This is a genomic window from Spirillospora sp. NPDC000708 (genome assembly GCF_040299565.1).
Lineage (GTDB): Bacteria > Actinomycetota > Actinomycetes > Streptosporangiales > Streptosporangiaceae > Spirillospora.
The window spans coordinates 1-54,800 of record NZ_JBEPCJ010000025.1; the positions used below are offsets into that span (position 1 = coordinate 1).

At 74.8% G+C, this 54,800-nt stretch carries 54 protein-coding genes and 2 tRNA genes (1 of these 56 running past the window's edge); 32 read left to right on the plus strand and 24 right to left on the minus strand.

All coding sequences use genetic code 11. From position 1 onward, the window contains the following. Window positions 1-151 precede the first annotated feature (151 nt). The gene (locus ABT299_RS19460) at window positions 152-994 is read right to left on the minus strand and encodes an ABC transporter permease (protein ID WP_387018684.1); all 843 of its coding nucleotides are present in this window, start codon (window positions 992-994) and stop codon (window positions 152-154) included. Beyond that, the gene (locus ABT299_RS19465; protein WP_387018681.1) at window positions 991-2,010 is read right to left on the minus strand and encodes an ATP-binding cassette domain-containing protein; all 1,020 of its coding nucleotides are present in this window, start codon (window positions 2,008-2,010) and stop codon (window positions 991-993) included. Before ABT299_RS19465 ends, ABT299_RS19460 begins: the two co-directional genes overlap by 4 nt. A 125-nt stretch (window positions 2,011-2,135) precedes the next feature. Between ABT299_RS19465 and ABT299_RS19470 the strand changes: the two genes are divergently transcribed. After that, window positions 2,136-2,846, plus strand: a complete 711-nt coding sequence (locus tag ABT299_RS19470) for a TetR/AcrR family transcriptional regulator C-terminal domain-containing protein (RefSeq protein ID WP_190867650.1) — start codon at window positions 2,136-2,138, stop codon at window positions 2,844-2,846. A 40-nt stretch (window positions 2,847-2,886) separates the two neighbouring features. Here ABT299_RS19470 and ABT299_RS19475 read toward each other — a convergent pair whose 3' ends face one another. Next, window positions 2,887-3,435 (minus strand): AAA family ATPase, encoded by a 549-nt coding sequence (locus ABT299_RS19475; RefSeq protein ID WP_500251594.1) that lies wholly within the window; start codon window positions 3,433-3,435, stop codon window positions 2,887-2,889. A 178-nt stretch (window positions 3,436-3,613) separates the two neighbouring features. On the opposite strand from ABT299_RS19475, the gene ABT299_RS19480 reads away from it, so the two are divergent. The 3 genes from ABT299_RS19480 (at window position 3,614) to ABT299_RS19490 (ending at window position 5,656) form a co-directional block, all read left to right on the plus strand. Further along, on the plus strand, window positions 3,614-4,111 hold the full coding sequence (locus tag ABT299_RS19480) for a helix-turn-helix domain-containing protein (RefSeq protein WP_500251595.1): 498 nt from the start codon (window positions 3,614-3,616) through the stop codon (window positions 4,109-4,111). Continuing rightward, window positions 4,104-4,472, plus strand: a complete 369-nt coding sequence (locus ABT299_RS19485) for a DUF4180 domain-containing protein (protein ID WP_190867646.1) — start codon at window positions 4,104-4,106, stop codon at window positions 4,470-4,472. Before ABT299_RS19480 ends, ABT299_RS19485 begins: the two co-directional genes overlap by 8 nt. Window positions 4,473-4,951: 479 nt before the next feature. Then, entirely contained in the window at window positions 4,952-5,656 is a 705-nt protein-coding gene (locus ABT299_RS19490; protein ID WP_500251596.1) for an iron-containing redox enzyme family protein, read from the plus strand. A gap of 141 nt (window positions 5,657-5,797) precedes the next feature. Here the strand turns inward: ABT299_RS19490 and ABT299_RS19495 are convergent, their stop codons facing one another. After that, entirely contained in the window at window positions 5,798-6,796 is a 999-nt protein-coding gene (locus ABT299_RS19495; protein WP_500251597.1) for a zinc-dependent alcohol dehydrogenase family protein, read from the minus strand. Between the two features lie 142 nt (window positions 6,797-6,938). Between ABT299_RS19495 and ABT299_RS19500 the strand changes: the two genes are divergently transcribed. The 4 genes from ABT299_RS19500 to ABT299_RS19515 all read left to right on the plus strand — a co-directional run bounded on the left by ABT299_RS19500 (window position 6,939) and on the right by ABT299_RS19515 (window position 10,184). Then, window positions 6,939-7,307: an ArsR/SmtB family transcription factor gene (locus ABT299_RS19500; RefSeq protein WP_500251598.1), complete on the plus strand. Its 369-nt coding sequence runs from the start codon at window positions 6,939-6,941 to the stop codon at window positions 7,305-7,307. Between the two features lie 102 nt (window positions 7,308-7,409). Further along, window positions 7,410-8,186, plus strand: coding sequence for a class I SAM-dependent methyltransferase (locus ABT299_RS19505; RefSeq protein WP_500251599.1), 777 nt, complete (start codon window positions 7,410-7,412; stop codon window positions 8,184-8,186). 106 nt (window positions 8,187-8,292) lie between these two features. Then, entirely contained in the window at window positions 8,293-9,012 is a 720-nt protein-coding gene (locus ABT299_RS19510; RefSeq protein ID WP_500251600.1) for a TetR/AcrR family transcriptional regulator, read from the plus strand. Further along, window positions 9,009-10,184, plus strand: a complete 1,176-nt coding sequence (locus ABT299_RS19515; RefSeq protein ID WP_500251601.1) for an FAD-dependent oxidoreductase — start codon at window positions 9,009-9,011, stop codon at window positions 10,182-10,184. Before ABT299_RS19510 ends, ABT299_RS19515 begins: the two co-directional genes overlap by 4 nt. A gap of 123 nt (window positions 10,185-10,307) precedes the next feature. Here the strand turns inward: ABT299_RS19515 and ABT299_RS19520 are convergent, their stop codons facing one another. The 3 genes from ABT299_RS19520 to ABT299_RS19530 all read right to left on the minus strand — a co-directional run bounded on the left by ABT299_RS19520 (window position 10,308) and on the right by ABT299_RS19530 (window position 11,128). Further along, a complete protein-coding gene (locus ABT299_RS19520) occupies window positions 10,308-10,913 on the minus strand; it encodes a hypothetical protein (RefSeq protein ID WP_500251602.1) in 606 nt (201 codons plus the stop codon). Between the two features lie 32 nt (window positions 10,914-10,945). After that, window positions 10,946-11,018, minus strand: a tRNA-Arg gene (locus ABT299_RS19525). A gap of 37 nt (window positions 11,019-11,055) precedes the next feature. Beyond that, window positions 11,056-11,128, minus strand: a tRNA-Cys gene (locus ABT299_RS19530). A gap of 428 nt (window positions 11,129-11,556) precedes the next feature. Here ABT299_RS19530 and ABT299_RS19535 point away from each other — a divergent pair. After that, window positions 11,557-13,014 (plus strand): benzaldehyde dehydrogenase, encoded by a 1,458-nt coding sequence (locus tag ABT299_RS19535; RefSeq protein ID WP_500251603.1) that lies wholly within the window; start codon window positions 11,557-11,559, stop codon window positions 13,012-13,014. Here the strand turns inward: ABT299_RS19535 and ABT299_RS19540 are convergent. Beyond that, the gene (locus ABT299_RS19540; protein WP_500251604.1) at window positions 13,002-13,649 is read right to left on the minus strand and encodes a TetR/AcrR family transcriptional regulator; all 648 of its coding nucleotides are present in this window, start codon (window positions 13,647-13,649) and stop codon (window positions 13,002-13,004) included. The genes ABT299_RS19535 and ABT299_RS19540 overlap by 13 nt on opposite strands. Window positions 13,650-13,722: 73 nt before the next feature. Here ABT299_RS19540 and ABT299_RS19545 point away from each other — a divergent pair, with 73 nt between their 5' ends. Next, complete coding sequence (locus ABT299_RS19545) at window positions 13,723-14,997, plus strand: FAD-dependent monooxygenase (RefSeq protein ID WP_500251605.1); 1,275 nt, start codon at window positions 13,723-13,725, stop codon at window positions 14,995-14,997. Window positions 14,998-15,009: 12 nt separating this feature from the next. Here the strand turns inward: ABT299_RS19545 and erm are convergent, their stop codons facing one another. Then, window positions 15,010-15,894 carry an ErmE/ErmH/ErmO/ErmR family 23S rRNA (adenine(2058)-N(6))-methyltransferase gene (gene erm / locus ABT299_RS19550; protein ID WP_500251606.1) on the minus strand — a complete coding sequence of 295 codons (885 nt, stop codon included), beginning with the start codon at window positions 15,892-15,894 and terminating at the stop codon, window positions 15,010-15,012. A 438-nt stretch (window positions 15,895-16,332) separates the two neighbouring features. Between erm and ABT299_RS19555 the strand changes: the two genes are divergently transcribed. Next, entirely contained in the window at window positions 16,333-17,346 is a 1,014-nt protein-coding gene (locus tag ABT299_RS19555; RefSeq protein ID WP_500251607.1) for an alpha/beta hydrolase, read from the plus strand. Between the two features lie 142 nt (window positions 17,347-17,488). Continuing rightward, a complete protein-coding gene (locus ABT299_RS19560) occupies window positions 17,489-17,767 on the plus strand; it encodes a hypothetical protein (protein WP_190867619.1) in 279 nt (92 codons plus the stop codon). A 46-nt stretch (window positions 17,768-17,813) separates the two neighbouring features. Here ABT299_RS19560 and ABT299_RS19565 read toward each other — a convergent pair whose 3' ends face one another. Both ABT299_RS19565 and ABT299_RS19570 read right to left on the minus strand, forming a co-directional pair. After that, a complete protein-coding gene (locus ABT299_RS19565) occupies window positions 17,814-19,490 on the minus strand; it encodes a DUF885 domain-containing protein (protein ID WP_500251608.1) in 1,677 nt (558 codons plus the stop codon). An 89-nt stretch (window positions 19,491-19,579) separates the two neighbouring features. Then, window positions 19,580-20,332 (minus strand): hypothetical protein, encoded by a 753-nt coding sequence (locus ABT299_RS19570; protein WP_500251609.1) that lies wholly within the window; start codon window positions 20,330-20,332, stop codon window positions 19,580-19,582. 200 nt (window positions 20,333-20,532) lie between these two features. Here ABT299_RS19570 and ABT299_RS19575 point away from each other — a divergent pair, with 200 nt between their 5' ends. The 7 genes from ABT299_RS19575 (at window position 20,533) to ABT299_RS19605 (ending at window position 26,840) form a co-directional block, all read left to right on the plus strand. After that, window positions 20,533-21,549: an AAA family ATPase gene (locus ABT299_RS19575; protein WP_190867613.1), complete on the plus strand. Its 1,017-nt coding sequence runs from the start codon at window positions 20,533-20,535 to the stop codon at window positions 21,547-21,549. Next, window positions 21,546-22,586: a DUF58 domain-containing protein gene (locus tag ABT299_RS19580; protein WP_387018633.1), complete on the plus strand. Its 1,041-nt coding sequence runs from the start codon at window positions 21,546-21,548 to the stop codon at window positions 22,584-22,586. Before ABT299_RS19575 ends, ABT299_RS19580 begins: the two co-directional genes overlap by 4 nt. Next, the gene (locus ABT299_RS19585) at window positions 22,583-23,530 is read left to right on the plus strand and encodes a VWA domain-containing protein (protein WP_190867609.1); all 948 of its coding nucleotides are present in this window, start codon (window positions 22,583-22,585) and stop codon (window positions 23,528-23,530) included. Before ABT299_RS19580 ends, ABT299_RS19585 begins: the two co-directional genes overlap by 4 nt. A 94-nt stretch (window positions 23,531-23,624) precedes the next feature. Beyond that, a complete protein-coding gene (locus ABT299_RS19590; RefSeq protein ID WP_500251610.1) occupies window positions 23,625-24,239 on the plus strand; it encodes a class I SAM-dependent methyltransferase in 615 nt (204 codons plus the stop codon). After that, window positions 24,236-24,787, plus strand: a complete 552-nt coding sequence (locus ABT299_RS19595) for a TrmH family RNA methyltransferase (RefSeq protein WP_190867605.1) — start codon at window positions 24,236-24,238, stop codon at window positions 24,785-24,787. Before ABT299_RS19590 ends, ABT299_RS19595 begins: the two co-directional genes overlap by 4 nt. A gap of 149 nt (window positions 24,788-24,936) precedes the next feature. Continuing rightward, the gene (locus ABT299_RS19600; RefSeq protein WP_500251611.1) at window positions 24,937-26,181 is read left to right on the plus strand and encodes an MFS transporter; all 1,245 of its coding nucleotides are present in this window, start codon (window positions 24,937-24,939) and stop codon (window positions 26,179-26,181) included. After that, window positions 26,181-26,840: a class I SAM-dependent methyltransferase gene (locus ABT299_RS19605; protein WP_500251612.1), complete on the plus strand. Its 660-nt coding sequence runs from the start codon at window positions 26,181-26,183 to the stop codon at window positions 26,838-26,840. The genes ABT299_RS19600 and ABT299_RS19605 overlap by 1 nt, the downstream gene beginning before the upstream one ends. A gap of 68 nt (window positions 26,841-26,908) precedes the next feature. Here ABT299_RS19605 and ABT299_RS19610 read toward each other — a convergent pair whose 3' ends face one another. After that, window positions 26,909-28,474 (minus strand): MDR family MFS transporter, encoded by a 1,566-nt coding sequence (locus ABT299_RS19610; RefSeq protein ID WP_500251613.1) that lies wholly within the window; start codon window positions 28,472-28,474, stop codon window positions 26,909-26,911. Window positions 28,475-28,627: 153 nt separating this feature from the next. Between ABT299_RS19610 and ABT299_RS19615 the strand changes: the two genes are divergently transcribed. Next, window positions 28,628-29,221 carry a TetR/AcrR family transcriptional regulator gene (locus ABT299_RS19615; RefSeq protein WP_190867597.1) on the plus strand — a complete coding sequence of 198 codons (594 nt, stop codon included), beginning with the start codon at window positions 28,628-28,630 and terminating at the stop codon, window positions 29,219-29,221. 79 nt (window positions 29,222-29,300) lie between these two features. Here the strand turns inward: ABT299_RS19615 and ABT299_RS19620 are convergent, their stop codons facing one another. Continuing rightward, complete coding sequence (locus ABT299_RS19620) at window positions 29,301-29,516, minus strand: EF-hand domain-containing protein (protein ID WP_190867595.1); 216 nt, start codon at window positions 29,514-29,516, stop codon at window positions 29,301-29,303. A 116-nt stretch (window positions 29,517-29,632) separates the two neighbouring features. On the opposite strand from ABT299_RS19620, the gene ABT299_RS19625 reads away from it, so the two are divergent. Then, window positions 29,633-30,439, plus strand: coding sequence for a glycerophosphodiester phosphodiesterase family protein (locus ABT299_RS19625; protein ID WP_433252002.1), 807 nt, complete (start codon window positions 29,633-29,635; stop codon window positions 30,437-30,439). A gap of 43 nt (window positions 30,440-30,482) precedes the next feature. On the opposite strand, the gene ABT299_RS19630 is transcribed toward ABT299_RS19625, so the two are convergent. Continuing rightward, window positions 30,483-30,785: a type II toxin-antitoxin system Phd/YefM family antitoxin gene (locus tag ABT299_RS19630; RefSeq protein ID WP_433154846.1), complete on the minus strand. Its 303-nt coding sequence runs from the start codon at window positions 30,783-30,785 to the stop codon at window positions 30,483-30,485. Window positions 30,786-30,878: 93 nt separating this feature from the next. Here ABT299_RS19630 and ABT299_RS19635 point away from each other — a divergent pair, with 93 nt between their 5' ends. Continuing rightward, complete coding sequence (locus tag ABT299_RS19635; protein WP_387018611.1) at window positions 30,879-31,523, plus strand: ClpP family protease; 645 nt, start codon at window positions 30,879-30,881, stop codon at window positions 31,521-31,523. 156 nt (window positions 31,524-31,679) lie between these two features. Further along, complete coding sequence (locus ABT299_RS19640; protein WP_067472838.1) at window positions 31,680-32,024, plus strand: RNA polymerase-binding protein RbpA; 345 nt, start codon at window positions 31,680-31,682, stop codon at window positions 32,022-32,024. A gap of 131 nt (window positions 32,025-32,155) precedes the next feature. Here ABT299_RS19640 and ABT299_RS19645 read toward each other — a convergent pair whose 3' ends face one another. From ABT299_RS19645 to kamD, 6 genes are all read right to left on the minus strand, one after another. Next, window positions 32,156-32,710, minus strand: coding sequence for an FxsA family protein (locus ABT299_RS19645; RefSeq protein ID WP_500251614.1), 555 nt, complete (start codon window positions 32,708-32,710; stop codon window positions 32,156-32,158). A gap of 87 nt (window positions 32,711-32,797) precedes the next feature. Continuing rightward, entirely contained in the window at window positions 32,798-33,544 is a 747-nt protein-coding gene (locus ABT299_RS19650; protein ID WP_190867585.1) for a polyprenol monophosphomannose synthase, read from the minus strand. A 5-nt stretch (window positions 33,545-33,549) separates the two neighbouring features. Next, on the minus strand, window positions 33,550-35,280 hold the full coding sequence (gene lnt / locus ABT299_RS19655) for an apolipoprotein N-acyltransferase (protein WP_500251615.1): 1,731 nt from the start codon (window positions 35,278-35,280) through the stop codon (window positions 33,550-33,552). Between the two features lie 671 nt (window positions 35,281-35,951). Next, the gene (gene kal, locus ABT299_RS19660) at window positions 35,952-36,347 is read right to left on the minus strand and encodes a 3-aminobutyryl-CoA ammonia lyase (protein WP_387018603.1); all 396 of its coding nucleotides are present in this window, start codon (window positions 36,345-36,347) and stop codon (window positions 35,952-35,954) included. Then, window positions 36,344-37,195: a lysine 5,6-aminomutase subunit beta gene (kamE, locus tag ABT299_RS19665; RefSeq protein WP_387018600.1), complete on the minus strand. Its 852-nt coding sequence runs from the start codon at window positions 37,193-37,195 to the stop codon at window positions 36,344-36,346. The genes kal and kamE overlap by 4 nt, the downstream gene beginning before the upstream one ends. Further along, window positions 37,192-38,814: a lysine 5,6-aminomutase subunit alpha gene (kamD, locus tag ABT299_RS19670; RefSeq protein WP_500251616.1), complete on the minus strand. Its 1,623-nt coding sequence runs from the start codon at window positions 38,812-38,814 to the stop codon at window positions 37,192-37,194. The genes kamE and kamD overlap by 4 nt, the downstream gene beginning before the upstream one ends. 369 nt (window positions 38,815-39,183) lie before the next feature. Here kamD and ABT299_RS19675 point away from each other — a divergent pair, with 369 nt between their 5' ends. Both ABT299_RS19675 and ABT299_RS19680 read left to right on the plus strand, forming a co-directional pair. Further along, entirely contained in the window at window positions 39,184-39,954 is a 771-nt protein-coding gene (locus ABT299_RS19675; RefSeq protein ID WP_500251617.1) for a bestrophin-like domain, read from the plus strand. A 2-nt stretch (window positions 39,955-39,956) separates the two neighbouring features. Next, a complete protein-coding gene (locus tag ABT299_RS19680; protein WP_500251618.1) occupies window positions 39,957-40,643 on the plus strand; it encodes a hypothetical protein in 687 nt (228 codons plus the stop codon). 159 nt (window positions 40,644-40,802) lie between these two features. Here ABT299_RS19680 and ABT299_RS19685 read toward each other — a convergent pair whose 3' ends face one another. Further along, entirely contained in the window at window positions 40,803-43,151 is a 2,349-nt protein-coding gene (locus tag ABT299_RS19685) for an ATP-binding cassette domain-containing protein (protein WP_500251619.1), read from the minus strand. A gap of 72 nt (window positions 43,152-43,223) precedes the next feature. Further along, window positions 43,224-44,024: an SAM-dependent methyltransferase gene (locus tag ABT299_RS19690; RefSeq protein WP_190864396.1), complete on the minus strand. Its 801-nt coding sequence runs from the start codon at window positions 44,022-44,024 to the stop codon at window positions 43,224-43,226. Window positions 44,025-44,125: 101 nt separating this feature from the next. Between ABT299_RS19690 and ABT299_RS19695 the strand changes: the two genes are divergently transcribed. Next, window positions 44,126-45,751 carry a SpoIIE family protein phosphatase gene (locus ABT299_RS19695; RefSeq protein ID WP_500251620.1) on the plus strand — a complete coding sequence of 542 codons (1,626 nt, stop codon included), beginning with the start codon at window positions 44,126-44,128 and terminating at the stop codon, window positions 45,749-45,751. A 41-nt stretch (window positions 45,752-45,792) separates the two neighbouring features. Here ABT299_RS19695 and ABT299_RS19700 read toward each other — a convergent pair whose 3' ends face one another. Both ABT299_RS19700 and kdd read right to left on the minus strand, forming a co-directional pair. Further along, window positions 45,793-47,124, minus strand: a complete 1,332-nt coding sequence (locus ABT299_RS19700; RefSeq protein ID WP_190864400.1) for a DUF2252 domain-containing protein — start codon at window positions 47,122-47,124, stop codon at window positions 45,793-45,795. A 53-nt stretch (window positions 47,125-47,177) separates the two neighbouring features. Continuing rightward, on the minus strand, window positions 47,178-48,233 hold the full coding sequence (gene kdd / locus ABT299_RS19705) for an L-erythro-3,5-diaminohexanoate dehydrogenase (RefSeq protein ID WP_500251621.1): 1,056 nt from the start codon (window positions 48,231-48,233) through the stop codon (window positions 47,178-47,180). A 156-nt stretch (window positions 48,234-48,389) separates the two neighbouring features. Between kdd and ABT299_RS19710 the strand changes: the two genes are divergently transcribed. The 6 genes from ABT299_RS19710 to ABT299_RS19735 all read left to right on the plus strand — a co-directional run. After that, window positions 48,390-49,790 carry a KamA family radical SAM protein gene (locus tag ABT299_RS19710; RefSeq protein ID WP_500251622.1) on the plus strand — a complete coding sequence of 467 codons (1,401 nt, stop codon included), beginning with the start codon at window positions 48,390-48,392 and terminating at the stop codon, window positions 49,788-49,790. 64 nt (window positions 49,791-49,854) lie between these two features. Beyond that, window positions 49,855-51,051, plus strand: a complete 1,197-nt coding sequence (locus ABT299_RS19715; RefSeq protein ID WP_500251623.1) for a cytochrome P450 — start codon at window positions 49,855-49,857, stop codon at window positions 51,049-51,051. A gap of 63 nt (window positions 51,052-51,114) precedes the next feature. After that, window positions 51,115-52,194, plus strand: coding sequence for a DUF3616 domain-containing protein (locus tag ABT299_RS19720; RefSeq protein ID WP_500251624.1), 1,080 nt, complete (start codon window positions 51,115-51,117; stop codon window positions 52,192-52,194). Window positions 52,195-52,262: 68 nt separating this feature from the next. Next, window positions 52,263-53,483 carry an acyl-CoA dehydrogenase family protein gene (locus ABT299_RS19725; protein WP_190864411.1) on the plus strand — a complete coding sequence of 407 codons (1,221 nt, stop codon included), beginning with the start codon at window positions 52,263-52,265 and terminating at the stop codon, window positions 53,481-53,483. Window positions 53,484-53,659: 176 nt separating this feature from the next. Further along, entirely contained in the window at window positions 53,660-54,199 is a 540-nt protein-coding gene (locus ABT299_RS19730; protein WP_190864413.1) for an FHA domain-containing protein, read from the plus strand. Window positions 54,200-54,420: 221 nt separating this feature from the next. Further along, a protein-coding gene (locus tag ABT299_RS19735) for an ROK family transcriptional regulator (RefSeq protein WP_500251625.1) crosses the window boundary here: on the plus strand, window positions 54,421-54,800 show its beginning. Its footprint extends 859 nt past the window's final position; the window shows 380 of its 1,239 coding nt (coding positions 1-380); the start codon lies at window positions 54,421-54,423; its stop codon lies beyond the right edge, outside the window.

Sequence of the window (54,800 nt, forward strand, 5' to 3'; positions counted from 1 at the left end):
GGCGTGCCGGCCGGCGGCGACCTGCCGGCGGCGCGGGGCGGGGCGGGCGGGGGGCCCGGGGGCGGGGTCCGGGGGGGGTGGGCGCCCCCGCCCGCCGGCCCCGGGGGGGGGGTCTCCCGCGGGGGCGGCCGGGGGCGCGGCCCGCGGGCGGTCACCGTCCGCGCCGGTGGAAGGTGCGCACCGACAGCGGCGCGAACACCGCGATAAGCGCCACCGACCACAGCAGGGTCGCGGCGACGGGGTGCGCGAGGGGCCAGGCGAGGTCGCCGGCGTGGCCGGCGGGCGCGCCGGGGTTGCCGAACAGCTGCCGGCAGGCGGCGGTGGCGGCGCTGACGGGGTTCCAGTCGGCGACGGCCTGCAGCCAGCCGGGCATCCCGCCGGTCGGGACGAAGGAGTTCGACAGCATGGTGACCGGGAACACCAGCGGGACGAACTGGTCGGCGGTCTGCTCGTTGCGCACCACCAGGCCGAGGAAGCAGCCGGCCCAGCTGAGCGCGTGCCGCAGCAGCATCAGCAGCAGGAACGCCTCGGCGGTGGGCCACAGGCCGCGGTGCGCGCGCCATCCGACGACCAGGCCGGTGGCGGCCATGATGACCAGCGCGAGGACCCCGTTGATCGCGTCGGCGCCGGCCTGCCCGAACGGGACGGCCGAGCGCGCCATCGGCATGGCGCGGAACCGGTCCATGACGCCGCGGGAGGCGTCGGTGGCGACCCGCATGGTGACGGCCATGACGGAGGTGAAGGACACCATGACGAACAGGCCGGGCATCAGGTACTCGCGGTAGTTGCCGCCGCCGGGGACGGTGATGGCGCTGCCGAACACGTACCCGAACAGCACGACCATGACGGCGGGGAAGATCAGCGCGGCGATCAGCTCGCCGGGTTCCTGGCGCAGCCGGCTCAACTCGCGCCCGACGAGGGTGAGGCCGTCGGCGGCGGTCCAGCGCAGCCGCGCCGCCGGGGACGGTCGGGTGCCGAGGGCGGGGGCGGTCATCGGACGGTCTCCTTCTGGCGGCCGGCCGGGTCCCCGGCCTCCGGGTCGTGCGCCGTGGTGTCTTCGGCGGGTGCGGCGGGGTCGGTGTCGCGGCCGGTGAGGCGCAGGAACACCTCGTCGAGGGTGGGGCGGCGCAGCCCGACGTCCTCGGCGGTGACGCCGGCGCGGTCGAGTTCGCGGACGACGTCGGCGAGCCGGACGGCGCCGCGGGCGAGCGGGACGGTCAGCCGGGCGCCGTCCAGGTCGGGGTGGGCGCCGGCGAGGCCGGACAGGACGCGGGCGGCGGCGCCGGCGTCGGCGGGGTCGGCCAGCGCGACGTCGAGCCGGTCGCCGATGGAGGCCTTGAGCGCGTCGGGGGTGCCTTCGGCGATGACGCGGCCGTGGTCGATGACGACGACGTCGTCGGCGAGCCGGTCGGCCTCCTCCAGGTACTGGGTGGTGAGCAGGACGGTGGTGCCGTCGGCGACCAGGGCGCGGACGGCGTCCCAGATCTCGCCGCGGCTGCGCGGGTCCAGGCCGGTGGTGGGCTCGTCGAGGAACAGCACCCGGGGCCGCAGGATCAGGCTGGTGATCAGGTCGAGGCGGCGGCGCATGCCGCCGGAGTAGCCCTGGACCTGCCGGTCGGCGGCGTCCATCAGGCCGAAGCGCTCCAGCAGCTCGTCGGCGCGGCGGTGGGCCTCGCGGCGGGGCAGGTGGTAGAGGCGGCCGAACATGCGCAGGTTGCCGCGTCCGGTGAGCTTCTCGTCGACGGCGGCGTACTGGCCGGCGAGGCCGATGGCGGCGCGGACCCGGTCGGGTTCGGCGGCGACGTCGTGGCCGGCGACGCGGGCGCGGCCGGAGTCGGCGTCGGCGAGGGTGGCCAGGATCCGCACGGCGGTGGTCTTCCCGGCGCCGTTGGGGCCGAGCAGCCCGCAGACGGTGCCGGGGGCGACGGCCAGGTCGAGGCCGTCCAGGGCCTTGGTGTCGCCGTAGCGCTTGTGCAGCGCCTCGGCGGACACGATCGGTTCGTCCGGCATCATCGCCTCCATTGGGTACGCCGTACGCGGTGGACTGCCGCCAGGCTAGACAACCGAGTACGATGTACGCAACTAGAATCGCGGCAGGGGCCGGACGGGTTCCGGGACGCGGTGGAGGGAGCACGGTGGCGGACGTCGAGGCGGTCAGCATCTTCGCGGTCCCCGAACGGCAGGGCCGGGGCCCGAGACCCGCCTACAGCCGCGCGCAGATCACCGAGGCGGCGGTGCGGATCGCCGACGCCGACGGGCTGGAGGCGGCGTCGATGCGGCGGATCGCGGCCGAGCTCGGCACCGGCGCGATGTCGCTGTACCGCTACGTCCCCTCGCGCGACGACCTCATCGAGCTGATGTACGACCACGTCGTCGGCACCCTGGAGATCCCGGACCGGCCGACCGGCGACTGGCGCGCCGACCTGCGGCTGGTCGCGCGCAACACCCGGCAGATGTGGCTGGCGCACCCGTGGGTGGCCGACCTGCACCGCGCCCGCCCGACGTTCGGCCCGAACCAGCTGCGGATCACCGAGTTCGGCTTCGGCGCCCTGGACGTCGGCATCCCGGTCGACGACATCATCACGCTGATGAACATGCTGAACGGCTACGTCGTCATGACGGTCCGCGCGGAGATCGAGTGGGAGCGCGAGCGGCGCCGCAGCGGGATGACCATGCAGGACTGGATGCGCCAGAGCTCCCCTTACGTCCACCAACTGCTCGACCGGGGCGAGCACCCGATGTTCGAGCGCGTGGTGCGGGACGCCTCGCTGCCGCACATGGACCCCGAGGCGCAGTTCGCCTACGGCCTGGAGCGCGTCCTGGACTGCATCGCCTCCTGCCTGTGACGCGCGCCCGCGTGGCGCGCGGCGGGGGCCGCGGGCCGCGTCAGGGCAGGAGGTAGGCGCCGGACCGCAGCCCGTCGGCGACGGCCCGCGCGGTCTGCTCGGGGGTGAGGGCGGCGGAGTCCAGGACGCGGGTCTCGTGGTCGCCGAGGTCGGCGAACTCCTCGAACATCCGCAGGACCGGCCCGGGCTCGGTGAGCGCGCCGGGTCCGCGCGCGGTGGCGCGCGCGAGCACGGTGTCGCGGTCCGGGCGCAGCACCACGTAGTGCAGGGGGACGCCGGCGCCGGCGGCGGCGTCGCGGAAGGGGCGCAGGAACCACGGCCCGACGACCCCGTCGAACACCACGTGGTAGCCGCCGGCGGCGTATCCGGCGGCCGCCGCGGCCTGCACGGCGACGACGGTCTGGTTCTGCCGGTGCGCCTCGGGCAGGTGCGGCGGGATCGCGCCCTGGGCGATGAAGGCGAAGAAGTCGTCGCCGTGCAGCCGCACGCTCGGCGCGAGCCGCGCGGCCAGCAGACGCGCCACGGTGCTCTTGCCGGCGCCGCACGGCCCGGTCAGCACGGTGACGGTTCCGCGTTCCTCGCCGGTCATCGCTCCCCCATCGGCGGCTCGGGGACGCCGGCGCGGCGGGACGCGCGCGCGGGCGGGACGCGCGGGCCGCCGCCTCGCGTCCGCGCGCCACGCTATCGCCCGCCCCCACCTCCACCGCCACCCATTTAGGTACCGCAAACTTCCCTATCGTTCCCTCAATGGGGTAGTTTGCGGAGTGATGGAGGAGCGAATGTACTCGGTCGAGGAGGTCGCGGACCTTCTCGGGCTGCACGTGCGGACGGTGCGCGGCTACATCCGGGCCGGGCGGCTGGACGCGGTGCGGATCGGCAAGCAGTACCGGATCCCCGCGGCGGCGCTGGAGGCGCTGACCGGGCGTCCCCGCCCTGCGCAGGACGGGCCGGGCGAGGGCGCGGGGCGGGCGGAGGTGTCGAGCATCGTGCAGATCGACGGGGTCGGCCGCGCCGCCGCGGACCGGCTCGCCACGTTCGTGCTGGCCGGGGTGAACACCGGGCGGGGGGACGGGGGCGCGCTGCGCGTCCAGACCGTCCACGACGAGGAGCGGAGGCGCATGAAGATCGTGATCCTGGGCGGGGTGCCGGCCACCGCGGAGGTGCTGCGGCTGATCGAGGCCGTGCTGGACGGCGGCGTCCTGGACGACCGCGGCTCCGGCTCCGGTGGCGCGGCCGGGGCGGGGCGGGAGGCCGGCGGTGCCTGACGAGGTGCGGGAGCGGGCGGGCGTGCAGGTGCTGATGTGCGACCCGGACGGGCCGCCGGTGGCGACCGAGCAGGACGCGCTCGACCTGATCGGGGCGGTGTTCCTCGGCGCGCAGGTGGTGGCGGTGCCGGCGGCGCGGCTGGACGAGCGGTTCTTCTCGCTCGGCACCCGCTTCGCGGGCGAGGTCATGCAGAAGTTCGTGAACTACCGGCTGCGGCTGGCGGTCGTCGGGGACATCTCCCGGCACCTGGCGGCGAGCCCGGCGCTGCGCGCCCTGGTGCGCGAGTCGAACGCGGGCGACCACGTCTGGTTCGTCGCCGACCTGGACGAGCTGGACGACCGGCTCCGCGCGGTCGCCTGAGCGGCCGGCCGGGGGCGGGCGGCGGTTTGAGGGGCGGCCCGGGGGCGGTGGCCGGACGTGGTCCGTTTGCGACCGGAGACGCCGCGTATCGCGTGAGACGACGCGTTCTGTGAGATTCTCACGGCCGGATCCGGCCACCGGTCCGGGCGGTATCGGCCCGGGCGCCGGACGCCGGGGGCGGGGCGGAAACGCACGGGGCGCGGGATGGCCCGATAAAGGCGCAGCACATTCCGTTCGGAGCCGGAACTACCATACGGCGGCGCGGTCGTGCAAGGTGTCGCGGCGGCGACGGTAATGGACCGGTGAAGGCGATATTGGGCGCGCGCTGAACGTCGGTTAGGTTCTGCTGTTAGCGCGTCGCATCGCGCGTCCGCGGGGGGTGTCCCCGGCGGGCCCGCCGCCGGGCGGAAAACCGTCGAACCCCCGCCTCGACGTGCGGCGATGACGGGAACGAAATGGCCGCAGATCATTGGAGAATCATGACCTCGCTCGCTGGATCCGCCGTATCGGCCGACCTGCTCGCCCATGCCGTCGGAACGCTGGACGGCAGCGTGTTCTTTTCGGACCTGCGGACGGGAAAGGCACCGGCCGAGATGGTCCGCGACGTTTTCGGCCAGTACTACCTGTGGCGGAACCAATTTCATCGGTGGCTCGGCGTCTGCGTGGTGAAGAGCCCGGCGTTCGGCACCGAGTTCGACGCCTCCCGGGTGCTGACCGGGCTGACCGAGCACATCGCGGAGGAGGTCGGCGGCGACCATCACGGCCTGGCGGTGCGGATGCTGCGGGCGCTGGGCGTGGAGCGGCCGTCGTCGGTGGAGCCGCTGCCGGTGACCGCGGCCTACTGCGCGTCGTTCCCGGCGCGGTTCCTGGCCCCCGGGGCCGACGGCGCGGAGGCCGTCGCGGCGCTGGCGGGCCGGGAGATCGCCAGCCCCGTCCGCAACCGGGTCGTCCTCGACGCGCTGGCGGAGCACTACGGGGTGGTATCGGGGCTGGAGTTCCTCACCCTGCACGAGACCAAGGGGCCGGGGCAGTTCGCGGCGCTGTGGGACATCCTGGTCAATGGCTACTTCGCCGACGAGGCGCTGATGCTGGCGGCGGCGCGCCGGGAGATCGGCGAGCACGTGGCGTTCTGGGACGAGGTGTACGCGCACCTGTCGCGCAGCCTCGCCGGCGTCACCGCCTGACCGGCGAGCGCCTGACCGGCGAGCGCCTGACCGGCGAGCGCCTGACCGGTCAGAGCCCGGCCGGCGCCGCGTCCCGGCCGCCGGCCGGTCCCCCGGGCCCCTGGTCTACAGCGACGCGGGCCCCGGGGGGTGGGGCGGTCCTCAGTCGCCGGTGGTGACGACGATCTTGCCGACCTGCGCGCCCGCCTCCATGTACCGGTGCGCCTCGACGATCTCCCGCAGGCCGAACACGCGGTCGACGGCCGGGGCGAACGCGCCGCTGCGCAGGCCGGAGGCGACGAACGCCTCCGCGCGGCGCAGCCGCGCCGGGTCCCGGGTGGTCTCGTACAGGGTGTAGGTCCGCATGTTCAGCGCGGGCATGCCGAGCTCGAAGCCGGGATAGGGGGTCGTCCGGCCGCTGAGCGCCCCGTACTCGATGAGGGTGCCGCCGGGCGCGACGGCCCTGGCCAGGTCGATCACGCCGGGGCCGGCGACGGCGTCGAACACCAGCTCCGCGCCGCGTCCGCCGGTCAGGTCCAGGACGGGCGCGGCGACGTCGTCCCCGCGGCTGACGATCACCTCGGCGGCGCCGGCCTCGAGCAGCGCGTCCTTCTTGCCCGGGCTGCGGGTGACGGCGATCGGCCGCGCGCCGGCGCGGACGGCGACGCGGATCGCGGCCAGGCCCACGCTGCTGGAGGCGGCGGTCAGGACGACGGTGTCGCCGGCGCGCATCCCGGCGACCTCCACCAGCGCCCCGTAGGCGGTCAGGTACGGCATCCACACCGCGGCGCCGCCGACGGCGTCCAGCCCCTCGGGGCGCTTCAGCACGGCGGCCGCGGGGACGATCGCCTTCTCGGCGTAAACGCCGTAGTCGTTCATCGAGAACGCGGGGACGACGCTGACCGGCTCGCCCCGGCGGAAGGCGGTGACGCCGGGGCCGGCGGCCTCGACGGTCCCGGCGGCCTCGGCGCCGAGGCGGGCGGGGAACGCCGTGACCGGCTCGATGTAGTCGCCGGCGCGGAACAGCGCCTCGGCGCGGTTGAGGCCGATCGCCTCGACGCGGACCAGAAGCTCGCCGGGGCCGGGTTCGCCGGTCTCGACGTCCTCCAGCCGCAGCACCTGCGGGCCTCCGAGCTCGTGGAACCGCACCGTGGTGGTCATCGCGCATCGCCTCTTCCGCGTCGGCGGGCGGCGCCGCGCGCCGTCCCGGGGTGGTGATCACCCAACCCAAAAGTACGACCGCTGTCAAACTTTGATGGCTGTCGTACTTTGATGGTCGCCGTACTTCGACGTTCGTCGTACGATGGGCGCGCGGGAGGTGGACATGGCGGCGGTGCGCGACGGCGGGCGGGACCGGGTCCCGCCGCATCCCGACGTCCGGGACGTCGGCCTGCAGCGGGTGCTGGAGGCGCTGGTGGACCCGGTGCGGCGGCGGATCGTCGGCGAACTGGACGCGGCGGGCGCGGACCTGAGCTGCGGCGCGATCGACCTGCCGGTCAGCAAGTCGACCGCGACCCACCACTTCCACGTGCTGCGCGAGGCGGGCCTCATCCGGCAGTACTACGTCGGCACGTCCCGCATGAACGCGCTGCGCCGCGAGGAGTTCGACGCGGTGTTCCCGGGGCTGCTGGACGCGGTGACCGCCGAGCACGCCCGCCCAGCCGCCCCCTGACACCGGTTCCCTGACACCGGCTCTTGCCCGGTCCGGCGCCCGCCTGGCGTCCCCCGCTTAATGGCTTGCGGGCGCGGGGGCGCGGCGGGGAGCCTCGGCGGCATGGATCGCGATGTTCTGCGCTACTACGAGCGCGGCGGGGAGGACCGCCGGCTGCGCGAGGGCGGCGGGCGGCTGGAGTTGTGGCGGACCCAGGACGTCCTGCGCCGTTTGCTGCCGGCGCCGCCGGCGCGGGTGATCGACGTAGGCGGCGGTTCCGGGGTGCACGCCGAGTGGCTGGCCGCCGACGGGTACGCGGTGGAGCTGGTGGATCCGGTCCCGCTGCACGTGGAGCAGGCGTCGCGGATCCCCGGGGTGTCCGCGCGGCTCGGCGACGCCCGCGACCTGCCGGTGCCCGACGCGTCCGCCGACGCGGTGCTGCTGCTCGGCCCGCTGTACCACCTGGTGGAGCGCGCCGACCGGGTGCGGGCGCTGCGGGAGGCGGCGCGGGCCGTGCGGCCGGGCGGCGTGGTGGCGGCGGCGACGATCGGGCGGCACGCCGCGCTGCACGACATGCTCCGCAAGCGCCGCTACCGGGGCAAGCGCGCGATCGTGGACGCCTCGGTCGAGACCGGTGTGCTGCGCGCCACGCCCGACATGGGGTTCACCACCGCCTACCTGCACGAGGCGGACGAGCCGCCGCGCGAGTTCGCCGACGCCGGGCTGCCCGGCGCCCGCTCCTACGGGCTGGAGGGCGCGGTGTGGCTGTTCGGGGGCCTGGACGAGCTCCTGGAGGAGGACCGCGAGACGGTCCTTGAGGCGCTGCGGGCGGTGGAGTCGGTGCCGTCGCTGCTCGGGGTGAGCGGCCACGTCGTCACGGCGGCCGTCCGCCCGCGCTGACCGGGCCGCGAACCGCGCGGCGCGCACGGGGTCGCCGTGCGCCTCGTGACGAACATGTTCGTTACGAACTTGTTCGCAACGAACATGTTCGTGTACGGTGGTGGGCATGACAGTCGATCCACCTGCGGGCGGCGCGCCGCGCAGCCGCCGAGAGCGTCCCGCCAAACCCGCCCTGACCAGGGAGGGCATCGTCGCGTCGGCGGTGCGGCTGGTGCGCGCCGAGGGCCTGGCGAAGGTGACGATGCGGCGGCTGGCCGCCGAGCTGGACACCGGCCCGGCGTCGCTGTACGTGTACGTCCGCAACACCGCGGAGCTGCACGCGGCGGTGCTGGACGAGCTGCTGGGGACGGTCGCGCCGCCGCCGGCGTCCGGGACGTTCGCCGAGCGGCTGGAGGCGGTGCTGACCTCCTACACCGCGATGCTGATGGAGCATCCGGGGCTGGCGCGGTCGGCGCTGGCGGCGCGGCCCAGCGGGGAGAACTACCTGGACCTGGTGGAGCGGCTGCTGGGGCTGCTGATCGAGGGCGGCGCGTCGCCGGGGCAGGCGGCCTGGGGGGTGGACGTGCTGCTGCAGCACGCGACGGCCACCGCGGCCGAGCAGTCCGCCCGCGACGCCGACGCCGACGCCGCCGGGGACTGGGACGCGCTGGTGGCGGCGCTGCGCGGCGCGTCGCCCGGCAGGCGCCCGCACCTGGCGGCGCTGGCGGGGCCGCTGCTGTCGGGCGCGCCGCGGCAGCGGCTGTCGTGGGGGTTCCAGTCGCTGATCAACGGCATCCTGCGGACCCCCGCACCGGACGACCACGACGACATCGGGAGGACACCATGAACGGCATCAACGGGGAGAACGGCGGCGGGACGCAGCGGCGGGCGCACGAGCCGGTCACGATCGTCGGGGCGGGCCTGGGCGGCCTGACCCTGGCGCGGGTCCTGCACGTCCACGGGATCGAGGCGGCCGTGTTCGATCTGGACGCCTCGGCGGACGCCCGCGCGCAGGGCGGCTTGCTCGACATCCACGAGGAGTCGGGGCAGCGGGCGCTGCGCGCGGCGGGCCTGCACGAGCGGTTCCTGCCGCTGGTGCACGCGGGCGGGGAGGAGATGCGGATCCTCGACAGCGGCGGCCGCGTCCGGTTCGCCGAGGCCGACGACGGCGGGCGGGGCCGTCCGGAGGTGGACCGGGGCGCGCTGCGGGACCTGCTGCTGGCCTCGCTGCCGGAGGGGACCGTGCGGTGGGGCGCGAAGGTGGAGGGGGCGCGGCCGCTGGGCGGCGGCCGCCACGAGGTGCTCCTTTCCGGCGGGGCGGTGTTCACCACGGACCTCCTGGTGGGGGCGGACGGGGCGTGGTCGCGGATCCGGCCGCTGGTGTCGGACGCGGTCCCGGCCTACACGGGGGTGGTCATGGTGGAGTCGGACCTGCGCGACGTCGACGCCCGCCATCCGCGGGCCGCGCGGATCGCCGGCGGCGGGATGCTGTTCGCGCTCGGCGGCGGCCGGGGGTTCCTGGCGCACCGGGAGCCGGACGGCGGCGTCCACGTCTACACGGCGCTGCGGGTCGCGCCGCAGTGGGCGGCGGGCGTCGACTTCGGTGACGCGGCGGCGGCGAAGGCGGCGGTCCTGGAGCATTTCGGCGGCTGGGACGAGGGGCTGCGGGCGCTGGTCGCCGACGCCGACGGGCCGCTGGTGCCGCGGCCGATCCACGCGCTGCCGGTCGGGCACCGCTGGGACCGGGTGCCGGGCGTGACGCTGCTGGGGGACGCGGCGCATCTGATGTCGCCGTTCGCCGGCGAGGGCGCGAACCTGGCGATGCTGGACGGCGCGGAGCTGGGCGAGGCGATCGCCGCGCGTCCCGGTGACGTGGAGGCGGCGCTGGCCGCCTACGAGGCGGTGATGTTCGCGCGCGGGCGCGAGGCGGCGGCGGCGTCGGCGGAGAACCTGGAGCGGTGCCTCGCCGCGGACGCGCCCGACGGGCTGGTCGCGATGTTCGCCGAGCACGCCGCCTGACCGGACGCCGCCTGACCGGACGCCGCCTGGTCGCGCCGCCTGGTCGCGCCGCCCGGCCGTGTCGCCCGGCCGCGCCCCCTCCCCCGGCCTGAGGGAGGGGGCGGTGTGTCAGGGCGCGGTGTGTCAGGGGGCGGGGAAGTCGCGTCGCTTGATCTTGGCCTTGTCGCAGGCGGGGTCGGCGGGGTCGCGCCAGAACACGATGCCCTCGTAGGGGTGGGCGTGCAGCCAGGCGGCGAGGCCGTCGTGGTCGCGGGGGACGTCGCCGAGGTCGTCGGCGCCGTGCGGGACGAGGGTGTGCCGCTCGGCGCCCTCCGGGTTCCCGTTGATCTTGGGGCCGATCAGCTCGTAGGTGCCGGCGGCCAGAACGCCTCCGCCCTGTCCGCCCTGTCCGCTCTGTCCGCCCTGTCCGCCTTGTCCGTCGTGTTCGTCCAGGGCGGCGCGCAGGTGCTTCCAGAACGCGGACTGCTCGGCGGGCTCCCATCCGACGGTCTTGCCGGTGGCGGGGTCGGTGGCGAGGGGGGTGAATCCGGGCGGGGCGGGCCGGCCGGGCTTGACCTCGCGGCGGGCGTGCCAGCGGGCGCCGTCGAAGCGGACGCAGGTGCCGTCGTACTTGCGGGTGGCGCGGCCCTCACCGGCGAGCACCCAGGCGCAGGACGGGTCGGGCTCGGAGGTGACGTGGCGGGGGTCGCCGTCCCGGTCGCGGACGAACAGTGTCGGTATCTTGCGCATGCGGTCATTCCCTGCCGGTGGCGGGTGCGGGGTCTCCCCGGCAGGAATCGAACCTGCGGCGCCCGGCTTCGGAGTCCGGCGCTCTGTCCTCTGAGCTACGGGGAGCGGGCCCCGCCCCCGGGTGACGTGGGGGCGGGGCGGGAGACGCCGGTGGGATTCGAACCCACATGATCCGGACCTGCAATCCGGTGCCTGAGCCGTTCGGCCACGGCGTCGCGGCCCGCAGGGGCGCGGGCGCACGGGGTCTTTCACGGGTCGTCGAGAAGAAAGCAGCCGCCGTTCCGGTCGGTGGGAAGGGCGGCCGTGACGCGCTGGACGCGCGAAGGTCAGGTGGCCGCCCGCCGGGTGGACCGGGAGCAGGTGCGGGTGCGGTCGCCGCATCGCCGCGTCATGGTCTGCTCCCTTCCCCGTGGCCGGTAGATATGACGAGTATGCGCGGCGCCGCGCGGGCCCCGCAACGGGTTTTCCCGCCGGGGCGTGAGCGTGGTTTCGGCGGCGTCCGCCGCGGGACATTCCGTTCAGTGGAAACCCGTTGTTCCTCCGCCGGTCGGGTACGGCGAACCTGGGAGGACGGGCCGCGCCGCGCGGGCGGGGCCGCGTCGCGTCCGCGCCCGCGGGCGCGTGGTTCGAGGAGGAGCCGACGATGGCGTTGCTGGACCCCGGGACGTGGACGGACAAGATCTTCACCGGCGGGTGGGCCGCCGCGGACGGCGGCGTGCTGGAGGTCGTCGAGCCGGCGACCGGCGCGGTCCTCGGCACGCTCGGGCGGGCGTCGGCGCGCGACGTCGTCGCGTCGGCCGCCGCGGCCGCCGACGCGCAGCGCGACTGGGCGGCCCGCACCTACGAGGACCGCGCCGCGGTGCTGCGCCGCGCGGGCCGGCTGTTCGAGGAGCACGCCGCCGAGATCCAGGACTGGATCGTGCGGGAGGCCGGGTCGGTGCCGGCGAAGGCGGAGCTGGAGGCGCACTTCGCGGCGGGCCTGTGCTACGAGGCGGCGGCGCTGGCCTCGCACCCGCAGGGCCTGGTGCTGCCGTCGGCGCAGCCGCGGTGGAGCCTGGCGCGGCGCCGCCCCGCCGGGGTGGTCAGCGTGATCGCGCCGTTCAACTTCCCGCTGATCCTGTCGATGCGGTCGGTCGCGCCGGCGCTGGCGCTCGGCAACGCGGTGCTGCTCAAGCCCGACCCGCGCACCGCGGTGTGCGGGGGCGTCGCCCTCGCGCGGGTCTTCCAGGAGGCGGGCCTGCCCGAGGGGCTGCTGCACCTGCTGCCGGGCGGACTGGAGACCGGCGAGGCGGTGGTGGCGGCGCCGCAGGTGCGGGTGGTGTCGTTCACCGGGTCCACCGCCGCGGGCCGCAAGATCGGGGAGGCGTGCGGGCGGCTGCTCAAGCGCGCGCACCTGGAGCTCGGCGGCAACAACGCCCTCATCGTGCTGCCGGGCGCCGACATCGCCAAGGCGGTGTCGGCGGGCGCGTGGGGGTCGTTCCTGCACCAGGGGCAGATCTGCATGACCACCGGGCGGCACCTGGTGCACGAGAGCCTGCACGAGGAGTACGTCGCCGCGCTGGCCGACAAGGCCGACAAGCTGCCGGTCGGGGACCCGGCGGCCGGGCCGGTCGCACTCGGCCCGATCATCGACGAGGGACAGCTCGCGCACGTCGACGCGCTGGTCCGCGACACCGTCGCCGCCGGGGCGCGGCTGGCGGCGGGCGGCACCCACGAGGGCCTGTTCTACCGGCCGACGGTGCTGGCGGAGGTCACCCCGGACATGCCCGCCTACGCGCGGGAGGTGTTCGGGCCGGTCGCGCCGGTGGTGCCGTTCTCCAGCGCGGACGAGGCGGTCGCGCTGGCCCGCGACAGCGAGTACGGGCTGTCGCTGGGGATCCTCGGCGACGTCGGGCAGGCGATGGCGATCGCCGACGCGGTCCCGACGGGGCTGGTGCACATCAACGACCAGACCGTCAACGACGAGCCGGTGGTGCCGTTCGGGGGGCTGGCGGCGTCGGGGAACGGGTCGCGGTTCGGCGGCCCGGACGCCAACATCGAGGCGTTCACCGAGACCCAGTGGGTGACGATGCGCGGGGAGATCGCCCCTTACCCGTTCTGACGCCCCGCGAGCCCTGCCGCCGGCGCCGCCGGCCGGGCGTCCTGTTGCGGGCTGTGGCGGGGCAGGACGCCGTCGAGGTACTCGGCGACGGCGTCGCGCAGGCCGGCGGCGTCCGGTTCGGGTCCGGCGCCGGCGACCGCGTCGAACAGCAGCCCCTCGACGAAGGCGACCAGCCGCGGCCCGTGCCGGCCGGGGTCGGGGGACCCGGCCCGGCGCATGAGGTCGGCGGCGACATCGCGGAACCCGCGCCCCAGCTCGTCGTAGATCGCGCGCAGCTCGGGGCGGCGGGTCGCCTCCAGCGCCAGCTCGTAGCGGGCCAGCACGGACGCGCGGTGCTCGCGCAGCTGCGCGTCCACCAGGCCGGCCAGCGCGTCGGCGAGCAGGTCGCGTCCCGCTCCGCGCAGGTCCGCGCCGAGCGGCGCGGCGGACCCGGCGAACCGCCGCCGCTCCAGCTCGGTGAGGCGCCGCAGCGCCAGCTCCAGCAGCGCGGCGCGGGTGCGGGCCAGGTTGGAGGTGGACCCGGCGGGCAGTCCCGCGGCCTTGTCGACGGCGCGGTGGGTGAGGCCGCGCATGCCGGCGGTGGCGAGCAGCGCGAGGGCGGTGTCGGCGACCAGCTCGGCGCGCGGGGACGTCATGCCCCCGATCCTACCGGCGCCTCACTACAGGCGTAGTATTCGACTACGGCTGTAGTGAGAAGGGGTGTCCGCAATGGCGCACGCGATCGTGATCGGCGGCGGGATCGGCGGCCTCACCGCCGCCGCGGCCCTGCACGCCCACGGCTGGACGGTGACGCTCCACGAGCGCGCCGCCTCCCTCGAACCCGTCGGATCCGGCCTGGCGATCGGCCCCAACGCGCTGCGCGCCCTGGACACCATCGGCGCCGGCGACCCCGTCCGGGCCCTCAACGCCTTCCAGGGCGAGGGCGGGGTCCGCCGCGCCGACGGGCGATGGCTGTCGCGCACCTCTATCCAGACCGCCGCCGACCGCTACGGCGACCCGCTCGTGGTCACCCTCCGCGCCGCCCTGGTCGACCTGCTCGCCGCCCGGCTGCCCGACGGCGCTCTGCACCTGAACTCCACCGCCGACCTCGCCTCCCCCGGCGACGCCACGACCCCCGCGACCGTCACCACCAGCACCACCGGCCCCGGCCCCGGCGCCGACGCCGACGCCGACGCAGTCACGGGCGAGGAGACCGCCGACCTCGTCGTCGCCGCCGACGGCATCCACTCCCCGACCCGCGCGACGCTGTTCCCCGGCCGCTCCCCCATCCGCTACACCGGACTGACCGCCTGGCGCGCCGTCACCCGCGCCCCCGCCGGGAGCTTCACCCCCGCGGAGGCGTGGGGCCGCGGCACCGTCTTCGGGATCAACCCCCTCACCGGCGACCGCGCCTACCTGTACGCCACCGCCCCCGCACCCGAGGGGGCCCGCGCCCCCGGCGGCGACGAGCGCGCCGAACTGCTGCGGCTGTTCGGCGGCTGGTACGACCCCGTCCCCGCCCTGCTGGAGGGCGTCGACCCGGACGCGGTGCTCCGCAACGACGTCTACCACATGCCCAGGCCGCTGCCGGCGTTCCACCGCGGACGCACCGCGCTGCTCGGCGACGCCGCCCACCCCATGACCCCCAACCTCGGCCAGGGCGCCTGCCAGGCCATCGAGGACGCGGTCGTGCTCGCCCACCACGCGACCCGCGCCGCCGGCACCCCGCCCGGCCCGGACACCCGGGACGCGGCCGGCAGGGCCGGCGGGGCCGGCGCGGACATGCCGGCCGCGCTCGCCGCCTACACCGCCGCCCGGCGGCGCCGCACCACCCAGGTGATGCGGCGCTCCCACCGGATCGCGCGGATGACGGCGCTGACGGGCGCGGTGCCGGTCGCCGCCCGCGACGCCGCCGTCCGCCTCGCCGGGCTGCTCGGCCCGACCGCGCTCGTCCGGGAGGCCGACATGATCTTCCGGTGGCGGCCGCCCGCCGGCCCCGCCTGACCCGCCGCGGGGTCAGCGGCCGGTCAGAGCCCGCACCAGCACGATCCACCGGTCCGGGTGGACGTCGGCGACCAGCGCGCCGGGCGCGATGCCCGCCGCGGCCAGCGCCGCGTCCACCCGGCGCCGCGGATGCGCCGCGCGCAGCGAGGCCCGCAGCGAACCGCCCTTCCCGGTGAACCCCAGGTCGACGCAGCGCAGGTAGTCGCCCATCGCGGCCGGCGGCAGCAGCGGGCGCGGCCGCCGCACCAGCCGCAGCACCGCGCCGTCCACCCGCGGCACCGGCCGGAACAGCCCGCGCGGGACCCGGCCGCCCGCCTCCCAGCCGAACTCCGGCCAGGTCCGCACGGTCAGCCGCGACCACCGCCCGTACCCGCCGGTGCGCTTGCGCGCGTACTCCAGCTGCGTGATCAGCGTCGCCGACGCCAGCCCCGGCGCCTCCAGCGCCCAGCCGACGATCCGCGACGTCGCGCCGAACGGGATGTTGCCGGCCAGGTGGAACGGGCCCGACGGCGGGCGGGCGGCCAGGAAGTCGCCGGTCACGCACCGCACGTTCGGCAGCGCCGCGCACCGCGCGCGCAGCCGCGCCGCCAGCCGCGGATCGATCTCGTAGGCCACGACACGCCCGGCACTGCCGGCGCGGGCGGCCAGCGCGGCGGTGATGCGGCCGTCGCCCGCGCCGGCCTCCACGATCAGCGCTCCGGGCGCGGGCACGGCGGCGCGGGCGTAACGGGCGATGGCCGCGGAATCGGATAGGAAGTTCTGCGACAGCGTGCGCCGCGCGTTCGCGCGCGGGCCGCCGTGGTGCTGCTGGTTCAGGGTCGCCGTCCTCGGCTCGCGGCCCCGGCGGGGCCGGCCGGACGGGCACCGGAGGCACCGCGTGCACGCGCGAGGCGGCATCAGGCGGCAACACCGCACGCGTGAGCGGCCGAGAAGACGTCGCGAAGGCGCGGCCGGGCCCGTCCGAGGTGGTTCATGGACGCTCGAAGGCCCTGGACCGCAGGCGGGGGAACGCCGACGAGCGCGCGCGACCTCTCAAGGCCGCCGCGCCGACGCGCGACAAGACAGGCGGGAACCTCGAAAACGGGCCCCGCCGGGAAGGTCAGGCGCGAGCGCGCGCCACCGGCCGGTCCAGGACGGGACGGGCCTCACGCAGCCTCGCCGAGACGGCGTGCCCGGTCCCCAGGACCGCGCTCTTCGTGAAACAGGCCATGCCGGCGATCGTAGGAGACCACCGGCCGCGCCCCCAACAGGTTTTCCCGCCCCGCGCGGCCTGCGGGCCGCCGCGCCCTCGTAGGCTGGGCCGCCCACCGTCCGCCGCGCCGTCAGGGGAGGGCCATGGGCCGCGATCCGGACTACCTGGCGTTCCTGCGCCGCCGCCTCGGCGAACCCCCGCCCCGGTCCCCGGCCGCCTCCCCACCCGAGCCGCCCGCCGGACAGGCCGCCGGGGCGGGCGGGCGCGACACGGCCCGCGCGATCGAGGACGCGCGCCGCGAGCACGCCGCCGACCTGGCTCGCTCCCCCCGCCCGCCCGTCGCGATCGTCCGGGACGTCACCGTCGACGGCCCCGCCGGACCGCTGCCGGCCCGCCTCTACCACCCCGGCGGCGACCGCCCCACACCCGCGATGGTGTACTTCCACGGCGGCGGCTGGGTCCTCGGCGACGTCGACTCCTACGACCCCGTCGTCCGTGCCCTCGCCCTCGCCAGCGGCGTCGCCTGGCTGTCGGTCGGCTACCGCCGCCCGCCCGAGCACCCCTTCCCCGCCCCGCTCGACGACGCCGTCGCCGCCGTCCGCTGGACCACCGCCAACGCCGGCCGCCTCGGCCTGGACCCCGCTCGCGTCGGCGTCGCCGGCGACAGCGCCGGCGGCCAGCTCGCCGCCGCCGCGGCCGCCCTCCTGCGCACCGCCGGACCCGCCCGCCCCGTCCTGCAACTGCTGGTCTACCCGGCGCTGGACCTGCGGGACGTCCCGCCCGCCCCGCCCGACCCCGACGGCCTGCCCTGGCCGCCGTCGAACGTGCGCCGCGCCCTGCGCCTCTACCTCGACGGCGCCGACCCCGCCCGGCCCGAGGTGTCGCCGCTGCTGGACCCCGACCCCCGCGGCCTGCCGCCCGCGATCATCGCGACCGCCGAACACGACCGGCTCCGCCCCCAGGCGGAGGACCACGCCGGACGCCTGCGCGCCGCCGGCGTCCCCGTCACCCTCATCACCGGCACCGGCCTGGACCACGGCTTCCTCGGCTGGGGCTCGTTCGCGCGCCGCCCCGCCCGAGCCGTCGACCGCATCGGCGCCGCCGTCCGCGCCGCCCTCACCGCACCGCCACCGGCCGAGCGACCGGCCTCGCCTTGACCGGCCTTGACCGTCCCCCCGCCGGCGCCCGGCCCGCCCTCGCCGTCACTTGCCCCGGCCGTTTAACCGCCTTGACGTGGGCAATCACCATAGCGAGCCGGATTTTCACCGAACCTCGCCACCGGTTGAGGAGGGACCCGTCTTGAGGGCGACGCACCAGATGCGCATGGTCCGGGCCGCGGAGTCCGGAGTCGAGGAATGGGCCTGCCCGACCTGCGGCCGCCGGATGCTGCTGCACTGGCCGCCCCACTACAGCAAGCGGATCCTCGAACCCGGCGACGAGAGCGCCTCCCACGTCGGCTCCTGCACCGACCTGCCCGACGAGGACCCGGCCCCCGGCACCACCGCCGCCGACGCGCCGCGCCGCTGGCTCCGCGAGACCGGCGTCGACCCCGCCGTCGGCCCCTCCGCCCCCGTCTGACCCCAGGACCCGCCGGCACCAGCCCCGTCAGCCCCAGGACCCGAGGTCAAAGTCGCGCCAGCTCCGAGCGCAGCAGATCCAGCCCCATCGGCCCCAGATCCAGCGCCCGCCGATGGAACTCCTTCAGATCGAACGCCGCACCCGCCCGCCGCCGCGCCTCCTCACGCCCCTCCAGCCACACCCGCTCCCCCACCTTGTACGCGATCGCCTGCCCCGGACGCCCCAGATACCGGTCGATCTCGAACGAGATGTACGCGTCCGTCTCCGGCCCCGTGTGCGCCCGCAGGAACTCCCACCCCAGCTCCGGCGTCCACCGCTCCCCCTCGTGGAACCACACGCCCTCCGGGATCTCCAGCTCCAGATGCATCCCGATGTCCAGCACCACCCGCGCCGCACGGAACTGCTGCCCGCCCGCCAGCATCCCCAGCCGGTACGCCGGATCCCGGTAATACCCCAGCTCGTCCATCAAACGCTCGGCGTACAGCCCCCACCCCTCCGCATGCCCCGGGCACAGCTCACCCGACAACCGCTGGAACCGGTTCAGCGTCGCGGCGTTCAACGTCGTCACGCCCAGCTGCAGGTGATGCCCCGGCACCCCCTCGTGGAACATCGTCGCCGGCACCGTCCACGTCACGACCTCCTCGTCCGGACCGCCGACCGTCCACCACACCGTCCCCGGACGCGACAGGTCCTCCGCCGGCGCCAGGTAGTACACCCCCGACTCCACCGGCGCGATCCGGCACTCCACCCGCCGCAACGGCTCCGGAATGTCGAAATGCGTCCCGTCCAGATCCGCGATCGCCCCGTCCGCCAGCTCCTGGATCCACGCCCGGAACGCCTCCGCGCCCCTGATCCGGTACGCCGGATCCGCGTCCAGCGCCGCCCGCACCGCCGCGACCGGCTCCCCCGGACCGATCCGCGCCGCCGCCTCCGCCATCTCCGCCTCGATCCGCGCCAGCTCCCGCCAGCCCCACGCGTAGGTCTCCTCCAGATCCAGCGCCGTCCCCAGGAAATCCCGCACCCCCAGCCGGTACCGGTCCGCGCCCAGCGCGTCCCGCTCAGGCGCCCGCGGCGCCAGCTCATCGGCCAGGAACCCCGCGAACTCCTCCAGCGCACCCGACGCCGCCGCCACCGCCGCGTCCAACCGCCCCCGCAACGGCCCGTCCCCGTGCCGCCCCGCCAGCCCGGCCAGGAACCCCGGCATGTCCCGGCACTCCCGCACGTTCCGCAGCACCTGCCGCCGCGCCGCCACCCGGCCCCCGCGCAGCGACTCCTCCAACGACACCCGCAACCCCGCCAGCGCCCCCGGCAGCCCGCCCACCCGCGCCGCCACCGCGTCCCAGTCCGTCGCCGCGCCCTGATCCAGCAGATCGACCGCCGTCCGCAGCCGCTGCACCGGACCGTCGGTGGTGTCCAGCTCCCACGCCCGCACCCCCGCCTCGTCCAGCTCCCGCTCGCACTCCAGAGGCTCGCGCAGCACCGCGGCCCCCACGCCGGACGCACCGGACGCCCCGCCGCCGGACGCGGTGATCCGATCCAGCTCCGCCAGCGTCGACCGCGTCAGCTCCGCCCGCGCCGCCCGCCCCTCCGGCCCGAAATCGGTCAACCGGGACTCCTGCCCGGCGATCCCCATCATCGCCGCCAGGCACGGGTCCAACGCCGCGAAAGCGTCCACGTACCGGTCGGCCAGAGCGTCCACAGCGCTCACCTCAGAAGCGGTCATCGCCCCAGGCTAGGACACCCCGCCCCACCAAGCGATCATGAAAGAACCGCGCGCCCCCACCGCCGGCCCCACCGTCGGCCCAGCGCCGGTCACAGCGGCCCGCCGTCACCACCACCGCCCGAACCCGACGGCGACGGAGACGGCGACCCCGACGGCGGCGGCGTCGGCCTCCCCGGCTGCTGCGGCACCGACGGCGGCGCCGACGGAGCCACCGACGGCGTCGGCTCCGGCGGCTCCGGAGGCGGATCCTTCGGCCGCGGCTGACACGAGAACAAGACCGCCATCAACACCACCAACACCACCAACGCCGCCGCCAACGCCAGAACCGCCGCCACCAGACTCCGCTCCGGCGGACGCTCCGGCGCCGCCACCGGTCCCCCCACCGCCGGCTCCCGGCGCGGACGCGCCAACGCCGCCTCCGACGACCCCAGCCAATGCGGCTGGAACTGCGGACCACGCCGCCGCCCCCACCGCCGCGAACCACCCAGCAGGACCGGCTCCAGGAACCGCTCCGCACCCGGCCCCTCCGCCCCGTACGCCGTCGCCACCCACGGCGCCGGCCCATCCGGCTGCGCCGCCACCACCGGCGCACCCCCGCCACCATGCGCACCGCCGCGCCCCGCACCACCCGCACCCGGCACCGCCGCATTGATCGCCGCCCGGAACCGGTCCCGCGCCGCCGCGTCCTCCGCCGCACCCCGGTTCAGCACCGCCACACTCGCGCGCCGCCCCTGACCGTCCACACCCAGGAACACGATCCCGGCAGCGGACTCCGACAAACGCGCCGACAAACGGTACGGCCCCAGCTGAGCGGGATCGCCCGGGGGCAACGGCCTCGACATGGCCGCAACACTAACAACCGCGCCCGCCCCCGGCCCCCACCACGACCACCCCGCCACCCCCCGGACCCGCCCCCGACCACAGGCACCCAGACCACAGGCACCCAGACCACAGGCACGGATCGCGCATGAACGGGTACAAGTGATCGCGTAGGGTCGGAACGCGCCCGCTCACACCCGGCACACAGTGAGGGACACCCACAATGACCATCGCCGCCAACGACGTCGACGAGGCCGCCGCGCTGCTCCAGAGCACCCTCGCCGAGGTCAAGAAGGTCATCGTCGGCCAGGACCACATGGTCGAACGCATGGTCGTCGCCCTCCTCGCCCGCGGCCACTGCCTCATCGAAGGCGTCCCCGGCGTCGCCAAGACCCTCGCTGTCGGAACCCTCGCCAAAGTCGTCGGCGGCACCTTCGCCCGCCTCCAGTTCACCCCCGACCTCGTCCCCTCCGACATCGTCGGCACCCGCATCTACCACCCCTCCACCGAGCAGTTCGACGTCGAGCTCGGCCCCGTCTTCGTCAACTTCGTCCTCGCCGATGAGATCAACCGCGCCCCCGCCAAGGTCCAGTCCGCTCTCCTGGAGGTCATGGCCGAACGCCAGGTCTCCCTCGGCGGCAACACCTATCCCCTCCCCCGCCCCTTCATCGTCCTCGCCACCCAGAACCCCATCGAGTCCGAAGGCGTCTACCCCCTCCCCGAAGCCCAGCGCGACCGCTTCCTCATGAAGATCGACGTCCGCCACCCCTCCGCCCACGAGGAACTCCACATCCTCCAGCGGATGAGCGTCGACCCGCCCGAGGCCACCCCCGTCCTTGACGCCGACCGGCTCGCCGAACTCCAGCGCGCCACCGAAGAGGTCTCCGTCCACGAACTCGTCGCCGACTACATCGTCCGCCTCGTCATGGCCACCCGCGAACCCGAGCAGTACCGCCTGCCCGACCTGCGGCCCGTCATCGAGATCGGCGCCAGCCCCCGCGCCACCCTCGGCCTCGTCGCCACCTCCCGCGCCCTCGCCCTGCTGTCCGGACGCGACTACGTCCTGCCCGACGACGTCCAGGCCGTCGCCCGCGACGTCATCGCCCACCGCCTCGTCCTCACCTTCGACGCCCTCGCCGACGGCACCGACCCCGCCGAGGTCGTCGACCAGATCCTCGCCGCCGTCCCCCCGCCCCGCGTGGTCTGGAACCACGGCGCCGCGGCGGTGACCACCGCATGACCACCCGTCCCCGCCGCGACGACACCCTCGCGCAGCTCGCGCCCGAACGCACCCTGCGCCGCCTGGAACTCCAGGTCACCCGCCGCCTGGAAGGCCTGCTCAACGGCGAGCACCTCGGCCTGCTCCCCGGCCCCGGCACCGAACTCGCCGAAGCCCGCCTCTACCAGCCCGGCGAGGACGACGTCCGCCACATGGACTGGGCCGTCACCGCCCGCACCACCACACCCCACGTCCGCGACCTCGTCGCCGACCACGAACTCGAAGCCTGGGCCCTGGTCGACCTCACCCCCAGCATGGACTTCGGCACCGCCGGCATGGTCAAACGCGAACTCGCCGTCGCCGCCCTCGCCGCCGTCGGCTTCCTCACCGTCCGCCTCGGCGACCGCGTCGGCGCCTACCTCCAGCACCCCGGCGGCCTGCGCCGCTGGCCCGCCCGCACCGGCAAGGCCGCCCTCTACGCCCTCCTGCAGGCCGTCCTCGACGCCCGCACCGAACCCGGCACCGGCCCGCCCGCCGCCATGGCCGGCACCACCGCCACCGCCGGCACCCCCCACAGCGGCCTCGCCGCCGCCATCACCTCCCTGGCCCGCGGCCAGACCCGCCGCGGCCTGCGCGTCGTCATCTCCGACTTCCTCCCGCCCGGCCCCGGCGCCCCGGGCGCCGAACCCGGCACCGACCCCGACGCGCAACCCGACTGGGAGAGCCCGCTGCGCCGCCTCGCCGCCCGCCACCAGGTCCTCGCCGTCGAGGTCATCGACCCCCGCGAACTCGACCTGCCCGACGTCGGCCTCGTCGAGATGACCGACCCCGAGACCGGCGCCGTCCACGAGATCGTCCTCAGCCGCCGCACGCGCGAACGCTACGCCCGCGCCGCCGCCGCCCAGCGCGACCACACCCGCGCCGCCCTGCGCCGCTGCGGCGTCCACCACCTCGTCCTGCGCACCGACCGCGACTGGATCGCCGACGTCGCCCGCTTCGCCGTCCGCCAGCGCCGCGCCGCCGGGCGGGCCGTCTCCACCGCGGGAGTGCGCCCATGACCTTCCTGTCGCCCGAACGCCTGTGGCTGCTGGCCCTCGCGCCGATCCTCGTCGGCCTCTACATCGTCCTGCAGATGCGCCGCCGCAACTACGCGGTCCGCTTCACCAACCTCGCGCTGCTCTCCCAGGTCGCGCCGAAGCGGCCGGGCTGGCGCCGGCACGTCGCCGCCGCCCTGTTCCTGATCATGATCGTGCTGATGATGATCGGGTTCGCCCGCCCCGCCAGCTCCGTCAAGGTGCCCCGCGACCGCGCCACCATCATGGTCGCGGTCGACGTGTCGCTGTCGATGATGGCCCAGGACGTCGCGCCGAACCGGATGGAGGCCGCCAAGGCCGCCGCCAAGAAGTTCATCCGCGAGCTGCCGTCCCGCTTCAACGTCGGTGTCGTCTCCTTCGCCGGCAACGCCAACCTCATCGCCGCGCCGTCCGCCGACCGCGACACCGCGATCGCCTCCCTCGACCAGCTCAGCCTCGCCAAGCGCACCGCGATCGGCGAGGCGGTGTTCACCTCGCTGCAGGCGATCCGCACCTTCGACACCCAGGCCGCGCACGACCCGCCGCCCGCCCACATCGTGCTGCTGTCCGACGGGGACAACACCACCGGACGGTCCGTGCAGGAGGCCATCGACGCCAGCCGCACCGCGCACGTCCCGGTGTCGACCATCGCGTTCGGCACCCCGTACGGCACCGTCGACATCGAGGGGGAGACCACCAGCGTCTCGGTCAACAAGGAGGCGCTGAAGACCCTCGCCACCAGCACCCAGGGCAAGGCCTACGAGGCCGCCGACGCCGGGCAGCTCCGCGACGTGTACTCCAACATCGGCACCTCCCTCGGCTTCAAGACCGAGCACCGCGACGTCGCCGCCCGCTACACCGGCATCGCGCTGCTGTTCGCACTGGCGGCCGGCGGGGCGTCCCTCGTCTGGTTCTCCCGCATGCCGTGACCTCCGGCCCGCCGATCTTCAACGGCTGATCCCCGCGCCGCCGCGGGGCCGCGGCGGCGCGGGGACGTCCCGAACGCTGATACGGTCGGCCGACGTGGGGGAACACTACTTCGCCGCGCGCCCCGGGGCCGCGAGCCGCCGCCGCACCGTGGACCTCGTCCTGCCGGACCTGCACCTGCGGCTGGAGACCGACAGCGGCGTGTTCTCCCCAGACCGCGTCGACGCCGGCACCCGCGTCCTGCTGGAGACCGTCCCCGCGCCGCCACAGGCCGGCGACCTGCTCGACCTCGGCTGCGGCTACGGCCCCATCGCGCTCACCCTGGCAAGCCGCTCGCCGCAGGCGAGCGTATGGGGGGTAGATGTTAATCAGCGAGCGTTGGAGCTCGCTGGGTCGAATGCCAACACCGCTGGCCTTGACAATGTAAGGTTCAGTTTGGCGGACGAGCTCGACCCCGGACTGCGCTTCGCGGCGATCTGGTCCAACCCCCCGATCCGGATCGGCAAGGCCGCCCTGCACGACCTGCTGCTGGCCTGGCTGCCCCGCCTGTCCCCCGGCGGCCTCGCCCACCTGGTCGTGCAAAAGCACCTCGGCTCCGACTCCCTGCAGCGCTGGCTGAACGACCAGGGCTTCCCCACCGAACGGATCGCCTCGCGCTCCGCCTACCGCGTCCTGCGCGTCTCGTCCCGCACGGAAGGCCACACCCGATGAGCACCACCGACTCCGCACCCGGCCGCCGGCAGCTGCGTCCCACCGACGTCAAGCGCCTCAACCGCGACTGGCGGCGCCGCACCGAGGGCCGCCTCGGCCTGCTGGTGGAGTCGGTCACCCAGCCGTTCAACATGGGCTCGATCATCCGCAGCGCCGCCGTGTTCGGCGTCGAACGGCTCTGGCTCGCCGGCAACGCCACGCCCCCCGACCAGCGCAACGTCGCCAAGACCGCCCTCGGCACCGAACGCCTCGTCCCCTGGGAGCACGCCGGCACCCCCGCCAAGGCCGCCGCCGCCGTCCGCGAGGAGGGCATGCGGCTGGTCGCGATCGAGCTGACCGGCGACGCCGTCCCGCTGCACGAGGCGCCGCTGGACGGCGACGTCTGCCTCGCCGTCGGCGGCGAGGACCACGGCTGCTCCCCCGCCCTGCTGGCCGCCGCCGACGCCGTCGCCTACATCCCCCAGATCGGACGGGTCGGCTCCCTGAACGTCGCCGTCGCCACCGCCATCGCCCTCGCCGAGGCCCGCCGCCGCGAATGGTCGTCCTGACCCGCAACACCGGGTTATGATCGCGCCTGTGCTGTTCCTCCGTGCGTAGAACGCCGCGCTGACCGCCCCTCCCCCGGGCGGCCCGCGCTTTCCGGCGTCCACGCACGTCCCCTCCGCGTCCGCCGCGGACCCTTTCGAGGAACACGCTCATGGCCCCCTCCTACACGGCCGTCCTGCGCGCCCCGCATGCCGCCCGCACCTTCGGCGCGGCACTGCTCGGCCGCCTGTCCTACGGCACGGTCTTCCTCTCCCTCACCTTCGCGCTGACCGCCTCCACCGGCTCCTACACCACCGCCGGCGCGCTCATGGCGTCGCTGGGCCTGACCATCTCGGTGCTGTCGCCGCTGCGCGCCCGCCTCATCGACCGGTACGGTCCCCGCGCGGCCCTGCCGCCGATGTCGGGCGCCTACGCCCTGGCGCTGCTCGGCCTCGCCGCCGCCACCTGGCGTCCCGGCGCGCCCGCCGCCCTCCTCGTGGCGCTGATCGCCGCGGCGGGCGCGACCGCTCCCCCGCTCGGCCCGGTCATGCGGGCGCTGTGGAACGACCTGGCCGCCGGCGAGGCGCTCCGCCGGCGCGCCTACAGCCTCGACGCCGTCGCCGAGGAGCTGCTGTTCATCACCGGCCCGCTCCTCGCCGGTCTCGCCGCCGCGGCGGCGTCCCCGTCCCTCGGCGTCGCCGCGAGCGCCGTCCTGGTCGCGGCCGGGACGCTGGGGCTGGTCACCTCCCCCGCCGTCCGCCCGCGCCCGCACGGGCACCGCCCGCCGCGGGCCGGCCGCGCCCTGCGGTTCGCCCCCGTGACCGCGGCGGCCGCGACCGGCGCCGCCCTCGGCTGCATGGAACTGCTGGCCGTCGCGTCCGCCCGGCACCACCACCACGCCACCGGCGGCGCGTGGGTCATGGCGGCGATGTCGGCCGGCAGCGCGCTCGGCGGGCTCGGATACGGCGCCGTCGCCTGGCGCCCGTCCCCGCGCGTGCGGCTGGCCGTCCTCGCCGGCGCGCTGGGCGCCGCCGTCGCCGCCGCCGGGCTCGCCCCGACCGTCGCCCTGCTCGCCGCCGCGATGTTCGCCGCGGGCGCGTTCGTCGGGCCCTCGCTGACCACGTCCTACCTGCTGGCCGACGCCGAGGCCGCGCCGCGCGACCGGGTCCGCGCGAGCGCCTGGGTCAACACCGCGGTCAACCTCGGCTCGTCCGCCGGGACGGGGGCCATCGGCGCCTGCCTGGACGCGCTGCCGCTGCCCGCGTGCTTCGCGGTCGCCGCCGCCCCCGCCGTCCTCGCGGCGCCCGTGCTCCTGGCCCCCCGGATTTTGCGGAAACGGCAAAAGAGTTCGCCGAAAACGGTCCCGGGAACGAGCATGGCAGCGGAAACCACCACCGCACATCCCAAGGACGCATGATGAGCGACGACGGCACCACCGCCGAGGAGTTCTGGGACGCCCGCTACTCCGAGAGCGAGCGGATCTGGAGCGGCGACCCCAACACCGTCCTGGTCCGCGAGACCGCGGACCTGCCGCCCGGCACCGCCCTCGACCTCGGCGCGGGCGAGGGCGCCGACGCGGTCTGGCTGGCCCGCCGCGGCTGGCGCGTCACCGCGGTCGACATCTCCCGCGTGGCCCTCGAGCGCGGCGCCCGGCACGCCGCCGACGCCGGGGTCGGCGACCGCGTCGACTGGCAGCACCACGACCTCGCCGTGTCCTTCCCCAAGGGCGAGTTCGACCTGGTGTCCGCGCACTTCCTGCACTCCCCCCGCGAGATGCCCCGCGAGGAGATCCTGCGGGCCGCCGCCGCGGCCGTCGCGCCCGCCGGGGTCCTGCTGGTCGTCGGCCACGCCGGTCCGCCGCCGTGGGAGCAGCGGGACCCCGACCACGGCGACGGGCACGACCACCACCACGACATGCACCTGCCCACCCCGGAGGAGGTGCTGGCCTCGCTGCGCCTTCCGCAGGACGCCTGGGAGGTGCTCCACAGCGGCGAGCACGAGCGCGTCCAGACCGCCCCGGACGGCCGGACCGTCACCCGCACCGACAACGCCCTCAAACTGCGCCGCCTCCCCTGACCCGCGGGCCCCGTCCCCGGCCGCGCACACCACCGGGGACGGGACTCGCGCCGCCTGACCACCACCGGCTACGCGGTGGGCGTCGGCGCCGCCTGCGGACCGCCTGTGCCCGAGTCCGGCCGCCCCGCGCCGGCACCGCCCTCGGAGGCGACGGCCCCCGGCTTCCCTGCCGGAGGCCCGGCCTTGCCGCGCAGCGGGACCTCCTTCACCAGCAGCGCCGCGACCAGCGAGACCGCGCACACGACCGCCCCCACCAGGAGGATCTGGTGCGTACCGGTAACGAACCAATGCAGGTAGGCGTCCCGGGCGGCCCCCGGCACGGCCGCCGCGCCCGCCCCGTCCGCGGGGAGCCTGCCGTCCAGGGCCCGGTTGAACAGCGACCCGAACACCGCCACCCCGACCGACCCGCCGATCGTCCGGAACAGCGTGATCGCCGCCGACGCCGCCCCCATGTCGCGCATCTCGACGCTGTTCTGCGCGATCGTGGTGACCATCTGCGTCAGGAAGCCCATCCCCACCCCGACCAGCGCCATGTAGCAGCCGGTCAGCGTGCGGGACGTCGCGGCGTCCATGGTCGACATCAGCAGCAGGCCCGCCGTCATGCACGCCGTGCCGAGCACCGGGAAGACCTTGTACCGGCCCGTCGCCGACATCACCCGGCCGCCGATCTGCGAGACCAGGACCACGGGCGCCATCATCGGCAGGAGCAGCAGCCCGGAGTCCGACGCCGACGCGCCCTGGACGGTCTGCTGGAACAGCGGCAGGTACAGCGAGCACCCGAAGATCGTCGTCCCCGACACCAGCATCAGCACCGACATCAGCGGGAAGTTGCGGTGCCCGGTGAAGATCCGCGGGGGCAGCAGCGGCTCGGCGGCCCGCCGCTCCACCGCCGCGAAGGCCGCGACGCCGGCCGCGGCCGCCGCGAACAGCGCCAGGACCTGCCACGACGTCCACGGGTAGGTGCTCCCCGCCCACGTCGTCGCCAGCACCAGCGCGGAGATCACCGCCGTCATCAGCGTGATGCCCGCCCAGTCGGCCCGGGCCCTGGCGCGGGCCGCCGGCAGCCGCAGCAGGAACCAGCACCACATCAGCGCGATCGCGCCGAGGGGCAGGTTGACGTAGAACGCCCAGCGCCAGCCGGCGTGGGCGGTGATGAACCCGCCGACCAGCGGCCCGCCGATCGTGCCGACGGCCATCACCGACGCGGTCATTCCCTGGTAGCGACCCCGCTCCCGGGGCGGCACCAGCGATCCGATGAGCGCGAACGCGAGGGCGCCGATGCCGCCCGTGCCGAGCCCCTGCACGGCGCGGAACGCGATCAGCTCGGCCATCGACCGCGCGGCGCCCGACAGCGCCGACCCGGCCACGAACACCGCGACCGACAGCAGGTAGACGTTCTTGCGGCCGAACAGGTCGCCGCACTTGCCCCAGACGGGCGTGGACGCGGCGGTGGCCAGCGTGTAGGCGGTGACGACCCAGGAGATGTGCTCCAGGCCGCCGAGGTCGCCGACGATCGTCGGCATCGCCGTGCCGACCACCATGTTGTCCAGCATCGACAGCAGCATCGCGAGCATCACGCCCAGCAGGGCCCACCGGACGGCGCGCGCCGGCGGGGACGGATCGGACGCGGGCATGGCTGATCACCTCATTCGTCGCGGGAATCGGGGAGCGCCGGGCCGCATCAGGGCGTCGCCGCCGGGCCCGGCCATCCCACAAAAGCACACTCGATACAAAAGTGCAACGAGTCAACTTTTCAATCGAGGCAACCGAAGGGCTAGGATGGCCGCATGACGGAGACGATGGGCCGCCGGGAACGCAAGAAGGCCGCCACCCGCAAGGCGCTCGCCGACGCCGCCCTGCGGCTGTTCCTCGAGCACGGCTACGACAACGTCGGCATCAAGGACGTCGCCGAGGCCGCCGACGTCTCCACCACCACGCTGTTCAAGCACTTCCCCAGCAAAGAGGCGCTGGTGTTCGACCTGGACGCCGACGTCGAGGCCGCCCTCGTCGCGGCCGTCCGCGACCGGCCCGCCGGCACCTCGGTGCCGGCCGCGCTGCGCGAGCACATCCTGCGCCGCAAGTTCATCGACCCGGACCGCGCCACCGCGGACTTCACCAGGCTCGTGAACGGCCACCCCGCCCTGCGCGACTACAGCCACCGCATGTGGATGCGCCACGAGACCGCGCTCGCCCGCGCCATCGCCGAGGACGCCGGCCGCCCCGAGGACGACGCCGCCTGCGCCGCCCTCGCCCACTTCGCGCTCGAGACCTCGGCCCTGGCCCGGAACCGCTCCGACCCCCGCGAGGCCGTCGAGCGGGCCTTCGACCTCCTGGAGGGCGGCTGGTCCGCCGCCCTCGGCGCCGCCCCGACGGGCCACTGACGCACCGAACCCGGTGCGCACATGACGACGGCCCGGCCGCACACCCATCGGCGTGTGGCCGGGCCGTCGAACGCGGTGGTTACGCGGTCCGCTCCATCAGCGCCGCGAACTCCTCCAGCGAGATCTTGCCGTCGTGGTTGGCGTCGGCCGCCACGACGACCTCCACGGCGCGCGTCTCGGTGATGCCCTGCCCGAGCCTGGACATCAGGTTCTTCAGCTCGGCCGTGGAGATGTACCCGTCGCCGTCCACGTCCACCAGCTCGAACGTCGCGCGGTACTCGTTCACGTCGGCCATAGGGCTGCTCCTCTTGCTGATCGCCTGGGGAGGCGACGTTAGCAGCCACGGTCATGACCCGGCGCCTTTACATAGTAAGGTAAGGTCGGGTGTAGGTGTCCGCCATAATCGGACGGGTGCCCCGCTCGTACGCCTTCCTCGACCACCCGGGCCCGATACCGTTCGCCCACCGCGGCGGCGCTAGCGGCCGGCCCGAGAACTCGATGGCCGCCTTCCAGCGCGCGATCGACCTCGGCTACCGCTACCTGGAGACCGACGCCCACGCCACCGCCGACGGCGTCGTCGTCGCCTTCCACGACCGCACCCTCGACCGGGTGACCGACCGGACGGGCGCGATCGCGCGGCTGCCCTACGCCGAGGTCGCCAAGGCCCGCATCCGCGGCACCGAGCCCATCCCCCGCCTCGAGGACGTCCTGACCGCCTGGCCGGACGCGCGCGTCAACATCGACCTCAAGGACGCGCCGGTCATCGGCCCGCTCGCCGAGGTCCTGCACCGCACCGGCGCCTGGGACCGGGTCTGCATCACCTCGTTCTCCACCCGCCGGCTCGCGCAGATGCGGGCGCGCCTGCCGCTGTTCAACGCCCAGGATGTGTGCATGGCGCTCGGGCCGCGCGGGCTGATGGCGCTGCGCGCGAGGTCCTACGGCGGGCCGACCGCCAAGCTCGTCCGGCTGGCCGCGACCGGCGTCGCCTGCGCCCAGGTCCCCTACGGCCTCGGGCCCGTCCCGTTCGTCACTGAGTCGTTCATCGCCGAGGCGCACCGGCTGGGCCTGAAGGTGCACGCCTGGACGGTCAACGACCCCGCCGCGATGAACCGGCTCCTCGACATCGGCATCGACGGCATCATGACCGACGACCTGGTCGCCCTCCGCCACGTCATGGCGTCCCGCGACCTGTGGCCGCGCCCCACCCCGGCACCCTGAACCCGGCGCCCTGAGCCCGCTCGGCCGGGCCGGCCGGGCCGGATCAGCGGCCGAAGCCCGGCGGGCGGCCGGGACGGTACTCCGCGGCGATCCGCAGCGGCGCGTGCTGCGGGCGATCGGGCTGCGGGCGGTCGGACTGCTGGGAGGCGGCGGGGCCGGCCTGGGTGAGGTCCACGCGCCCGGCGCGCAGGCTCTCCAGCAGCTCCAGGTCCTCCGCCGACACGAGGGCGGCCATCACCTTCCCACGGCGGGTCAGCGCCACGCGCTCACCCGTGTAGGCGACCCGGTTCACCAGGTCGGCGAACTCCTTGCGTGCCTCCGTCACCGGCTTTTCCACGCTGTTCATCGTATAGCGAACTCCCCTGGTCCCCTTCGGCGCGCGCCTGTAGCGTCTCTGGACGTACAGACTGTACGTTCTGTACAGATCGAGGGAGGGTGCATGTTCGAACGACCGCAGGAGGACCGTCCCGGCGGGCGGGTGGAGACGTTCGCGCCGCGGACGTCGGCGAAGGTGGCCGAGGCGCCGCGGCTCGCGGACGCGCAGCTGCACGAGCGGCTGCTCGCGCAGCGGATCGTGTTCCTCGGCACGGAGATCGACGACCAGGTCGCCAACCGGATCAACGCGCAGCTGCTGCTGCTCGCCGCGCAGGACGCGCGGCGCGACATCACCATCTACATCAACTCCCCCGGCGGCGTGGTCGACGCCGGGATGGCGATCTACGACATGATGCAGTTCGTCCCGAACGACGTGTCGACGGTGGCGATGGGCATCGCGGCCTCGATGGGGCAGACGCTGCTGTGCGCGGGGACGGCCGGCAAGCGGTACGCGCTGCGGCACGCCCGGGTGATGATGCACCAGCCGCACGGCGGGATCGGCGGCACCGCGTCCGACATCAGGATCCAGGCGGAGCAGTCGCTGTACCTGAAGCGGACCCTGGCCGAGCGGACCGCCTTCCACACCGGCCAGCCGCTGGAGAGGATCGAGGCGGACGGGGACCGGGACCGCTGGTTCACCGCCGAGCAGGCCCGCGAGTACGGATTCGTCGACCAGGTCATCGACGGGACCGACCGCGTCGGGTCCTGACGCGCGACGCGACGGCGGGCGCCGCCGGACGATCGGCGCGGGCGGCGCGGTGCGGCCGCAAAGAGCAGGGTTGGGCGGCGCATGATCCGGGAATCTTGTGATGGTGTCCAGCGTTGGTGAGGACAAGACCGCAAGCCGTCTGGGAGGCACGTGACGATGGCCGAGCGCGCACTTCGCGGCACCCGACTCGGAGCGACGAGCTACGAGAACGATCGCAACACCGATCTGGCCCCTCGGCAAGAGGTGGACTACACCTGCACGAAGGGCCACCGGTTCACCGTGACGCTCGCAGCCGAGGCCGAGGTGCCGATGACCTGGGAATGCCGCAGCTGCGGCGCCACGGCCCTGCGGGTCGACGGGGAGCTGCCCCAAGCCAAGAAGGGGAAGCCGCCGCGCACCCACTGGGACATGCTCATGGAGCGCAGAACCGTGGAGGACTTGGAGGAGGTCCTCGCCGAGCGGCTGGAGATCCTGCGAGCGGGGCGCAGGCGATCGGCATGACCCGCTGAGAGCTCGACGGAAAGGGCCCGCACCGGAAGGTGCGGGCCCTTTCGCATGCCCCGTGAACATGCCCCGTGAACGAGTGCAGTGTGAACGATCGACGTGATCGGGCTCCGCCCGGCTCCGCCGGGTCAGGTCCGGGACGGGTGGTCGTCCTCCTCGACGACCTCGCCGCGGACGACCGGGCCGCGCGGGGTGCCGGGGTCGCGCGCGTCCGCGCCCGGATCGAACGGGTCGAAACGGCCGAACGGCCCGAGCCCGGGACCGTCGGGCCCGCCGGCGGAGGGCGGGAACGTCATCGACGCGCGGTCGCCGGCGAGGCGCACCCGCCGGGCGGCGTACCGGGACGCGACGCGGCGGACCAGCGGCCGGGTGAACGGCAGCACGATCAGCAGGCCGAGGACGTCGGTGATCAGGCCGGGGATCAGCAGCAGGACGCCGCCGGCCATCACCAGCGCGGAGTCGCCGAGCCCGCGTTCGGGCACGGTGCCCCGCCGCAGCGCGTCCTGCAGGACGCGCCAGGCGCGGCGGCCCTCCCGGCGGACGATCCAGCCGCCCAGCACGGTCTCGGCCGCCAGCAGCGCCAGCGTCGGCCACAGGCCGATCACCTCGCCGACCTGGACGAGCAGGACGATCTCCACGACCGGTATCAGCAGGAACGCCAGGACCAGTGCGAGCGGCAGCATGGCTCCATTTTCGGGTTGCGGATTGCCTGTACCGGTGTCAACGCCGGGACGCCCCCGAACGTTTCCCCTGGAGGCGCCCGCGGCGCGTCAGCCGGACCGGTCGCGCTTGCCCGAGCGCTCGGCCACCCCCCACTGGGTGATGCGCAGCGCCGCCTCCATCATCACGTCCCGGCTCATCTTGCTGGTGCCGTGCTCCCGCTCGACGAAGGTGATCGGCACCTCGACGACCCGCAGCCCCTTGTGGAGCGCGCGCAGCGCGAGGTCGATCTGGAAGCAGTAGCCGCGCGAGTCCACCCCGTCCAGGCCGATCTTGTCGAGCGTGGCGGCGCGGAACGCGCGGTAGCCGCCGGTGGCGTCGTGCAGCGGGATCCGCAGCATCATCCGCGCGTAGGTGTTGGCGCCGCGCGACAGCGCCTCGCGCCGCTTGGGCCAGTTCTCCACCTTGCCGCCGGGCACCCAGCGGGCGCCGATGACCAGGTCGGCGTCCTCCAGGGCGGCCAGCAGCCGGGGAAGCTCCTCGGGCTGGTGGGAGCCGTCGGCGTCCATCTCCACCATGACGTCGTAGCCGTGCTCGGCGGCCCACCGGAACCCGGCGATGTAGGCGGGGCCCAGTCCCTCCTTGCCGGTGCGGTGGAGCACCTTCACCTGGTCGTCCGCGGCGGCCATGGCGTCGGCGACCTCGCCGGTGCCGTCCGGGCTCGCGTCGTCCACGACCAGCACGTCCACCGACGGCACGGCCTTGCGCACCCGGCCGGTGATGCGCTCGATGTTCTCCCGCTCGTTGTAGGTCGGGATGATCACGAGCACCCTGCCGAGGTCGGCTGGGATCTCCATCGGTGTCAATTCTCCTCGTTCTTCCTGGCCGTCGTCCATGCCGCGGCGCACAGCGCCCCGATACCCACCGCGACCAGCACCCATTCCGGCCACTCGCCGACCCGGTCGGCCAGGGTCCGCTCGGTGCGCTCGGGGACGCTCGCGACCTGGATGTCCGGCACGAACTCCCTGGACCGGTCGATCATCCGGCCGTCCGGGGCGACGATCGCGCTGATCCCGCTCGTCGCGGCAACCAAGATCGTACGGCCATGTTCGACCGCGCGCAGCCTCGACATGGCGATCTGCTGGGGCGGCAGGCTGGTGCGGCCGTAGGTGGCGTTGTTGGTCTGGACGACCAGGATCCGGCCGCGGGAGACGTCGCGGACCTCCCGGTCGTAGGCGACCTCGAAGCAGATCACGTCGCCGATGTCGACGGGCCCGAGCCGCATGACCCCGGACCGGGTGCCCTTCGCGAAGTCCCGGGGGATCAGCTCGAACCGCTTGATGATCTTGGTGAGGACGTCCCGGTACGGCAGGTACTCGCCGAACGGGACGGGGTGCCGCTTGACGTAGTAGTCGCCGGGGCCGGTCACCGGGTCCCAGACGATGCCGCGGTTCTCGACCTTCTTGCGGTCGGGGGTGTCGGTGAGGGCGCCGACCAGGACGGGCACGCCGACGTCCCGCACGGCCCCGTCGATGGCCCGGTAGGCGTCGGGCTCGGTGTAGGGGTCCAGGTCGCTGGAGTTCTCCGGCCAGACGACCAGCTGCGGCCTGGCGACCTTGCCGGCGCGGATCTCGGCGGCCAGCTCGTGGGTGGCCGTGACGTGGTTGTTCAGGACGGCCTTGCGCTGGCCGAGGAAGTCCAGGCCGAGGCGGGGCACGTTGCCCTGGATGACGGCGACGGTGACGTGCGGGCCGTCGGCGGGCGTCGGGATGAAGGCGCCCGCACCGGTGACCGCGCCCGCCACCACCAGGGCCAGGGCGGCGGAGACGGCCGCGCGGCGCCTGCCGGGACCGCCGGGGGCGCGCGCGGCGCCGTCCGCGCCCTCACCGCCCGTCTCGTCGGCCTCGTCGGCCTCGGGGGCCGGGCGGGGCCGGCGCAGCCGCCAGGCGGCGACGGCCGCGAAGGCGAGCAGGCCCCCGACCAGGGCGGTCAGGAAGGTGACCAGCGGCGCCCCGCCGATCGAGGCGTACGGGGTCAGGGGCGTGGCGGTCTGGCTGAAGGCCAGCCGCGCCCACGGGAACCCGCCGAACGGCTCACGGCCGCGCAGCGCCTCCTGGGCGACCCACAGGGCCGCCGTCCACACCGGCCAGCCGGGCAGCCGGGTGACCAGCGCGATGGCGGCGCCCATGGGGATGAAGTACAGCGCCTGCACCAGGCTCAGCACGGCCCAGGCGTCGGGGCCGACCGGGATCAGCCCGTCCAGGGTGGGCAGGAAGAACGCGGCGCCGCCGAGGAAGCCGAGCCAGGCGCCGGTGCGGGCCGCCTGGCCGCGCATCGCGAGGGTGAGCGCGGCGACGGCGACGGGGCCGAGCGGGGTGAGGTCGAACGGCGGGAACGCCAGGCACAGCGCGCCGCCGGCGATCAGGACCACGAGGGTGCGGGGCCAGCCGGCGCGCCCGCCGGTGCGCAGGAAGCGGCGCAGCGCGCGGCCGCGCCGGGCGAGGCGCCCGGGGCGCACGGCCGGGCCGGGCCCGCCGCCGGCGCCCGCCGGTCCGCCGACCGGCGACCGGTCCGGGAGGGTCTCCTGGGCCAACGTCCACCCCTCGTTCGCTCGATCCGTCCGCCGGAACGCTACCGGCCCGTGGCGGCCAGGGCGACCACGCCCCGATCACGGTGTTACCGCTGATGCGGCAACCGTATGCGTTCGCGGCCGAGGTCGGGGCGCCGCGGGCGTCGGAAGGCGCGGCCGGATCCGGCGGGAACGGCGGCCGAGAGGACGCGGCCGAGAGGATGGCGGAGGAGGGAACGGCGGGACCGGGAGGCGCACGGACGCGGAAGAGGGCCCGTGACATCCGTCGGGCCGGAGCCGTCCCACAGGCGGTGAGAGCGGGTCTCCGTTTTCTACTGGATGTCCGGGCCCTTCCCGGGTCCAACCCCCCGCGCGATCGGGCGGCTCCGCCCGGACACCGGCCCGGACCACCGCACTGGCTCGGGCGGGCGCGGCGTCGGCCACCGGTGTGGCCCGCTCTCGTCCCGCCGCGGCGCGGTGCCCGGTGGCGACCCGGGCGGCCGATCGGTGAGTCCCGTGCTGGACTGCAGCAAAACTACCGGCTTCGCGGCCCTTGTCAACCGCCGCATGTTCTGCGGCGACTCTCTGTTCTCCCAGCTCAACACCATGATCGCAGGTCACCGCCATTTCGGTCCCGGACGCGCCGATCCGGCCCCGTGGCGCGTCCCGCGCCGGGGGCCGGACGGCCCGGCGGATCAGCCGCCGGGCGCGGGGACGACCACCGTGCCGGTGGCGGTGACGGCCACGATCGGCTCGGCCAGCACCTCGGCGGACGACTCGCCCTTGTCCGGGCGGCCCCGGCACACCACCCGGGCCTCGAAGTCCAGCGTGCGGCTGCGGGTGCCCACGCGGGTGACGACGGCGGTGGCCTCCAGCACGTCCCCGGCCCGGACGGGCGCGCGGAACTGCACGTCGGAGTAGGAGGCGAACAGGCCCTCGTCGCCGTCGGTGCGGATGCACACCTCGGTGGCGACGTCGCCGAACAGGCCGAGCATGTAGGCGCCGTCGACCAGGTCGCCGGCGTAGTGGGCGTGGGCGTAGGGCACGTAGCGCCGGTGGGTGACGGTCAGGCCCTCGCGGGGGTCGCTCATCGTCCGTCCTCTCCTTCGTCGTCGTCCGCCTGCCGGGCCTCCCGCACGGCCTGCCCCGGGAGCAGGGCGTGGACGAGGTAGCTGGCGACCTCGGCGGGCGTAGTGCCCTTGCCGAAGATCCGGTCGACGCCGAGGTCCTCCTCGGTGACGGTGTCGAACCGGGGCCCGCCGACGACCAGCAGCGGGCGCCCCATCCCGGCGGCGACGGCGGTGGGGTACTCGGCGTGGAACGCGGCGGCCATCTGCTTGGTGTTGTGCAGGTGCGCGTTCTTCTGCGTGACGACCTGGGAGACCAGCACGGCGTCGGCGTTCTCGGCCTTGGCGCGCTCGACGAGCTCCTCGACGGTGACCTGGGCGCCCATGTTCACCACCTGGATCTCCCGGTAGTACTCCAGGCCCTTCTCCCCCGCGAACCCCTTGACGTTGAGGATCGCGTCGATGCCGACGGTGTGGGCGTCGGTGCCGATGCACGCGCCGACGACGACGAGCCGCCGGTTCAGCGCGCCGCGGATGGCGAGGTTGACCTCCTGCGAGGACAGCAGCGGGTACGCGCGCTCCTCGGGGACGGGGATGGAGGCGTAGTCGATCAGGTGCCCGACCCGCCCGTAGACGATGAAGAAGGTGAAGTCGGGACCCATCGGCTTGGCGTGCACGACGCTGGCGGGGTCCAGGCCCATCTTCCCGGCCAGCTGGAGGGCGGCGGCGTCGGCGCGCTTGCCCGCCGGGACCGGCAGGGTGAACGACATCTGGACCATGCCGTCGCCGGTGGTGTCGCCGTAGGGGCGGATCACCTGGCGGGTGTCGGCGGGCTGAGCCGGGGCCTGCGTCCCGGGCGTCTCGACCGTCATGCGGGCACCTCCTGGGCGTCGGCCGTGCTGTGGTGAGCGTGCGGGTCCTCGGTGTCGAGGATCTCGATCGCGGGGTTGACGTAGCCGTCGGCGCGCTCGACGACGCCGTCCAGTCCCTTGCCGCCGTCGGGCGGGCGGCGGGTGACGCCGAAGGTCCCCTCGGCGATCGCGGTGAGCAGCCCGTCGTCGCTGATGCGCTCCAGCAGCTCGACCGACTCCGACAGCACCTGCCTCGCCCGCTGGACGATCATCCCGTCGGGGCGGGGCATGAAGTCCTCGGCGAGGGCGCCGCAGGCGTCGCGGACGTAGCGGACGTTCTCCAGCGCGAGGTCGCGGTCCGACAGCCAGGGGGTGTGGATGCCCTCGGTCATCATCCCGATCAGGATGATCGACTGCCCGGTCAGCACCCCGGCGAGGTTGAAGAAGGCGTCCAGCAGGTAGCCAGCGAAGATGTTGCCGGTCATGTGCTTGGTGGGCGGCATGTACTTCAGCGGCGCGCCGGGGAACAGCTCGCGGACGAGCTGGGCGTGCGCCAGCTCCAGCCGGAACGAGTCGGGGATCGCCGGGTTGATCTCGAAGGCGTGGCCGAGGCCGAGCTGGGCGTCGGAGAGGCCCGCCTCGTGCCCGAACCGCTCGTTGAGCAGCTGGCTGACGATCACGGTGTGCGCGGCGTCGACCGCGTCGGCGGTGGTGAGGTAGTTGTCCTCGCCGGTGTTGATGACGATCCCGGCGCGGGCGTGGATCTGCCGGGAGAAGCGCTGGTCGATGAAGGTGCGGCGGGGGTTGATGTCGCGGAAGATGATGCCGTACATGCAGTCGTTCAGCATCATGTCCAGGCGCTCCAGCCCGGCGAGGGTGGCGATCTCCGGCATGCACAGCCCGGAGGCGTAGTTGGTCAGCCGGACGTAGCGGCCGAGCTCGCGGGACACGTCGTCCAGCGCCGCGCGCATCAGCCGGAAGTTCTCCTGGGTGGCGTAGGTGCCGGCGTACCCCTCGCGGGTGGCGCCCTCGGGGACGAAGTCCAGCAGCGACTGCCCGGTGGAGCGGATGACCGCGACCACGTCGGCGCCCTCGCGGGCGGCGGCCTGGGCCTGCGGGATGTCCTCGTAGATGTCGCCGGTCGCGACGATGAGGTAGACGAGCGGGCGCGGCGGGTCGGCGGCGTCCGGCGTCGGCAGGCGCCGCAGCAGCGCGTCGCGCTCGGCGCGGCGGCGGTCGATGCGGGCGATGCCGCCGCGGGCGGCGGCGGTGGCGGCCTCGCGGGCGTGCGCGGCGTCGGTGCCGGCGGGCAGCCGGAACGACACGCGGCCGCGGGCGGCGGCCTGCGCGAGGTCGCCGAGGGTCCGGTGCGGCCCGGTGAGCAGCGCGTCCCACACCGGGAGGGCGAGGCCGTGCTCCAGGCCGACCTGGTCGCGGACGGCGTCGGCGAGGTGGTTGGCCCAGGGCAGGCCCTCGTCGTCGGCGCCGGTCAGCCCGGCCAGCCGCAGCAGCGCCCGCTCAACCGAGACGGTGGTGTGGGAGCGGGCCATCCGGATGATCGGTTCCGCGGCCCGGGCGGCGAGCCGCCGGGCGGCGGCCACCACCTGCGGATCGAGGTCCAGCTTTCCCTGCGGCGCCATTGCCGTCTCCCCTCACGCTGCCGCCCCTCTCAGGCCGGTTACCGACAATCGTCCTTCTATGCGAGTTCTCTACCGGAGATCTTCCGGCATCTGAACCACAAATCGCAAGAACTAACAGCGGATACTGCGGCCACGGGTGTACGCCGCACCTTCCCCTCCAGTCCTTCCCCACCCGCGGACGCGCTCCCCCGCCGGGCGAAAGCCCATCCGGGGCCAGCCTTTGCTCCCCGGCCCGGACACCGGGCTCACTTCCAGGTGAGGACCAAAGGGAAACCAGAGACCGGACACGTTTCGTGAAATTACAATCACCGACAGTGGCATGCGGGCGGGGACCCGGCTCCGCCCGCGCACGTCCGGTTCTGGAGGGGCATGATCATTTATATTGCGGCCGCCGTGTGCGCCGTCATCGTGGTGATCCTCGCGAGCCGGCTGGTGCGGCGGGGGCGGCACGGCGTCGACGACCCCGACCCCGACGGCCCCACCACCGCGCACACGGGGGCGATGCTGTCGGCGCTGTTCCTGCTCGCGTTCGCCATCGCCATCGTGGTCCCGTGGACCTCGGCCGACTCCGCCCGGTCCAACACCTACGCCGAGAGCCAGGCGGTCGTCGAGGCGTACTGGGCGGCGTCCCGGCTGCCCGCCGCCGACGCCCAGCAGATCCAGGCCGGGCTCCGGGACTACGTGCAGCTCGTCCGCGGTCCCGAGTGGCGGCTGATGCGCGACCACGACCGGCTCAGCGCCGCGGGGTGGACGAAGCTCGACGCCCTGCGCCGCGAGGTGATGGCCGTCAAGACCCCCACCGACGAGCTCCAGAACGCCCAGGGCTCCGTCCTGGACCACCTCACCGAGATCTCCGCCGCCCGCCACCAGCGGGCCATGGACGCCAAGACCACCCCGCCGGTCGGGCTGCTGGCCGTCACCGTGCTCACCGGCGTCGTCGTGATGCTGCTGCCCCTGTTCGCCGGCGCCAGGCCGCGCGGGCTGACGCTGGTCCCGCTCGCGCTCATGGCGGGGCTGCTGGCCGCCGGCGTCTACCTGGTCTTCGACATCGCGCACGTGTTCCGGGGCGGCCTCGCCGTCCATCCCGACGCGTTCACCGGCGCGGCGGCGGAACTGCGGCGCATCTCCGGAGGTGGCTGAGCATGCGCCGCCTGCCGCTGCTGCCCGCCGCGATCTGCGGCGCGCTCGCGGGGACGCTGGCGCTGCCGACCTGCGCGTCGGCCGAACCCTCGCCCGACCCGTCGTCCTCGTCCTCGGTCACGGTCACCGGGCAGGGCGGCGGCGGGGTGAGCGTGTGCATCGACGGGCTGGTCCACGTGGACGTCGGCCCGGGCGCGCCGGGCTGCGTGAAGCCGCCGGCCCCCGCGCCGGAGCCGCCGCCGAAGCCCGCGCCCCCGCCACCGACGCACGCCCCGCCACCGACGCACGCCCCGCCGCCGACGCACGCGCCTCCCCCCGAGACGCCTCCACCGCCCGAGACGCCCGCACCGCCGGCGACCGAGCCCGCGCCGCCCGCCGCGAAGCCGCCGCCCCAGGCCGCGCCGCCCGTGCACGTCCCCGAGGCGCCCGCGCCCGCACCGGTGCCGAGCCCGCCGTCGCCCGCACCGCCGCCGGCGCGGGCGGCGGCCCCGGCCCCGGCCGCGCCGCACGCGCCGCACGCGCCGCCGAGGAAGCCGAGCCCGTCCGCCTCGCCGCACCCGGTCAACCGGGCCGCGACGTCCAAGCCGAAGACGCTGGAGCGGCGGCGCGACCCGCTCAGCACCTCGCTGGTCCTGGTCGTCATCGCGGTCGTGGTCAGCGCCGGGACGGCCATCGCGTTCGCCCGCTGAACCGGCCGGCCCGCCGACCCCGGTGAGCCCGCGGACGCGGGCGCGACCACCGGGCCGGCGCGTCCCCGCCCGTCCCGCCGCGCCGGGGTCGGGCGGGGGCGCGCCACGCGCACCCCGCACGCAGCGCACCACGCGCACAGCACGCGCGCAGCGCACGCGTCAGCGCAGCCGGGCCTTCAGGTACGGGGCGGTGCGGCTCGCCGGCGAGGCCGCCACCCGCGCGGGCGTCCCCTCGGCGACGACGCGGCCGCCCTCGCCGCCCCCGCCCGGCCCGAGGTCGATGACGTGGTCGGCGGACGCGACCACGTCCATGTCGTGCTCGACGACCACCACGGTCGCGCCGCCGTCCACCAGGGCGTGCAGCTGCCGGTCCAGCAGCTCGGCGTCGGCCGGGTGCAGGCCGGTCGTCGGCTCGTCCAGCAGGTACAGCACGTGGCCGCGGCGGGCGCGCTGCAGCTCGGCGGCCAGCTTGATGCGCTGCGCCTCGCCGCCCGACAGCTCCGTCGCCGGCTGGCCGAGCCGCAGGTAGCCGAGGCCGACGTCGCGCAGCGCCGCCAGCGCGCGGGCGGCCGGGGCGACCTCCGCGAGGAACCCGGCGGCCTCCTCGACCGTCATCGCCAGGACGTCGGCGACGCTCGCGCCGTGCCAGGTGATCTCCAGCGTCTCGGGGTTGTAGCGCGCACCGCGGCACACCTCGCACACCGCGTAGGTGGACGGCAGGAACAGCAGCTCCACCGACACGAACCCCTCGCCCTGGCAGTTCTCGCACCGGCCGCCCGGCATGTTGAACGAGAACCGGCCGGCGCCGTACCCGCGCGCCCGCGCCTCATCGGTGGCGGCGAACCGCTTGCGAACGGCGTCGAACAGGCCGGTGTAGGTCGCCAGGTTGGAGCGGGGCGTGCGCCCGATCGGCCGCTGGTCGACCCGCACGACCCGCTGCACGTCGCCGCCCGCCTCGGCGTGTTCAGCGAGCACGTCCACGAACGTCGACTTCCCCGACCCCGACACCCCGGTGACCGCGGTGAACACGCCGAGCGGGACGTCGGCGTCCAGCCCGCGCAGGTTGTGGCGGGTGACGCCGCGCAGCTCCAGCGCCCCCGACGGCTCGCGCGGCGCCCGCCGCGGACGGGCGGCCGCCCCGAACAGGAACCGGCGCGTGACCGACTCCGGCACGTCCCGCAGGCCCTCGACGGGCCCGCTGTGCAGGATCCGGCCGCCGTGCACGCCCGCGCCGGGACCGACGTCCACGACCCACCCGGCGCGGCGCACCACGTCCATGTCGTGCTCGATGACGAACAGGCTGTTCCCCGCCGCCTTCAGGCGCTCCAGCACCGTCATCAGCGCCTCGGTGTCGGCGGGATGCAGGCCGGCGGACGGCTCGTCCAGCACGTACACCACGCCGAACAGCCCGGACCGCAGCTGCGTCGCCAGCCGCAACCGCTGCAGCTCCCCCGCCGACAGCGTCGGCGCCGGGCGCGACACGGCGAGATACCCCAAGCCCAGCTCCTCCAGCACCTCGATGCGGGCGGTCAGGTCGCGGGCCAGCACGGCCGCGGGCCCGTCCCCGGCCAGATGCGGGCGCAGCACGTCCGCCAGCGCCGACAGCGGCAGCGCGGCCAGCTCGGCGATGCCGCGGCCGGCGAAGGTCACCGCCAGCGCCTCGGGCCGCAGCCGCCGCCCGCCGCACACCGGGCACACCGCCGCGACCAGGAACGACTCGGCGCGGCGGCGGCGCGCCTCGCTCTTGGAGTCGGCGTAGGCGCGCAGGACCAGCCGCTTGGCGCTGGAGTAGGTGCCCTGGTAGGGGCGGTGGATGCGGTGCGCCTCCCGGACCGGGTGGACGGTCACGACGGGCTGCTCGTCGGTGAACAGGATCCAGTCGCGCTGCTCGCGGGGCAGGTCCCGCCAGGGCCGGTCGATGTCGTAGCCGAGGGCGTCCAGGATGTCGCGCAGGTTCTTGCCCTGCCAGGCGCCCGGCCACGACGCGATCGCCCCCTCGCGGACGCTCAGCGACGGGTCGGGGACCAGCGACTCCTCGGTGACCTCGTGGACCTCACCGAGGCCGTGGCAGCGCGGGCACGCGCCGGCGGCGGTGTTCGGCGAGAACGCGTCGGAGTCCAGCCGCTCGGCGCCCGGCGGGTACTCCCCCGCCCGCGACATCAGCATCCGCAGCGAGTTCGACAGCGTCGTCACCGTCCCGACCGACGACCGCGACGACGGCACCGACCGGCGCTGCTCCAGCGCCACCGCCGGCGGCAGCCCCGTCACCTCCTCGACGGCGGGCGCCGCGACCTGGTGCAGCAGCCGCCGCGCGTACGGCGCGACCGACTCCAGGTAGCGGCGCTGCGCCTCGGCGTACAGCGTGCCGAACGCCAGCGACGACTTGCCCGACCCGGACACGCCGGTGAACGCCACCAGCGCGTCGCGTGGGATCGCGGCGTCCACGCCGCGCAGGTTGTGCTCGCGGGCGCCGCGCACCCGCACGAACGGGTCGTCGGCGGCCTGCATGATCAGCACACTACCGGCCCGCCGCCGCGCGCCGCCGCGCGCCGGCGCGCACCGCCGCGCCGGGGCCGCAGGTCAGGGGCGGCGGCCCACCCCGCCGAACACCAGGAACCGCTCAGGGTCCCGCACCTCGTCGCCGTCGTCGGGACGCCACAGCGGCACGTACACCAGGCCCGGGTCCAGCAGGTCCCAGCCGTCGAAGAAGCGCAGGATCTCCGCGTGCGACCGCGACACCGCCGGGGAGGTCGCCCGGTCGTACAGCTTGCCGATCGCGGCGGTCTTGCCCGGCTGCGCCTCGTGGGTGAGGTGGGACAGCACCAGGTGGCTGCCCGGCGCGCCCGCGTCGCGCAGCGCTGCGGCGATCCCCGCCGGGTCCTCGTCGTCCTTCACCAGGTGCAGGGCCGCGACGAGCAGGAACGCCACCGGCTTGGACAGGTCGACGACCCGGTTCAGCTCGGCGTGCTCCAGGATCTCCGCGGGCCGGCGCATGTCCGCCTGGACGACGGTGGCGCGGTCGTTGCCCGCAAGGATCGACCGGCTGTGCGCGACGGCCACGTCGTCGTTGTCGACGTACACCACCCGGGCGTCCGGATTGACACTCTGCGCGACCTCGTGCACGTTGCCCTGTGTGGGGATCCCCGACCCGATGTCGACGAACTGGTCGACGCCGGCCCGCGCCGCCGCGCGGACCGCGCGGCGCAGGAACGCCCGGTTCGCGTGCGCCAGTTCCCGCGCCCGCGGCTCGATCCGCAGCAGCCCGGTCGCGAGGTCACGATCGGACGCGAAATTGTGCCCTCCGCCGAGCAGGAAGTCGTACACCCGTGCGACGCTTGGCCTCTGACTGTCGACCTCGGGTGGGATCCACTCGGAGTCCATGCATCGTCTCCCTTTTCCGCCGAGGGGGCTCGTCCGCGGGGGATTCAGCGTAACGGCAATCACACCGCGGCGACCCTGACGCAGCCGACCGTGAAGGACCGATGTCAGAGCCATTCGCAGCGCACGCCGGCCCGGTGACCGTCCTGCTGACCCCGGACGGCGAGGTCACCGCCTGCGGCGACGGCGCGGCGCGCCTGTTCGGCTGCCCGGCGGCGGCGGCCGTGGGCGCGCGGCTGCCCGAACTCCTCGGCGCCGCGTCCGCCGAACCGCTCGAGGCGGCGCTCAAGCAGGCCGCGGCGGGCCGCCCGTGGCGCGGGACGCTGCCGCTCGCCGGCGGGCCGCTGGAGGTGTCGTGCGACCCGATGGCGGCCGGTTCCGGCCGCACCCTGGTGGCGCTGACCGTCGCGCCGCCCTGGGCGGCCGGGCTGGAGCTGCTGAACGAGGCCGGCCGCAGGATCGGCTCCACCCTGGACCTGCACCGCACCGCCGCGGAGATCGTCGGGGTGACGGTGCCGCGGTTCGCCGACGCGGGCGCCATCTACGTCCTGGAGTCGCTGCTGGCCGACGGGCGGCCCGCCCCGCCCGCCGGCGGCGCGGGCGGCGCGCACGGACCGGCGGTGGTGCGGCGGCTCGCGATCGCCTTCGCCGAGGACGACCCGAGCGGCTGGGCCCGCGAGTTCCCCGTCAACGAGGTCATCGTCTACCCGCCCGACACCCCCTACGCCCAGTGCGTCGGCGGCGCCCGGATGGTCGAGTTCGGCAGCGACGCCATCCCGGACGCGATCGCGCACCGCACCGGCCCGGCCATGGACGGGCTCCTCGACCACGTGTCGCTGCTGGCGGTGCCGCTGGTGGCGCGGGGACGGGTGCTGGGGTTCGCGGTGTTCAGCCGCAAGCGCGGCCGCCCCGCGTTCGCGCCCGCCGACACCGCGCTCGCCGCCGAGCTGGCGGCGCGGGCCGCGACGTGCGTCGACAACGCCTGCCTGTACCGGCGCGAGCACCGCACGGTGACCGCGCTGCAGGCGACCCTGAAGCCGGGCCGCGTCACCGCGCCCGCCGGGCTGGAGATCGCGCACCGGTACGTGCCGGCGGGCGGCGACGTCGGCGGCGACTGGTACGACGTCGTCCCGCTGCCGGACGAGCGGGTCGCGGTCGTGATCGGCGACTCGGTCGGGCACGGGGTGACCGCGGCCGCCGCGATGGGCCAGCTGCGGATCGCCGCGCACACCCTGGCGGGCGGCGGGCTGCCGCCCGCCGAGGTGCTGACCCGGCTCGACACGATCGCGCAGGGCCTGGACGCCGCGCAGTTCGCCACCTGCCTGTGCCTGGTCTGCGACCCGGCGACGATGCGCTGCGAGCTGGCGTGCGCCGGGCATCCGCCGCCGCTGCTGGCCCTCGCCGACGGGACGGCCCGGCACTTCGCCGTCCCGCACGGGCTGCCGCTCGGGGTGTCGGACCCGGCGCACCCGCCCGAGTACGAGCAGCTCTCCGCGGTCATCCCGGCGGGCGCGACCCTCGCGTTCTACACCGACGGGCTGGTGGAGAGCCGGATGCGCAACGTCGACGAGGGCATCGCCCGGCTGGCGTCCGCGCTCGTCGCCTCGCGGTCGGAGTCGCTGGAGGCCACCGCCGACGGCGTCCTGGCCCTGCTGCCCGACCAGCAGGGCCACGACGACATCGCCCTCCTCCTGGTCCGCGCCGCCGCCCCCGAGAGCGCGAACCGCTGACCCGGCCGGCTGACCCGGCCGGCCGACCGGGCCGGCGGTGGCTACAGGCCGGGGATCAGGTGGTTGCGGAAGGCGTCGACGAAGTACTCGTGGTCGCGGCGCACGACCTCGGCGTAGCCGGTGCCGAACGCGACCATGTCCTCGACGAACGCCGACTCGTCGGCGCCGATCACCGCGTTGATGGCGTCCTCGACCTGGAACCCGACCAGGGTGTGGTCGGAGTCGGTGTCGGACACGCAGTGCACCTTGGCGGTGGCGCGGCCGAGATCGTCCAGGACCGACAGCATGTCCTCCGGCTCGGTGAGCCCGCCCCAGTCCAGGTCCTCCTCGTAGGGCGACAGCTCCTGCACCACGTAGCCGACCCCGTCGATCTGGGTGTAGCCGAGCCACGGGTCGGTGTTGGCCTGCAGCGCCCGCCGCGACACCGCCGTGCGGTGCCCGTGGTGCTGGAAGTACTCACGGATGCGCGCGTCGTCGACGACCCGGCTCGGCGCGGCGACGTTGCCCTGCTTCATCGACAGGATGACGTCGTTCTCCAGCGCCTGCGTGTTGCCCTCCACCAGGATGTTGTACGCCGACAGCCCCGCCGACCCGATCCCGAAGCCGGACGCGCCGACGATGTCCTTCACCTGGTAGGTCAGGCTGCCGAACCGCTTCTCCGACGGGATGGTGCGCAGGTAGTCCTGGTAGGCGGCCTCGACCTTGGCGCGCTCGGCGCCGTCCAGGCGGCGGACGCCGGCGCGGTCGCGGAACCGGCGGTCCGGGCCCTCCACGACCGTCATGCCGTCCAGCAGCCCGATCCGGGTGCCGCCCATCGCCTCGATCAGCACGTCCCGCACGTAGCCGTCGGAGTTGTCGAGGGTCAGCGCGAACTTCTCGTCGCCCTCGTGGGCGGCGAACAGGCGGACCTGGTCGACGTAGGCGCGCACGTAGGTCTCGATGAGCCGCCGGATGTCGGCGTCGGAGATCGCCTTCTGCCAGGCCAGCAGCGCCAGGCTCGCCACGAGCCGCTTGACGTCCCAGGTGAAGTGCCCGACGTAGGCCTCGTCGAAGTCGTTGACGTCGAACACGAACACGCCGTCGTCGTTCATGTAGGTGCCGAAGTTCTGCGCGTGCAGGTCGCCCTGGATCCACACCCGGCTCGTCCGCTCGTCGGCCCACCGGTCGTCGTCGTGCTGGACGTCGGCGTAGAACAGGCAGGCGCTGCCGCGGTAGAACGCGAACGGGTCGGAGGCCATCTTGCGGAACCGGCGGCGGAACTCGGCGGGGCTGCGCTCCATGAGGTCCGAGAACGCCTGGACCAGCACGTCCACGATCTGCGTCTGCCGCTCCTTGGGATCGCGCCCGTGCAGTTCCCCGATGACGCTCGCCATGCTCTCTCCCTCGATGATCACCTGATCCCCGCCGCTTCCGGGGGATTCGGCGATCATTCTGCCGAATCCGCCCCCGCCCGGGCGGTGAACAGCGGGAGAAGGGCCGGTTCCGACCGCAACAGGCCGAGCGCGGTCTCGGCGTGGCCGGGGACGTAGCCGTTGCCGATGAGCATGGTCACGTCGGCGGCCAGGCCCTCGGCGCCGAGCGCGGCGGCGGAGAACGACGTCGCCATCGAGAAGAACACCACGGTCCCGCCGGGCGCGGTGGCGAGGATCGCGCCGTGCTCGCAGCCCGGCACGTCCACGCACACCACGGTGACGTCGGCGGGCTCGCCGATCGCGGCGGCGACCGCGACCGGGTCGCGGGCGTCGGCGCGCACCACGGCGTCGGCCAGGCCGGTCGCGGCCAGCCGTTCCTCCTCCTCCGCGGTGGGGACGAGGCCGATGGTGCGGGACGCGCCCGCGCGGCGCGCCGCCGCCAGCGACAGCGAGCCGCTCTTGCCGGCGCCGCCCAGCACCGCCACGACCGGGCGTTCGCGGGCCGCGACGACCCGCTCGGTGAGCGCGGGCGCGCCGCACACGTCCATCACGGCCAGCGCGACCGGCACCGGCAGGTCGGCGGGCAGGACGGCGGCGATGGAGCGGGCGAACAGGATCGCGTGGCCGTCGGCCGGGACCTGCTCGGACCGGCCGTCCCAGCGGGCCAGTCCGTCGGTGACCGCGAGCGGGGTCAGGGTCAGCGAGACGAGGGTGGCGACGCGGTCGCCGGGCTCCAGCCCGAGCGGGGAGTCCGGGCCGACCTCCTCGACGGTGCCGACGAGCATCCCGCCCGAGCCGGTGACCGGGTTGTGCATCTTGCCGCGCTCGCCGATGATCCGCAGCACCTCGGCGCGGATCGCGTCGGGGTCGCCGCCGTGCGCGGTGTGCAACTGCCGGTAGGACGCGGCGTCCAGGTTGAGGCGCTCCACCCGGACGCGGACCTCGTCGGGGCGGATCGCCGGACCGGTGTCCAGCCGCGCCGCCGCCTGCGGCAGCACGCCCGCCGGCTCCAGCACCCGGTGCAGCCCCACCGCGGTCCCCGCTCCCGCCGCCGTCCCGGTTCCGCTCATCCCCGCGCCCCTTCGCAACGTCCGTGTCCCGTGTGATCCATGGTGATGCCCCGGAAGATATACCGAGTACCTCTGGTTTCAGTGGAAGTCTTCCCGTAACGTCGGCTCCATACAAGACTTTTATGCGATCGATGTGACGCGAGGAGGCGGTCGACGATGACCACTGCCCTGCATCCGGACCCGGACGCGGCCGTCCGCGGCGCCGCGGCCCACCGGGACGCGGCGCGCCAGCCCTACGCCTACCGGCGCCGGCCGCTGGAGGAGCCCGACTGGCGGCGGCTGCCCGGCTGGAAGGACGTCACGGACGCGGAGTGGGAGTCGGCGCAGTGGCAGCGCTCGCACTGCGTGAAGAACCTCCGCCAGCTCCGCGGGGTCATGGGCGATCTGCTGGACGAGTCGTTCTACGCCGACCTGGAGCGCGACCAGGCGGAGCGGGCGACGATGTCGATGCTGCTGCCGCCGCAGATGCTCAACACGATGGACACCTCGTCCACCGAGGCCTTCTACGCCGACCCGGTGCGCCGGTACATGCTCCCGGTGTTCAGCGACCGGCGCACCGACTGGCCGTCGCATCCCTACGCCACCCGCGACTCGCTGCACGAGGCGGAGATGTGGGCCGTCGAGGGGCTGACCCACCGCTACCCCACCAAGGTGCTGGCCGAGCTGCTGCCGACCTGCCCGCAGTACTGCGGGCACTGCACCCGGATGGACCTGGTCGGCAACTCCACGCCGAACGTCGACAAGCACAAGTTCACGATCCGGCCGCCGGACCGGCACGAGGCCATGCTCGACTACCTGCGCCGCACGCCCGGCGTCCGCGACGTCGTGGTGTCCGGCGGCGACGTGGCGAACCTGCCCTGGCCCCGGCTGGAGTCGTTCGTCGACGCGCTGCTGGACATCGACAACATCCGCGACATCCGCTTGGCCAGCAAGGCGCTGATGGGCCTGCCGCAGCACTGGCTGCAGGACGAGGTCCGCGCCGGGATGGAGCGGCTGGCGGCCAAGGCGCACGAGCGCGGCGCGCAGATCGCGATCCACACCCACGTCAACGCCGCCGGGTCGGTGACGCCGCTGGTCGCCAAGGCGGCGCGGGCGATGCTCGACACCGGCATCCGCGACGTCCGCAACCAGGGGGTGCTGCTGCGCGGCGTCAACGACTCCCCCGACGCGCTGCTCGACCTGTCGTTCGCGCTGCTCGACGAGGCCGGCATCATGCCGTACTACCTCTACATGTGCGACATGATCCCCAACAGCGAGCACTGGCGGCTCGCGGTCTGGGAGGCGCAGGAGTTGCAGCACGCCATCATGGGCTACCTGCCCGGCTTCGCGACCCCGCGCATCGTGTGCGACGTCCCCTACGTGGGCAAGCGCTGGGTGCACCAGCTGGCGGACTACGACCGCGAGCGCGGCGTGTCCTACTGGACGAAGAACTACCGCACCGGGCTGGAGCTGTCCGATCCGGACGCGCTGACGCGCCAGTACGAGTACTACGACCCGATCTACACGCTGCCCGATCGCGGTCAGGAGTGGTGGCGGGAGCGGGCCGAGGCGGCGTGACCGCCCGGCGCCTTTACAAAGTAGATCTGTTCCGGGGGCGATCGGGCGGAATATCCTCGGACGGGTGACCTCTGAGCCGACGTCCCCTTTCCCGATCGGCGCCGCCGCGGCGGTGGCCGACCTGGAGGACGACCCGCATCCCCTGCTGGCCCGCCTGCGCGCCGCCGAGCCCGTTTCCTGGCTGCCCGCCCTCGGCGGCTGGCTGGTCACCTCGCGTGACCTGGCGCAGCGGGTGATGCGGGACGCGGCGGCCTTCACCGTCGACGACCCGCGCTTCTCCACCGCGCGGGTCGTCGGGCCGAGCATGCTGTCGCTGGACGGGCCCGTCCACGCCCGGCACCGCGACCCGTTCGCCCGGCCGTTCCGGCCCGCGCGGACCCGCGAGCGGTTCACCGCGTTCGTCGAGGCCGAGGTCGCGCGGCTGGTCGGCGGGCTCGCGCCGGCCGGCCGCGCGGAGCTGCGCGGCGAGCTGGCCGGCCCGCTTGCCGTCGCGGTCGTCGCCGAGGCGCTCGGCCTGGAGGGCGTCGACGCCGCGACCATCCGGTCCTGGTACGGGGCGTTCGTCGAGGCCGTGTCCGCCATCACCGCGGGCGGGGACGCGCCCGCCCGTGCGGACAAGGCGTACGCGCTGCTGCGCGCGGCCGTCGAGAAGGCGATCAACGAGAAGGCGGTCACCGCGGACGCCCCCGGGTCGCTGCTGGCGGAGGCCGCCGCGGACGGGGCGGGCCTGACCACCGCCGAGGTCGTGGCGAACGCGGCCATCCTGATGTTCGGCGGCATCGACACCACCGAGGGGATGATCGCCAACACGGTGCTGCACCTGCTGGGCCACCCCGGCCAGCTCCGGCTCGTCCTGGACGACCCCGGCCTGCTGCCCGCCGCGATCGAGGAGTCGCTGCGGCTGGAGCCGTCGGCGTCGGTCGTCGACCGCTACGCCACCCGCGACACCGCCCTCGGCGGCGTCACGGTGCGCGCGGGCGACCTGGTGCGCGTGTCGATCGCGGGCGCCAACCGCGACCCCGCCGTGTTCCCCGACCCCGACCGGTTCGACGTGCGGCGCGCCAACGCCGGCGAGCACCTGGCGTTCGCACACGGTCCGCACTTCTGCTTCGGCGCCCATCTGGCCAGGCTGGAGGCCCGCACCGCGGTCGCCGCGCTGCTGGAGCTGCCCGGCCTCCGGCTCGACCCGTCCCGCCCGGCGCGCGCGCACGGGCTGGTCTTCCGCAAGCCGCCGCACCTGCACGTCCTCTGGGACCGATAGCGGCCGCACGGGCGCGGGCGCGGCGGGCCGGAACGGCGCCCGTTTTATGGGAGCATTCCGCTCATGATCGTGGAACGCCAGGTCGAGCTGCGCTTCGGGCTCGAGAGCCGGGAAGCCGGGACGCACACCAACCTGTCCGCCGTGCGCCAGGACGGCCGCTGCCTGTGGGTGGCGGGCGACGAGACCGCCACCATCGAGCGGCTCACCGCGACGCTCGACGGCGACGGGCTCGTCACCGGCTACGAGGGGCACACCACGGTCGCGCTCGCCGACCTGGTCGACCTGCCCGCCGGCCCCGGCGAGGAGGCCGACATCGAGGGCCTGGCGCGCGGCAACGGATGGCTGTGGGCGATCGGCTCGCACAGCCTCAAGCGCAAGAAGATCAAGCCGGGCCAGTCCGGGGCGAAGGCCCGCAAGCGGCTGGCCTCGGTGGTGCGCGAGGACAACCGCTTCGTGCTCGCCCGCCTCCCGCTGGCCGCCAGCGCGGACGGGCTGCCCGAGGTCGTCCGCGAGGACGGCGACCGCACCGCCGCCGTGCTCGGGCTGCACGGCGACTCCGTCACCGACCTGCTCGCGGACGACCCGCACCTGGCGCCCTTCCTGTCGATCCCCAGCAAGGACAACGGCATCGACATCGAGGGGATCGCCGCGCACCGCGACCGGCTCTACATCGGGCTGCGCGGGCCGGTGCTGCGCGGCTGGGCCGTGCTGGTGGAGATCCGGCCGGGCACCGACCCCGACGACCCGCGCCGGCTGCGGCCGCTGCCGGTCGGCGACGGCAAGGCCCTGTACCGCACGCACTTCCTGGACCTGGGCGGGCTCGGCATCCGCGACCTGTGCCCGCAGGGCGACGACCTGCTGATCCTGACCGGTCCGAGCATGGACCTGGACGGCCCGGTGCGGGTGCACCGCTGGCCGGGGATCGCGGAGGTCGACGCGCCCGAGGTCGTCCCCGCCGAGGACCTGCCCCGCGTCGGCGACCTGTCCTACGGCGACGGCGACGACCACCCCGAGGGCCTCGCCGTCCTGGACGGCCTGCACGGGGAGGGAACCCGGCTGATGGTCGTGTACGACAGCCCGTCGTCCAAGCGGCTCACCGCGGGCGGCGGCGTGCTCGCCGACGTCGTCCGCCTCCCCGAGTAAGCGCTCGCTTTTCGAATCTGCTTGGATGGTGCCCGCAACCTGCGGGAACCGGAAGGGCGAGGCTGAGCATGATCGAGTGGTCCGAGGAAGACCTGATGATCCGGGACGCCGTGCGCGGCTGGATCGACGCGGAGGTCCGGCCGAACCTGGACGCCCTGGACTCCGGCGAGCTGCCGCCCTACGACCTGCTCCGGAGCCTGTACAAGACGTTCGGGATGGACGAGATGGCGCGCTCGTCCTTCCAGGCCCGGATCGCCAGGGAGCGCGAGGCCGGCGGGGACGGGGACGCGGCGAAGAAGGACTCCGACGGCCCCGGCGGCGGCAACGCGGCGATGACGATGCTGCCGGTCATCGAGCTGTGCAAGGTCGCCCCCGGCATGGTCTCGGCGATGGGCGTCGGCCTCGGCCTCGCCGCCGGGACGATCATGAAGCGGGGCACCCCCGACCAGAAGGAGCGCTGGGCGCTGCCCCTGCTCACCATGGAGAAGGTCGGCGCCTGGGCCATCACCGAGCCGAACTCAGGGTCCGACGCGTTCGGCGGCATGCAGGCCACCGCGAGGAAGGTCGGCGACGAGTACGTCATCAACGGCGGCAAGACCTTCATCACCAACGGCCCCTACGCCGACACGATCGTCTTCTACTGCAAGCTCGACGACGGCCGCGAGCCCCGCGACCGCGAGATCCTCACGTTCGTCCTGGACCGCGGCATGGAGGGCCTGGAGCAGAGCAAACCGCTGCGCAAGATGGGCCTGCACTCCTCCCCCACCGGCGAGCTGTTCCTCAACGACGTGCGCGCCGGCGCCGACCGGCTCCTGTCGTCCGGCTCGCAGGGCGGCAAGGAGTCGGCGAAGCAGAACTTCGTCACCGAGCGCGCCGGCGTCGCCGCGATGGCCCTCGGCGTCATCGAGGAGTGCCTGAAGCTGTCGGTCGAGTACGCCAAGACCCGCGAGCTGTGGGGGCAGCGGATCGGCGACTTCCAGCTCATCCAGCTCAAGCTCGCCAAGATGGAGGTCGCCCGCCTCAACGTGCAGAACCTGGTGTTCCGCCACGTGGAGATGCAGCGCTCCGGCCGCACCCCGACGCTCGCCGAGGCGTCGGCGATGAAGCTGTACGCCGCGCAGGCCGCCAGCGAGGTCGCACAGGAGGCGGTGCAGCTGTTCGGCGGCAACGGCTACATGAGCGAGTACCGGGTCGAGCAGCTGGCCCGCGACGCCAAGTCGTTCCAGATCTACGCCGGCACCGACGAGATCCAGGTGACCCACATCGCGCGGGACCTGCTCTCCCGCTGACCCGGCACGGCACCGGGGAACCCGCGGAGGGGCACCGCGGGAACTCCGCGGAACGTTCCCGAACTTCCGGCGGCTTCCAGGCATCGAAAAGGTGGAGGGCGGGTGAGGGCGATCGCCCGCCCTCCGCCTGACGGCCATTCTGGACAGCCGACGACGGGGACTGGATACTCACAGCCATGGACGGTCAGCCCTCTTACCCGGTGCGAGCGTCCGACACCGAGCGGGACCGGGTGCTGCGCGTCCTCAGCGAGCGCGTGTCCGAGGGCCGGATGTCGCACGAGACGTTCGAACGCCGCGTCGACCAGGTGCTGCAGGCGCGCAGCCGCGCCGAGCTGGACGACATCGTGCACGACCTGCCCCCCACGAGCCGCGTCGTCGGCCGGCTGACCGGCCTGGTCGCGACCGTCTCGCAGGTGACCGCGCGGATCGAGGCGGCGTGGCGGGGCCCCCGGCTGCCGCGCTTCGTGCTGCCGCCCGCCGGGTCGTCCCGGATCGTGGTCGGCCGCGCCCCCGCCTGCCAGTTCGTGCTGACGGACCTGACCGTCTCCCGCTTCCACGCCGAGCTGTACCAGGCCGAAGAGGGCTGGATGGTCTCCGACCTGGGCTCGATGAACGGCACCCGGGTGAACGGCTGGCGGCTCACCGGCCCGGCCCGCGTCCGGCCCGGCGACGAGATCGGGTTCGGCAACGTCGGCTTCATCGTCGCCGCCCCCTGACGCGCCCCCGGCCCGCCCGCTCGACTCCCCGCCCTGACCGCCCGCCGCCCTCCCGGCGCCCCGTCACGCCCTCATCCGTGACCTCCGCCGTGACCTCCCCTCGGGCCGCCCGCGCGGCCGCCCGCCCGGAACCGGCCGTCGCAGGGTCTTGACGTGTTCGTTAAGAGTCCTTACTTTCTCCTCCAAGTTAGGAAACCTTCTTAACTCTCCGAGGAGCCGCCGTGACCGCGCCCGTCCCCGGGACCCCGAGCCTGCTGCGCGCCATCAACGACCGCGCCGCGCTGGAGGCGCTGCTCGCCCGCGGCCCGCTCACCCGCCCGCAGATCTCCGACCTCACCGGCATCTCCAAGCCGACCGCCTCGCAGCTGCTCGCCCGGCTCGAGGAGGCCGGCCTCGTCGTGCGGGACGGCCTGCGCGAGGGGCTCCCCGGCCGGACCGCCGAGCTGTACCGCGTCAACGGGGCCGCCGCCCACGTCGCCGGCGCCGACGTCACCCCGGCCCGCATCAGGGTCAGCGTCGCCGACCTGACCGGGACGGTCGTCGGCGAGCACACCCTCCCCACCCCCGCCCGCACGGGCGTCGACGTGGTCGCCCGGATGGC

Bases quoted from the DNA above. Each gene is read 5' to 3' on its own strand.
- ABT299_RS19460 (WP_387018684.1), bottom strand. From the start codon at position 994: ATGACCGCCCCCGCCCTCGGCACCCGACCGTCCCCGGCGGCGCGGCTG.
- ABT299_RS19465 (WP_387018681.1), bottom strand. From the start codon at position 2,010: ATGCCGGACGAACCGATCGTGTCCGCCGAGGCGCTGCACAAGCGCTAC.
- ABT299_RS19475 (WP_500251594.1), bottom strand. From the start codon at position 3,435: ATGACCGGCGAGGAACGCGGAACCGTCACCGTGCTGACCGGGCCGTGC.
- ABT299_RS19480 (WP_500251595.1), top strand. From the start codon at position 3,614: ATGGAGGAGCGAATGTACTCGGTCGAGGAGGTCGCGGACCTTCTCGGG.
- ABT299_RS19490 (WP_500251596.1), top strand. From the start codon at position 4,952: ATGACCTCGCTCGCTGGATCCGCCGTATCGGCCGACCTGCTCGCCCAT.
- ABT299_RS19495 (WP_500251597.1), bottom strand. From the start codon at position 6,796: ATGACCACCACGGTGCGGTTCCACGAGCTCGGAGGCCCGCAGGTGCTG.
- ABT299_RS19500 (WP_500251598.1), top strand. From the start codon at position 6,939: ATGGGCGCGCGGGAGGTGGACATGGCGGCGGTGCGCGACGGCGGGCGG.
- ABT299_RS19505 (WP_500251599.1), top strand. From the start codon at position 7,410: ATGGATCGCGATGTTCTGCGCTACTACGAGCGCGGCGGGGAGGACCGC.
- ABT299_RS19510 (WP_500251600.1), top strand. From the start codon at position 8,293: ATGACAGTCGATCCACCTGCGGGCGGCGCGCCGCGCAGCCGCCGAGAG.
- ABT299_RS19515 (WP_500251601.1), top strand. From the start codon at position 9,009: ATGAACGGCATCAACGGGGAGAACGGCGGCGGGACGCAGCGGCGGGCG.
- ABT299_RS19520 (WP_500251602.1), bottom strand. From the start codon at position 10,913: ATGCGCAAGATACCGACACTGTTCGTCCGCGACCGGGACGGCGACCCC.
- ABT299_RS19535 (WP_500251603.1), top strand. From the start codon at position 11,557: ATGGCGTTGCTGGACCCCGGGACGTGGACGGACAAGATCTTCACCGGC.
- ABT299_RS19540 (WP_500251604.1), bottom strand. From the start codon at position 13,649: ATGACGTCCCCGCGCGCCGAGCTGGTCGCCGACACCGCCCTCGCGCTG.
- ABT299_RS19545 (WP_500251605.1), top strand. From the start codon at position 13,723: ATGGCGCACGCGATCGTGATCGGCGGCGGGATCGGCGGCCTCACCGCC.
- erm (WP_500251606.1), bottom strand. From the start codon at position 15,894: ATGCCGCCTCGCGCGTGCACGCGGTGCCTCCGGTGCCCGTCCGGCCGG.
- ABT299_RS19555 (WP_500251607.1), top strand. From the start codon at position 16,333: ATGGGCCGCGATCCGGACTACCTGGCGTTCCTGCGCCGCCGCCTCGGC.
- ABT299_RS19565 (WP_500251608.1), bottom strand. From the start codon at position 19,490: ATGACCGCTTCTGAGGTGAGCGCTGTGGACGCTCTGGCCGACCGGTAC.
- ABT299_RS19570 (WP_500251609.1), bottom strand. From the start codon at position 20,332: ATGTCGAGGCCGTTGCCCCCGGGCGATCCCGCTCAGCTGGGGCCGTAC.
- ABT299_RS19575 (WP_190867613.1), top strand. From the start codon at position 20,533: ATGACCATCGCCGCCAACGACGTCGACGAGGCCGCCGCGCTGCTCCAG.
- ABT299_RS19580 (WP_387018633.1), top strand. From the start codon at position 21,546: ATGACCACCCGTCCCCGCCGCGACGACACCCTCGCGCAGCTCGCGCCC.
- ABT299_RS19585 (WP_190867609.1), top strand. From the start codon at position 22,583: ATGACCTTCCTGTCGCCCGAACGCCTGTGGCTGCTGGCCCTCGCGCCG.
- ABT299_RS19595 (WP_190867605.1), top strand. From the start codon at position 24,236: ATGAGCACCACCGACTCCGCACCCGGCCGCCGGCAGCTGCGTCCCACC.
- ABT299_RS19600 (WP_500251611.1), top strand. From the start codon at position 24,937: ATGGCCCCCTCCTACACGGCCGTCCTGCGCGCCCCGCATGCCGCCCGC.
- ABT299_RS19605 (WP_500251612.1), top strand. From the start codon at position 26,181: ATGAGCGACGACGGCACCACCGCCGAGGAGTTCTGGGACGCCCGCTAC.
- ABT299_RS19610 (WP_500251613.1), bottom strand. From the start codon at position 28,474: ATGCCCGCGTCCGATCCGTCCCCGCCGGCGCGCGCCGTCCGGTGGGCC.
- ABT299_RS19615 (WP_190867597.1), top strand. From the start codon at position 28,628: ATGACGGAGACGATGGGCCGCCGGGAACGCAAGAAGGCCGCCACCCGC.
- ABT299_RS19620 (WP_190867595.1), bottom strand. From the start codon at position 29,516: ATGGCCGACGTGAACGAGTACCGCGCGACGTTCGAGCTGGTGGACGTG.
- ABT299_RS19630 (WP_433154846.1), bottom strand. From the start codon at position 30,785: ATGAACAGCGTGGAAAAGCCGGTGACGGAGGCACGCAAGGAGTTCGCC.
- ABT299_RS19635 (WP_387018611.1), top strand. From the start codon at position 30,879: ATGTTCGAACGACCGCAGGAGGACCGTCCCGGCGGGCGGGTGGAGACG.
- ABT299_RS19640 (WP_067472838.1), top strand. From the start codon at position 31,680: ATGGCCGAGCGCGCACTTCGCGGCACCCGACTCGGAGCGACGAGCTAC.
- ABT299_RS19645 (WP_500251614.1), bottom strand. From the start codon at position 32,710: ATGCTGCCGCTCGCACTGGTCCTGGCGTTCCTGCTGATACCGGTCGTG.
- ABT299_RS19650 (WP_190867585.1), bottom strand. From the start codon at position 33,544: ATGGAGATCCCAGCCGACCTCGGCAGGGTGCTCGTGATCATCCCGACC.
- kal (WP_387018603.1), bottom strand. From the start codon at position 36,347: ATGAGCGACCCCCGCGAGGGCCTGACCGTCACCCACCGGCGCTACGTG.
- kamE (WP_387018600.1), bottom strand. From the start codon at position 37,195: ATGACGGTCGAGACGCCCGGGACGCAGGCCCCGGCTCAGCCCGCCGAC.
- kamD (WP_500251616.1), bottom strand. From the start codon at position 38,814: ATGGCGCCGCAGGGAAAGCTGGACCTCGATCCGCAGGTGGTGGCCGCC.
- ABT299_RS19675 (WP_500251617.1), top strand. From the start codon at position 39,184: ATGATCATTTATATTGCGGCCGCCGTGTGCGCCGTCATCGTGGTGATC.
- ABT299_RS19680 (WP_500251618.1), top strand. From the start codon at position 39,957: ATGCGCCGCCTGCCGCTGCTGCCCGCCGCGATCTGCGGCGCGCTCGCG.
- ABT299_RS19685 (WP_500251619.1), bottom strand. From the start codon at position 43,151: ATGCAGGCCGCCGACGACCCGTTCGTGCGGGTGCGCGGCGCCCGCGAG.
- ABT299_RS19690 (WP_190864396.1), bottom strand. From the start codon at position 44,024: ATGGACTCCGAGTGGATCCCACCCGAGGTCGACAGTCAGAGGCCAAGC.
- ABT299_RS19695 (WP_500251620.1), top strand. From the start codon at position 44,126: ATGTCAGAGCCATTCGCAGCGCACGCCGGCCCGGTGACCGTCCTGCTG.
- ABT299_RS19700 (WP_190864400.1), bottom strand. From the start codon at position 47,124: ATGGCGAGCGTCATCGGGGAACTGCACGGGCGCGATCCCAAGGAGCGG.
- kdd (WP_500251621.1), bottom strand. From the start codon at position 48,233: ATGAGCGGAACCGGGACGGCGGCGGGAGCGGGGACCGCGGTGGGGCTG.
- ABT299_RS19710 (WP_500251622.1), top strand. From the start codon at position 48,390: ATGACCACTGCCCTGCATCCGGACCCGGACGCGGCCGTCCGCGGCGCC.
- ABT299_RS19720 (WP_500251624.1), top strand. From the start codon at position 51,115: ATGATCGTGGAACGCCAGGTCGAGCTGCGCTTCGGGCTCGAGAGCCGG.
- ABT299_RS19725 (WP_190864411.1), top strand. From the start codon at position 52,263: ATGATCGAGTGGTCCGAGGAAGACCTGATGATCCGGGACGCCGTGCGC.
- ABT299_RS19730 (WP_190864413.1), top strand. From the start codon at position 53,660: ATGGACGGTCAGCCCTCTTACCCGGTGCGAGCGTCCGACACCGAGCGG.